49 protein-coding genes and 2 pseudogenes (1 of these 51 only partly in view) are annotated in these 57,671 nt (G+C 42.3%); 21 read left to right on the forward strand and 30 right to left on the reverse strand.

Annotation, left to right across the window (positions count from 1 at the left end):
- Positions 1 to 228: 228 nt before the first annotated feature.
- Positions 229 to 951, forward strand: coding sequence for an Imm52 family immunity protein (locus EAE92_RS13390; RefSeq protein ID WP_214068434.1), 723 nt, complete (start codon positions 229 to 231; stop codon positions 949 to 951).
- Between the two features lie 60 nt (positions 952 to 1,011).
- Positions 1,012 to 1,734: an Imm52 family immunity protein gene (locus tag EAE92_RS13395; protein WP_214068435.1), complete on the forward strand. Its 723-nt coding sequence runs from the start codon at positions 1,012 to 1,014 to the stop codon at positions 1,732 to 1,734.
- A 64-nt stretch (positions 1,735 to 1,798) separates the two neighbouring features.
- On the opposite strand, the gene EAE92_RS13400 is transcribed toward EAE92_RS13395, so the two are convergent.
- The 6 genes from EAE92_RS13400 to rlmD all read right to left on the reverse strand — a co-directional run bounded on the left by EAE92_RS13400 (position 1,799) and on the right by rlmD (position 8,816).
- A complete protein-coding gene (locus EAE92_RS13400) occupies positions 1,799 to 2,428 on the reverse strand; it encodes an AAA family ATPase (protein ID WP_214068436.1) in 630 nt (209 codons plus the stop codon).
- Positions 2,429 to 3,583: 1,155 nt separating this feature from the next.
- On the reverse strand, positions 3,584 to 3,880 hold the full coding sequence (locus EAE92_RS25405; protein WP_422616058.1) for a TauD/TfdA family dioxygenase: 297 nt from the start codon (positions 3,878 to 3,880) through the stop codon (positions 3,584 to 3,586).
- Between the two features lie 3 nt (positions 3,881 to 3,883).
- A complete protein-coding gene (locus EAE92_RS13410; RefSeq protein WP_214068438.1) occupies positions 3,884 to 4,132 on the reverse strand; it encodes a hypothetical protein in 249 nt (82 codons plus the stop codon).
- Between the two features lie 160 nt (positions 4,133 to 4,292).
- Positions 4,293 to 5,072, reverse strand: coding sequence for a nucleoside triphosphate pyrophosphohydrolase (gene mazG / locus EAE92_RS13415; RefSeq protein ID WP_214068439.1), 780 nt, complete (start codon positions 5,070 to 5,072; stop codon positions 4,293 to 4,295).
- 154 nt (positions 5,073 to 5,226) lie between these two features.
- A complete protein-coding gene (relA, locus tag EAE92_RS13420; protein WP_214068440.1) occupies positions 5,227 to 7,458 on the reverse strand; it encodes a GTP diphosphokinase in 2,232 nt (743 codons plus the stop codon).
- A gap of 41 nt (positions 7,459 to 7,499) precedes the next feature.
- On the reverse strand, positions 7,500 to 8,816 hold the full coding sequence (gene rlmD, locus EAE92_RS13425) for a 23S rRNA (uracil(1939)-C(5))-methyltransferase RlmD (protein WP_214068441.1): 1,317 nt from the start codon (positions 8,814 to 8,816) through the stop codon (positions 7,500 to 7,502).
- A gap of 53 nt (positions 8,817 to 8,869) precedes the next feature.
- On the opposite strand from rlmD, the gene EAE92_RS13430 reads away from it, so the two are divergent.
- Positions 8,870 to 11,221 carry an ATP-binding protein gene (locus tag EAE92_RS13430; RefSeq protein ID WP_214068442.1) on the forward strand — a complete coding sequence of 784 codons (2,352 nt, stop codon included), beginning with the start codon at positions 8,870 to 8,872 and terminating at the stop codon, positions 11,219 to 11,221.
- On the opposite strand, the gene dgt is transcribed toward EAE92_RS13430, so the two are convergent.
- Complete coding sequence (dgt, locus tag EAE92_RS13435; RefSeq protein WP_214068443.1) at positions 11,205 to 12,731, reverse strand: dGTPase; 1,527 nt, start codon at positions 12,729 to 12,731, stop codon at positions 11,205 to 11,207. The genes EAE92_RS13430 and dgt overlap by 17 nt on opposite strands.
- Before the next feature lie 126 nt (positions 12,732 to 12,857).
- On the opposite strand from dgt, the gene mtnN reads away from it, so the two are divergent.
- A complete protein-coding gene (gene mtnN, locus EAE92_RS13440; RefSeq protein ID WP_046395634.1) occupies positions 12,858 to 13,559 on the forward strand; it encodes a 5'-methylthioadenosine/S-adenosylhomocysteine nucleosidase in 702 nt (233 codons plus the stop codon).
- 80 nt (positions 13,560 to 13,639) lie between these two features.
- Complete coding sequence (gene btuF, locus EAE92_RS13445) at positions 13,640 to 14,470, forward strand: vitamin B12 ABC transporter substrate-binding protein BtuF (RefSeq protein WP_246545196.1); 831 nt, start codon at positions 13,640 to 13,642, stop codon at positions 14,468 to 14,470.
- An 88-nt stretch (positions 14,471 to 14,558) separates the two neighbouring features.
- Here the strand turns inward: btuF and erpA are convergent, their stop codons facing one another.
- Positions 14,559 to 14,903, reverse strand: coding sequence for an iron-sulfur cluster insertion protein ErpA (gene erpA, locus EAE92_RS13450; RefSeq protein ID WP_036781943.1), 345 nt, complete (start codon positions 14,901 to 14,903; stop codon positions 14,559 to 14,561).
- Positions 14,904 to 15,221: 318 nt separating this feature from the next.
- Here erpA and EAE92_RS13455 point away from each other — a divergent pair, with 318 nt between their 5' ends.
- Positions 15,222 to 16,007: a DUF1460 domain-containing protein gene (locus EAE92_RS13455; RefSeq protein ID WP_214068444.1), complete on the forward strand. Its 786-nt coding sequence runs from the start codon at positions 15,222 to 15,224 to the stop codon at positions 16,005 to 16,007.
- A 50-nt stretch (positions 16,008 to 16,057) separates the two neighbouring features.
- Positions 16,058 to 17,341, forward strand: coding sequence for a glutamate-1-semialdehyde 2,1-aminomutase (gene hemL, locus EAE92_RS13460; protein WP_036808175.1), 1,284 nt, complete (start codon positions 16,058 to 16,060; stop codon positions 17,339 to 17,341).
- A gap of 41 nt (positions 17,342 to 17,382) precedes the next feature.
- Here hemL and EAE92_RS13465 read toward each other — a convergent pair whose 3' ends face one another.
- Positions 17,383 to 17,643, reverse strand: coding sequence for an antitoxin (locus EAE92_RS13465; protein ID WP_214068445.1), 261 nt, complete (start codon positions 17,641 to 17,643; stop codon positions 17,383 to 17,385).
- Positions 17,644 to 17,811: 168 nt separating this feature from the next.
- On the opposite strand from EAE92_RS13465, the pseudogene EAE92_RS13470 reads away from it, so the two are divergent.
- Positions 17,812 to 18,057: pseudogene (locus EAE92_RS13470) on the forward strand (type II toxin-antitoxin system RelE/ParE family toxin); the annotation flags it as partial.
- Positions 18,047 to 18,331 carry a helix-turn-helix domain-containing protein gene (locus tag EAE92_RS13475; protein WP_065389623.1) on the forward strand — a complete coding sequence of 95 codons (285 nt, stop codon included), beginning with the start codon at positions 18,047 to 18,049 and terminating at the stop codon, positions 18,329 to 18,331. The pseudogene EAE92_RS13470 and the gene EAE92_RS13475, both read left to right, overlap by 11 nt.
- A gap of 307 nt (positions 18,332 to 18,638) precedes the next feature.
- Here EAE92_RS13475 and EAE92_RS13480 read toward each other — a convergent pair whose 3' ends face one another.
- From EAE92_RS13480 to hrpB, 13 genes and pseudogenes are all read right to left on the reverse strand, one after another.
- Positions 18,639 to 23,495, reverse strand: a complete 4,857-nt coding sequence (locus EAE92_RS13480; protein WP_214068446.1) for a non-ribosomal peptide synthetase — start codon at positions 23,493 to 23,495, stop codon at positions 18,639 to 18,641.
- Positions 23,492 to 28,210 carry a non-ribosomal peptide synthetase gene (locus EAE92_RS13485; protein ID WP_214068447.1) on the reverse strand — a complete coding sequence of 1,573 codons (4,719 nt, stop codon included), beginning with the start codon at positions 28,208 to 28,210 and terminating at the stop codon, positions 23,492 to 23,494. The genes EAE92_RS13480 and EAE92_RS13485 overlap by 4 nt, the downstream gene beginning before the upstream one ends.
- Positions 28,207 to 31,707, reverse strand: a complete 3,501-nt coding sequence (locus EAE92_RS13490) for a non-ribosomal peptide synthetase (protein ID WP_214068448.1) — start codon at positions 31,705 to 31,707, stop codon at positions 28,207 to 28,209. The genes EAE92_RS13485 and EAE92_RS13490 overlap by 4 nt, the downstream gene beginning before the upstream one ends.
- Before the next feature lie 461 nt (positions 31,708 to 32,168).
- On the reverse strand, positions 32,169 to 32,411 hold the full coding sequence (locus EAE92_RS13495; RefSeq protein WP_246545197.1) for a hypothetical protein: 243 nt from the start codon (positions 32,409 to 32,411) through the stop codon (positions 32,169 to 32,171).
- Positions 32,412 to 32,529: 118 nt separating this feature from the next.
- On the reverse strand, positions 32,530 to 32,838 hold the full coding sequence (locus EAE92_RS13500; protein WP_214068449.1) for a DUF6392 family protein: 309 nt from the start codon (positions 32,836 to 32,838) through the stop codon (positions 32,530 to 32,532).
- Positions 32,839 to 33,016: 178 nt separating this feature from the next.
- Complete coding sequence (locus tag EAE92_RS13505; protein ID WP_214068450.1) at positions 33,017 to 33,472, reverse strand: DUF6392 family protein; 456 nt, start codon at positions 33,470 to 33,472, stop codon at positions 33,017 to 33,019.
- Positions 33,472 to 33,957: a hypothetical protein gene (locus EAE92_RS13510; protein ID WP_214068451.1), complete on the reverse strand. Its 486-nt coding sequence runs from the start codon at positions 33,955 to 33,957 to the stop codon at positions 33,472 to 33,474. Before EAE92_RS13510 ends, EAE92_RS13505 begins: the two co-directional genes overlap by 1 nt.
- A 96-nt stretch (positions 33,958 to 34,053) precedes the next feature.
- Entirely contained in the window at positions 34,054 to 34,305 is a 252-nt protein-coding gene (locus EAE92_RS13515) for a bacteriocin immunity protein (RefSeq protein WP_036808198.1), read from the reverse strand.
- Positions 34,306 to 34,312: 7 nt separating this feature from the next.
- Positions 34,313 to 34,794 (reverse strand): annotated as a pseudogene (locus EAE92_RS25410) (HNH endonuclease signature motif containing protein).
- Positions 34,795 to 34,857: 63 nt separating this feature from the next.
- The gene (locus tag EAE92_RS13525) at positions 34,858 to 35,313 is read right to left on the reverse strand and encodes a DUF6392 family protein (RefSeq protein WP_214068452.1); all 456 of its coding nucleotides are present in this window, start codon (positions 35,311 to 35,313) and stop codon (positions 34,858 to 34,860) included.
- Complete coding sequence (locus tag EAE92_RS13530) at positions 35,313 to 36,977, reverse strand: S-type pyocin domain-containing protein (protein ID WP_214068453.1); 1,665 nt, start codon at positions 36,975 to 36,977, stop codon at positions 35,313 to 35,315. The genes EAE92_RS13525 and EAE92_RS13530 overlap by 1 nt, the downstream gene beginning before the upstream one ends.
- Positions 36,978 to 37,348: 371 nt before the next feature.
- A complete protein-coding gene (gene mrcB / locus EAE92_RS13535) occupies positions 37,349 to 39,808 on the reverse strand; it encodes a bifunctional glycosyl transferase/transpeptidase (RefSeq protein ID WP_214068454.1) in 2,460 nt (819 codons plus the stop codon).
- Positions 39,809 to 39,901: 93 nt separating this feature from the next.
- Positions 39,902 to 42,340 carry an ATP-dependent helicase HrpB gene (hrpB, locus tag EAE92_RS13540; RefSeq protein ID WP_214068455.1) on the reverse strand — a complete coding sequence of 813 codons (2,439 nt, stop codon included), beginning with the start codon at positions 42,338 to 42,340 and terminating at the stop codon, positions 39,902 to 39,904.
- A 92-nt stretch (positions 42,341 to 42,432) separates the two neighbouring features.
- Between hrpB and sfsA the strand changes: the two genes are divergently transcribed.
- From sfsA to panD, 8 genes are all read left to right on the forward strand, one after another.
- Complete coding sequence (sfsA, locus tag EAE92_RS13545) at positions 42,433 to 43,140, forward strand: DNA/RNA nuclease SfsA (protein ID WP_214068456.1); 708 nt, start codon at positions 42,433 to 42,435, stop codon at positions 43,138 to 43,140.
- A 195-nt stretch (positions 43,141 to 43,335) separates the two neighbouring features.
- Complete coding sequence (gene dksA, locus EAE92_RS13550) at positions 43,336 to 43,791, forward strand: RNA polymerase-binding protein DksA (RefSeq protein WP_011145244.1); 456 nt, start codon at positions 43,336 to 43,338, stop codon at positions 43,789 to 43,791.
- A gap of 62 nt (positions 43,792 to 43,853) precedes the next feature.
- Positions 43,854 to 44,756, forward strand: coding sequence for a tRNA glutamyl-Q(34) synthetase GluQRS (gluQRS, locus tag EAE92_RS13555; protein WP_214068457.1), 903 nt, complete (start codon positions 43,854 to 43,856; stop codon positions 44,754 to 44,756).
- 150 nt (positions 44,757 to 44,906) lie between these two features.
- Positions 44,907 to 46,409: a polynucleotide adenylyltransferase PcnB gene (gene pcnB / locus EAE92_RS13560; RefSeq protein WP_246545199.1), complete on the forward strand. Its 1,503-nt coding sequence runs from the start codon at positions 44,907 to 44,909 to the stop codon at positions 46,407 to 46,409.
- A gap of 5 nt (positions 46,410 to 46,414) precedes the next feature.
- Complete coding sequence (gene folK, locus EAE92_RS13565) at positions 46,415 to 46,930, forward strand: 2-amino-4-hydroxy-6-hydroxymethyldihydropteridine diphosphokinase (protein ID WP_214068459.1); 516 nt, start codon at positions 46,415 to 46,417, stop codon at positions 46,928 to 46,930.
- Positions 46,931 to 47,000: 70 nt separating this feature from the next.
- Positions 47,001 to 47,792 carry a 3-methyl-2-oxobutanoate hydroxymethyltransferase gene (gene panB / locus EAE92_RS13570; RefSeq protein ID WP_214068460.1) on the forward strand — a complete coding sequence of 264 codons (792 nt, stop codon included), beginning with the start codon at positions 47,001 to 47,003 and terminating at the stop codon, positions 47,790 to 47,792.
- A 54-nt stretch (positions 47,793 to 47,846) separates the two neighbouring features.
- Positions 47,847 to 48,701: a pantoate--beta-alanine ligase gene (gene panC / locus EAE92_RS13575; protein ID WP_214068461.1), complete on the forward strand. Its 855-nt coding sequence runs from the start codon at positions 47,847 to 47,849 to the stop codon at positions 48,699 to 48,701.
- Between the two features lie 79 nt (positions 48,702 to 48,780).
- Positions 48,781 to 49,161: an aspartate 1-decarboxylase gene (panD, locus tag EAE92_RS13580; protein WP_036783129.1), complete on the forward strand. Its 381-nt coding sequence runs from the start codon at positions 48,781 to 48,783 to the stop codon at positions 49,159 to 49,161.
- Positions 49,162 to 49,278: 117 nt separating this feature from the next.
- On the opposite strand, the gene EAE92_RS13585 is transcribed toward panD, so the two are convergent.
- Both EAE92_RS13585 and EAE92_RS13590 read right to left on the reverse strand, forming a co-directional pair.
- Positions 49,279 to 50,049, reverse strand: coding sequence for an ABC transporter permease (locus EAE92_RS13585; RefSeq protein WP_036808217.1), 771 nt, complete (start codon positions 50,047 to 50,049; stop codon positions 49,279 to 49,281).
- Entirely contained in the window at positions 50,046 to 50,972 is a 927-nt protein-coding gene (locus EAE92_RS13590) for an ABC transporter ATP-binding protein (protein ID WP_214068462.1), read from the reverse strand. The genes EAE92_RS13585 and EAE92_RS13590 overlap by 4 nt, the downstream gene beginning before the upstream one ends.
- Positions 50,973 to 51,159: 187 nt before the next feature.
- Between EAE92_RS13590 and can the strand changes: the two genes are divergently transcribed.
- Positions 51,160 to 51,813, forward strand: coding sequence for a carbonate dehydratase (can, locus tag EAE92_RS13595; protein WP_040149596.1), 654 nt, complete (start codon positions 51,160 to 51,162; stop codon positions 51,811 to 51,813).
- A gap of 224 nt (positions 51,814 to 52,037) precedes the next feature.
- Here can and EAE92_RS13600 read toward each other — a convergent pair whose 3' ends face one another.
- Together EAE92_RS13600 and EAE92_RS13605 are read right to left on the reverse strand one after the other, a co-directional pair.
- Positions 52,038 to 52,538: a GNAT family N-acetyltransferase gene (locus EAE92_RS13600; protein WP_214068463.1), complete on the reverse strand. Its 501-nt coding sequence runs from the start codon at positions 52,536 to 52,538 to the stop codon at positions 52,038 to 52,040.
- A gap of 4 nt (positions 52,539 to 52,542) precedes the next feature.
- Complete coding sequence (locus EAE92_RS13605; protein WP_082301047.1) at positions 52,543 to 52,821, reverse strand: type II toxin-antitoxin system TacA family antitoxin; 279 nt, start codon at positions 52,819 to 52,821, stop codon at positions 52,543 to 52,545.
- 241 nt (positions 52,822 to 53,062) lie between these two features.
- Between EAE92_RS13605 and EAE92_RS13610 the strand changes: the two genes are divergently transcribed.
- Positions 53,063 to 53,344: a type II toxin-antitoxin system RelE/ParE family toxin gene (locus tag EAE92_RS13610; protein WP_214068464.1), complete on the forward strand. Its 282-nt coding sequence runs from the start codon at positions 53,063 to 53,065 to the stop codon at positions 53,342 to 53,344.
- A gap of 10 nt (positions 53,345 to 53,354) precedes the next feature.
- The gene (locus tag EAE92_RS13615; protein WP_011145233.1) at positions 53,355 to 53,633 is read left to right on the forward strand and encodes a HigA family addiction module antitoxin; all 279 of its coding nucleotides are present in this window, start codon (positions 53,355 to 53,357) and stop codon (positions 53,631 to 53,633) included.
- 108 nt (positions 53,634 to 53,741) lie between these two features.
- Here the strand turns inward: EAE92_RS13615 and hpt are convergent, their stop codons facing one another.
- The 4 genes from hpt to cueO form a co-directional block, all read right to left on the reverse strand.
- Positions 53,742 to 54,278 carry a hypoxanthine phosphoribosyltransferase gene (gene hpt / locus EAE92_RS13620; RefSeq protein ID WP_040149593.1) on the reverse strand — a complete coding sequence of 179 codons (537 nt, stop codon included), beginning with the start codon at positions 54,276 to 54,278 and terminating at the stop codon, positions 53,742 to 53,744.
- A 235-nt stretch (positions 54,279 to 54,513) separates the two neighbouring features.
- Positions 54,514 to 54,984 carry a hypothetical protein gene (locus EAE92_RS13625; protein WP_214068465.1) on the reverse strand — a complete coding sequence of 157 codons (471 nt, stop codon included), beginning with the start codon at positions 54,982 to 54,984 and terminating at the stop codon, positions 54,514 to 54,516.
- Positions 54,985 to 54,987: 3 nt separating this feature from the next.
- Positions 54,988 to 55,566: a Panacea domain-containing protein gene (locus tag EAE92_RS13630; RefSeq protein WP_229001499.1), complete on the reverse strand. Its 579-nt coding sequence runs from the start codon at positions 55,564 to 55,566 to the stop codon at positions 54,988 to 54,990.
- 73 nt (positions 55,567 to 55,639) lie between these two features.
- The gene (gene cueO, locus EAE92_RS13635; protein ID WP_214068466.1) at positions 55,640 to 57,184 is read right to left on the reverse strand and encodes a multicopper oxidase CueO; all 1,545 of its coding nucleotides are present in this window, start codon (positions 57,182 to 57,184) and stop codon (positions 55,640 to 55,642) included.
- Between the two features lie 205 nt (positions 57,185 to 57,389).
- Between cueO and EAE92_RS13640 the strand changes: the two genes are divergently transcribed.
- Positions 57,390 to 57,671, forward strand: partial view of a YacC family pilotin-like protein gene (locus EAE92_RS13640; RefSeq protein ID WP_036782614.1) — the 5' portion only. The gene runs 66 nt beyond the window's last position; only the first 282 of its 348 coding nucleotides appear in the window; the start codon lies at positions 57,390 to 57,392; the stop codon falls past the right edge of the window.

Below are 57,671 nucleotides of genomic sequence, written 5' to 3' on the forward strand. Positions count from 1 at the left end.
CCCGCTGAAATCTTGCCTATTACCAATGATAAAGAACAATTGGGGACATTAATTATCACCAAACAAGGCATTTTTGACGGCGAAAATCAGGATGATATTGATAAAGCCAATGATATTGAAATTCAGTTGTTGAATTTGGGATTACTACCATTAATTACTGAGGTTTAATCGCTGCTCTTATCAGGGCGGTATTTCACACCCCTTTATTTGGATAATGCGAGGTAATAAATGGCTATTTTATCGACAAAAATAAAGTTGTATTTTGACCTGAAAGAATCTTTGACTCCTCAAGTGGCACTGGCTGATTTGTATAAGATAACACAACAGATTGACCAACTCTTCGGGCGTCAAAAAAACTGGTATTTAACAGGTCATACTCGTAAAGAAGCATTGGAACACCTTGTTTTTGAAGGGGACCACCCGACGGAAAAAGCGGTTCAGGTGTTTGAAGAAAGTTACAAAGAAGATTTTCCTTTTATAGGAAAACAAATCTGGGATGGTGAAGTTGATGACCTTGCCTGTTCCCTATTTTATGAGAACTATCGTATTGATAGACTAGGGCAAACTAAAATAACAATAAGACTCAATATTGACGAAAAGGCGTTTCAATTTTCACGGTTGATTGATTTTATTACCTTTTTAGTTCTCAGCCGTAATGCTCCCTACATTATGGTGGAAACTAACGGCTATACCTTGAAACGAAATCAGGTATTCCCCGACAGGTTAAGTGCAGGTTGGATGATTTATTTACCCTTCGTTATAGACCCCTCATTGTTACCAATGGCAGATGAAATCTTGCCTATTGCCAATGATAAAGAGCAATTGGGCACATTAATCATCACCAAAAAAGGCATTTTTAACGGTGAAAATCAGGACGATATTGATAAAGCCAATGATATTGAAATTCAGTTGTTGAATTTGGGATTACTGCCATTAATTACTGAGGTTTAATCGCTGCCCTTATCAGGGCGGTATTTCACACCCCTTTATTTGGATAGTACGAGGTAATGTATGGCTATTTTATCACCAGAAATAGAGTTGTATTTTGACCGGCAAGAACCCTTAACTCCCGAAATAGTATTGGTTGATTTGTATCGAATTACTCAGCAAATCGATCACTTTTTTGGCCGTCATAAAACCTGGTTTTTGACTGGACACACTCGTAAGGAAGCATTAGAGCATCCTGTTTTTGAAGGACAGCATCCAACGAAAAAAGCAGTTCAGGTATTCGAAAAAAATTACAAAGAAAATTTTCCTTTTATGGGAAAAAGTATTTGGGATGGTGAAGATGATGATCTTGCCTGTTCTCTATTTTATGAGAACTATCGTAGAGACAGGTTAGGACAAATTAAGGTAAGAATGGATCTCAATATTGACGAAAAGGCGTTTCAGTTTTCACGGTTAATTGATTTTATTACCTTTTTAGTTCTCAGCCGTAATGCTCCCTACATTATGGTAGAAACTAACGGTTATACCTTGAAGCAAAATCAGATATTTCCCGACAGGTTAAGTGCTGGGTGGATGATTTATTTACCCTTCGTTATAGATCCCTCATTGTTACCAATGGCAGCTGAAATCTTGCCTATTACCAATGATAAAGAACAATTGGGGACATTAATTATCACCAAACAAGGCATTTTTGACGGCGAAAATCAGGATGATATTGATAAAGCCAATGATATTGAAATTCAGTTGTTGAATTTGGGATTACTGCCATTAATTACTGAGGTTTAACGGCAATGCGTTGTTTTATGTTTTTACATTCAGGCAACGCTACATTACTACTAATCAGGATATTTTATTCCCTATGATGCATTATTTTATTACCATTTATTTCATAGGTAGTGAAATTTAATCCCTGCAAAAAGCTATCATCATGTGAGCTAAAAATAACAATTTTCTCTTCTGCAAGAGAAATCATCAATTCTATTAAAAATGTTATTGAATCTGAGTCAAGGCCATTTGTTGGCTCATCAAAAATATAAACATCTGCATCCGTAATAAAAGCTGAGGTCAATAAGAATTTCTTTTTTGTGCCAAGTGACATTTGCCCATATTCAATACCAGAATATTTAGATATGCCAAAACCATTTAAATAGTAATCTAATTGATGTCTTAGATTATTTTTCCTATAACGTTTGCATAGCTTTATCACATCCATCCCAGTAATAAAGTTATAAAAATCAACATTATCTGATACATAAAAACCATATTTCTGTAAATTAAATCGATATTTTTTCTCCTTTTTTATAAAGTTAACCATTCCTTTTTTAACCTTATTCATACCCGCAATACTTGAAAGAAAAGTCGTTTTACCCGACCCATTCATTCCCGCAATACGGTTCAAGCCAACATAAAAATTACAATTGCTTTCTGAAAAAATAATCTTATCATTAATAATAACTTCCAGTCCAATAACTTCAAGCATAAATAACCCCAAAAAAGCATGTAAAAGAGACAATAACACAGAGAATAATAAGTTTCGTATACTGAGTTCTCAATAAATAAATAAATGAGAGAATAACTGAAAGAAAAATATAGGATATAAACATAATAACTGGAAATGATTTAACCACAAAAAAACAAAAAGCAGAAATTAAAATAGAAAATAAAAACAAAGAAACCAAATAATTATAAAATAAAAATTTTTGCATAGACAAAAAATTAAATAAATATGAAAATCGATTCATTTCAATATATGAGAGATTATAAAACAATAACATGCACATATAGATAACAACACTGAAATATGTTAGTGATATATAATCAGCCTTGGCTGGAATTTGAGAAAACGCACTTTCACATAATATATATAAAATCAGAACAGATAATAACATAATAAATGACGATGTTTTATTTTTATGGAAATGGTATCGTAGGTTTATAATATAAGGTGATAAAAAAAATCCTGATGAGAATAATTTCTTATGTTGATTAATTGTGTGACATGATGCAGAGCTTAAATATAATCTAAACGCTATTAATAAAATAGCCGATGTAAAAATAAAATTATACAATACTCCATTTCTCAATGATGCAGAAAGAATAAAGAATGCAGCAACCAAAATAAAACATAATAAATTTAACTCAAACAAGCAAAATCCAATTACAGCAAAAGAAACAATCAAAAACAACATAGATGAAGAATAATATAAAGAATTAGCATTTCCAGAAAAAAAACCTAAAGAAAAGAAAATAATCATCGGAAAAGCACTATAAATGAAAAAAATGATACTACAAAGAAACAATGTTTTTTTATCTACCAAAGAAACAACAATTGAATTTTTCCTCGCTGTAGGAAAAAACCTTATATTAACCAAATAAAATAACACATAGATTATTAAGGATATGGAAGAGAAATAAAACGATTTGATATAGTTCTCTGGAGTAACAATATTCGAAGACAAGATAATTAAGAACTCAATTACACCACTGGCTTTTGCCGGAAGTAATAAGAAACAAAGAAATATAATGACATTTTTGTTCCCGGACGCAAATTTTTTTATTCTGTCTCTATACTCCAATGCATCAGCTATTATTAAATTCATACAATCCCCTAAAACCAAAATCTAAACAACGTCCTTTATGAGTCTTTCGGAAATTTCGTCCTAGAATGTAAATACAGATAATTACTAAACACAATACATTGACTTTCCCTTAAATGCAATCGGTATTGATTTTCCTTTTGATGTATAAATATATTGATATCCATAAGCATTGAGTAAACCTCTTCCGTACATTTAAAATTATTGAGTAATGGTGAAAACGATATTCCAACTCTATCTTCTATTCTTGAAAATATTCTTTTTTGAAAAAATTTATCATTGTAAAAACGAGAAAGACATTCATCATTAAATAATAATCCAGACTTTTTCCATATTTATTAAAAATAAAAGTTCGCCAAGATAAGGTTTAAAATAATATCATTCGTTAATTTATCACCAATAGATAATCTTATACTATTATCTGTGATCTTTGAATAACCTAATGGGAAAGTATTTATTTTCATCCCATTTTCAATGACTTTATTTTTAAATAAATTAATATTATTAAAACCTCCTGAAAAGAAAATAAAATTATCTTGACTTATAGTTACATGAATATCATTTAGCTTTGATATCTTATCTATCATAACATCTCTATATTTTTTATATTTAGTATATTCGATATATTAATTTTACCTTCATTTATAATATCTAGAACTATCTCAAACAGAACTCAGGGAAATTTATTCAACACAAATTTCCCTCTCAGAAAAATAAAAATCCCAGCTTTCAGGCTATTATTTCCGGTTACTGTTTCTTAACCTGTTGCCACATTTGTTCCATTTCTTCCAATGTCGCCGCTTCTAAGGTTTGGCCTTGGTTCAGGATCAGTTTTTCTACTTCTCTAAATCGGCTCTCAAATTTATTGCATGCTTTTTGCAATGCAATTTCTGGTTTGTATCCGAGATGGCGAGATAAGTTCACAACAGCAAATAACAGATCGCCAATCTCTTCTTCCAGATGCTGTTGATCAACAACCGCCTGATGAGCTTCATCCATCACTTCGTCGATCTCTTCATAAACTTTGTCCAGCACCGGCCCCAAAGTATCCCAGTCAAAACCAACCGCAGCACAACGTTTCTGTATTTTATAAGCTTTCATCAATGCCGGCAGGCTTGCCGGAATGTCATCAAGCACCGAATGTAGATCTTTTTGCGCTCTTTCCTGCGCCTTACTTTTTTCCCAACCACTGATAGCCACATCACCGCTGATATCCTGCTGCTGACCGAAAATATGTGGATGGCGGCGCTCCAGTTTATCGCTAATCGCATTGCAGATATCATCAAAATCAAACAACTGCTGCTCTTTGCCCATTTCAGCATAGAACACCACCTGGAATAACAGATCGCCCAATTCTTCTTTTAGATCAGAAAAATCACCGCGCTCAATGGCATCAATGACTTCATAAGTCTCTTCTAATGTATAAGGCGCGATGGTTTTGAATGTCTGTTGTTTATCCCAAGGGCATCCCTGTTGAGGATGGCGCAACTGCGCCATAATCCCCAGTAACCGTTCTATACCCGTCATCTTTCAAGTTGCCTCTTTGTTGGCTGCACTCGCTCACCCCGGTCACATAGTTCGCTATGCTCCCGGGGATTCGCTCCCTTGCCGTCGCGATGCAGCTTGAAATCCATAGGGTATATAGCAAATGATTTCATTTTTTATCCAAATTTTCCTGCGGTCAGTTGCCATGAAGACGTTTGGCTTCAATAACATCCGGTAACTGATTGATTTTCGCCAAGATCCGCCCCAGTACTTGCAGGTTATAAATCTCAATATTCATATCGATGGTTGCAATCTGCTGTTTTATATCACTGCGGCTACTCACCCCAAGCACGTTCACTTTCTCATTCGCCAAGATCGTGGTGATATCACGCAATAATCCGCTGCGATCGTTCGCAACAACACGCACAATCAGTGAGTAACCACTGGAATAGCTCTCTCCCCAAACCGCATCCACCACCCTTTCCGGCGCATTCGCCTGCAACTCCGCCAACTGTTCACAATCAACCCAATGGATAGAGATTCCCCGACCACGCGTGATAAAGCCGACAATCTCATCGCCGGGAATTGGCTGGCAACAACGGGCAATGTGATGCATCAAATTACCCACACCTTCTACCACAATCCGCCCGTCATCTTTAGCAGAACTACGCTGTGGGTGTGATTTACTCTCTAAATTGCGAAGCGCTTCCCGATCTGCATCCTCTGCGGTGGTTTTCTTGAGTTTGCTTTGTAAGAAATTGACCAATTGGTTAATGCGGATATCACCAACCCCAATTCCCGCCAGTACTTCATCAAGTGTATGGACGTTATAACGGGCAATGAGCAGCTTTTCCGCCTCTTTTAGGCTGATATCCAAGTGTTCCAATTCGTTATCCAGCATCTGACGACCTGCGATAATGTTTTTATCCCGATCCTGTTTGCGGAACCAGTTATGGATTTTCGCCCGACCGCGGCTGGTGGTGACATATCCCAAGTTTGGATTTAACCAATCACGACTTGGGTTCGGATGTTTCTGTGTGATGATTTCAATCTGATCGCCCATTTGTAATTGATAGCTGAATGGCACAATGCGACCACTGATTTTCGCTCCAATACAACGATGCCCCACATCGCTGTGAATATGGTAGGCAAAATCCAGCGGCGTAGAACCGGTAGGGAGATCAATAACATCGCCTTTTGGTGTAAATACATATACCCGATCATCAAACACCTGGCTGCGAACCTCGTCCAGCATCTCACCAGAATCAGCCATCTCTTCCTGCCATGCGATCAGTTTACGCAGCCATGCAATGCGTCCTTCATATCCGGCACGACTGCCCGCCATTGCTCCCTCTTTATATTTCCAGTGGGCGGCTATTCCCAATTCCGCATCTTCATGCATCTGACGGGTACGGATCTGAATTTCCAATGTCTTACCACCCGGGCCAAGCACTACGGTATGAATGGATTGATAACCATTCGGCTTCGGGTTAGCAACATAATCATCAAATTCATCCGGCAAATGACGATAGTGAGTATGTACTATCCCCAATGCCGCGTAACAATCCTGCAAGCGTTCAACCACAATCCGCACAGCCCGAACATCAAACAGCTCATCAAATGCCAGTGATTTTTTCTGCATTTTGCGCCAAATGCTGTAGATATGTTTAGGACGCCCGTATATCTCAGTAGTGACGCCCTCCTTGAGCGTATACTTGCGTAATGTATTGACAAAGTGATCAATATACTGCTCACGATCAATTCGGCGCTCATGCAGTAATTTCGCAATTTTTTTATATTCATCAGGATGAAGATAACGGAAGCAGTAATCCTCAAGCTCCCATTTAAGTTGACCAATGCCTAGTCGGTTAGCGAGCGGCGCATAAATGTTGGAACACTCTTTCGCAGCCAGTACGCGCTCATCTTCAGTCGCCTCTTTAACTTCCCGCAAATGGGCAATCCGCTCTGCCAATTTGATAATGACGCAACGAAAATCTTCCACCATTGCCAGTAGCATCCGGCGAACATTATCAACCTGTACAGAGCAGATTGAATCGTGATGAGTGGCTTTTAACTGGCGAATAGCGTCCATTTCCATAACGCCTTTCACCAGATTGGTAATCACACTGCCAAACGCCTCGGTGACGGTTTGATCGTCAAGTAATTTAGCCTCCACCAACGGGAATAGTAGCGCAGCACACATGCTGTCGCTATCCATACTCAGCATAGATAGGATCTCAACCATCTCTACGCCACGCCATAATAGAAGTTCCGCATCAGGATGATTTTGCGCTTTTTCGTGACAATAACGCCAGGTTTTGGCTAATTTCTCACCCAATTGAAGATTCGCTACATTTAAACTAGCGATCCACCTGTTTACTGCAAACTCTCCCGCAGGGGTTAAATGAGCACTTCTTACCGCAACCATAATCTCTCCCGATTACTTCATAGCTTCTATCCAACCACGACCTAACGACTAAATAGCGCCATTGACTCCAGATGGCCTGTATGCGGAAACATGTCCAGCATCCGCACACTGATAATTTGATAGCCAGCCTCAAGCAGAATCTTACTGTCCCGCGCCAATGTTGTTGGATTACAAGAGACGTAGACCACTTTTTCCGGGGCTAATGCAACAATGTGTGACATGACTCCTGCCGCACCAGCACGCGCCGGATCTAATAAAACCTTGTTAAACCCCAGTTTCGCCCAAGGTTGCTGATGTATGTCGGTTTCCAGGTTCTCATGGCAGAAAGATATGTTATCCAAATTATTTAATCTGGCATTATATTGCCCATTAGCCACCAGCGTGGCAACCCCTTCGACTCCGACCACAGATTGCACTACGCGACCAATAGGTAAGGTAAAATTTCCCATTCCACAGAACAGATCGAGCACCCTGTCATTCGGTTGTAAATCGAGCCACTCTATCGCCTGAGCAACCATTTGTTGGTTCACCTGATCATTAACCTGAATAAAATCTCTTGGACTGAAAACTAGTTTCAGGCCGCCTACTTGATACCAAGGTTCCGGCGGTTGATTCAGGGATTCAAGTGAGGCTTCATCCGCCGCCAGATAGACAGCAACGTTATGTTGCACGGAAAATGTGCATAGTTTCTCTTTATCTTCCTGTTTCAAGGGATCAAGATGGCGCAATATGATCAATGGACCATTATCTGCGAGCACTAGTTCCACATGCCCCAACCGTTTAACCGCTTTCAAGTTATTCAGACACTGAGATAATGGCAGCAATAACTGTTCCAATTCAGGTCGCAAAACAGGGCACTCTTTTATAGCCACTAATTCATTGGATTGATTTTGACGAAATCCCATCACCAGTTGGCGCTGCTTTACTTGATAATGTAAGCCAAGCCTTGCCCGACGCCGATAACCATATTCGGGACCGAGAATCACCGGCTTGGCGGAAACTGTTACACCAGTTTCCCGTCTAATCAGATGTTCGAGGACGCTGGCTTTACTCTCACGTTGTAAATCAAGCGCAACATGTTGTTGCTGACAACCGCCACATACTCCAAAATGCGGGCAACGGGGATTTACCCGATATGGACTGTCAGATAGACGCTTAACCAACTTTGCTTTTGCAAACTGGCGCTTCTCTTCCGTTAGTTGTACCTGTGCTTGTTCACCGGGCAATAATCCGGCGACAAAAATAGTTTTACCCTGATGGCGAGCTACGCCCTGCCCTTGGGCATCCAGATTATCAGCAGTAACTGTGATGATATGTCGATTTACTGTTCGGCGATTGGGGGAATAAAATTGCACCATGATTCTTACGGACTATGAATTATTAAGTTCTTATTTTCCCACAATGGACGATTATGACCAAATATAGCTTACGCACCCGCATGATGAGCCTGATCCTGGTTCCCATTTTACTGGTTGGCATGTTTTTCAGTATCTCATTCCTCTGTTATCACTATCGTGAACTGAAAAATCAAATTGTTCGATCTGGGATCAGTATTATTGAACCCCTTTCCATCGCCAGTGAAATTGGCATAAACCTGCACAACCGTGAACGTGTCAACTCATTGATAACCCGGCTTCATCGCAGAAATTCTGAGATAGTTCGGGCGATTGCCATTTTTAATGATGATAATCAGCTATTTGATATATCAAACTATAAATACAATGCAGCTCAACTACAGATCTCGCCAGATATGCCGCTGCCAACCACCCTGACAAAAACGGAGGTTAAAAATAGTATTATTTTACGCATACCCATTATTTCAGAACACTATTTGTCCCAGAATCAGCAACATGCCGACGCCCCATCTTTACATCCGATTGGTTATATCGCTATTGATCTCGATTTACGGTCCGCTCACTTACAGCAATATAAAGAAATCGTTATTTTTATATTACTATTACTCATCTGCCTCGGTTGGGCATCGCTGTTCGCCTACCATTTGGTTCGTAAGATCACCAAGCCTATCAGCGATATCGTCAGTACTGTCGATAGAATTCGCCAAGGACAATTAAATAGCCGTGTCAATGGGAAATATTTTGGTGAATTGGATACACTGAAAAATGGCATTAACGCAATGGCCAAATCGCTTTCCAGCTATAAAGAAGAGATGCAAAACGATATTTATCAGGCAACGTCAGATCTTCGGGCAACAATGGAGCAATTCGAAATTCAGAATGTTGAGCTGGCAATAGCGAAAAAACGCGCTCAAGAAGCAGCCAGAATAAAAACGGAATTTCTGGCAAACATGTCTCATGAATTACGCACACCACTTAATGGCGTCATTGGCTTCACCCGCCAAGCATTGAAAACACCTTTAACAATACAGCAAACTGAATATCTGTATATTATCGAGCGTTCCGCTAATCATCTACTGAACATTATCAATGATATACTGGATTTTTCACGGCTTGAAGCGGATAAATTGGTATTGGAAAACATTCCATTCCTGCTACAAGATACGATTGATGAAGTTATGGTGTTACTGACACTCAGCGCCAAAAGTAAGAATATTCAGCTAACTCACCATGTTGATCCCCAAATACCGAATCTGGTCGTAGGCGACCCTACACGCCTCCAGCAAATATTCACCAATATCATCGGTAACGCGATTAAATTCACTGACCAAGGTTCTGTGGAGATAAATATCAATCTGCTACAACAGAAGCACCATAAAATTAATTTAGAGATTACGGTCAGCGATACAGGTATTGGTATCAGCCCTGAACAGCAACCTCATCTATTTCAGGCTTTTCATCAAGCAAATGCCAGCATTTCCCGCCGTTATGGCGGCACCGGCCTCGGTCTGGTTATTACACGGAAACTGATCCAAGAAATGGGCGGAAATATCAGTTTTACCAGTGAGCCGAAAAAAGGTTCTGTTTTCCGTTTTGATTTATGGCTAGGAAAAAACGATTTCATTCTAACCGGCTCGGTTGTGCCACAAAAGACGCTTATCCATCCCCCACGTTTACCGATGACCGTCATGGCCGTTGACGATAATCCAGCTAACCTCAAACTAATAGGCTCATTACTGGAAGAAATCGTGGAAAAAACCGTGCTATGTAGCAGTGGAGAAGAAGCTTTGCAGTCAGTAACCGCTCACCATTTTGATGTTATTCTGATGGATATTCATATGCCAGGTATGGATGGCATCTGTGCTTCCGACCGCATCCACCAGCTACCGCAACACCGCAGTACGCCGATCATTGCGGTTACAGCCTATACTTGCCGACCAAAGAGCGATACAGATCAATCGCCATTTGAGGATTTCCTGACCAAACCTCTTGATGAAGATCGCCTGAGATCGATGTTAAATCGCTACGTCAAAATGCCAAAATCACAACATATTAACTGGTCATTAGCGTTACAACAGGCAATTGGAAAAGAACAGCTAGCTATGGACATGCTGCAAATGTTGGTAGATTTACTACCAACGATTAAAACAATCACAGAAAAAGTTTTATCAGGGGAAACGGTGGAAGATTATCAGCAGCAGATCCATAAACTACACGGTAGCTGCTGTTATAGCGGCGTGCCGCAACTTAAAGCCCTCTGCCAATTAATTGAACAACAATTACAACAAGGCGTTCAATTAACAGATATAGAACCCGAATTGTTGGAACTAGCAGATGAAATTGATCATGTCCTTACCGCCGCTAAAAAAATATTGAGTAGCGGCGAGAACATCAATTGCACACAATAAATTTGCGATACTCTTCATAAGCATAATTATCTGTCATGCCACTGATGTAATCCTGAATAAGACGAGCGCGATAATAGAACTCCATCAGCTCTTTTTCAGCTTGATCAGTGGCAACAATTTTCTCCACAGCTTCACCATAAGCGAGACGATGCTTAGTGGAAAGTTTGTGTAGCAGCCGGGTTTCCATGAAATAATCTTTGTGGAAATTGTTTTGGTTCAGTTCCATAAAATGCTGACGGGGCATTTTCAATAACGGATAATAAAAATCCAATAACCCATTGATGATTCGGTATCCCTGCAACTCTAATTTTTCAATCTCTGGATGATTAAACACTCTCTTACAAGCAATGTTTTTCAATGTTCTAAGCAACCGATGCTCCTCGCTCTTATCTTCAAGTAGCGCTTGATTAAATGAACCCTCAAAAACAGCCGGCAGATGATCAATAAAACGACGAGCAGTGTAAGGCACAAGTTTGCCGGTAATATAAACCCGCAGATACATAAAAAATTGGTCCTGCTGACTTCGACGTAATTCATTACCGTGAATTCCCTTGTACGCCTTTCTGACCGTTACGTCGAATAGATCCCCGGTCCGATGACCGCCATTTTCTTGCCACTCCTGTTCCAAATATCCCATCAGGGTATCGACGTTGAAAATCGCTTTTTCAACAGCATCATCCAAATCAGCAATGCAATAAGAGATATCATCTGCGGCTTCCATAATATAAGTCAGTGGGAAGCGACAAAATTCACCCATTTTAAGCTCACGGCGTAATTCGCGCACAAAATGCGCTTCCGACCAATAAAAACCCGGTTTTTTCATCAAGTAATTAAATTGATTTGGTGTTTCTTCAAGACGAAAAGCAGGACAAGTATATTTTAGAATACAGCCAACTTGGGCATAAGTCAGATTGAGTTTTAATAAGCTATGCACCATTCGGATAGCTTGAGCATTCCCTTCAAACTGACACAGATCTTTACGCAACTGGCGACGAAAGCGATCTTTTTTCACATCGCCACACAAACGCAATGCGGATATTTCACATTGATCTTCCCGCTTAATATTTTCCAGGGAAAAATTAAGGTCGAGTTTTCTGGCAAACCAATCTTTAATTGCCGCTTCACCAAAATGACCAAATGGCGGATTACCAATATCGTGCATTAAACAAGCCATTTCAATCAAACTTTCAAATGATAATAGCCGTTTGTCCAGCCCGTAATCGGCCAGCAAATTACGCGTTCTCAATTCATTAATAATCGTTTTTGAAATATGGCGTCCAACCTGTTGCACTTCTAATGAATGCGTCAAGCGACTGCGGACAGCGGCATTATTTTCCAGCGGAAAAACCTGTGTTTTCTGCTGTAAACGGCGAATAGCCGCTGAATTCATAATCCGCCCACGATCGCTTTCAAACTGGCGAATAACCTGTTCTTCATCATTAGGATCAATATGATACTGACGGTATTTACGCTGATAGTTAAGCTTCTGACTAAAGTCTATCCCGGACATTTATCCCCCGACTTGTGAGATAGCACTGTTTTACATCACAGATTATCTGATTGTTCCGAATTCAATGTTAAACTCAAACACGAGATGATTTTATATGATTAATTAATCAACAGCGAGTATGACATCATGAAAGTAGGCGTGATAGGTGCTATGGAGCAAGAAGTGACTTTACTGCGCGATCAAATTGAAGATTGCCAAACACTGTCACGAGGTGGTTGCGAAATCTATACCGGTAAGCTCAACGGCGTGGAGATCGCACTGTTAAAATCCGGTATTGGTAAAGTTTCTGCCGCAATTGGTACAACTTTGCTGCTTGAACATTGTCAACCTGATGTGATTATTAACACTGGATCAGCCGGCGGCCTTGATCCGAAGCTACAAGTCGGTGATATCGTGGTATCCAGCGAAGTTCGCTATCATGACGCTGATGTCACCGCGTTTGGTTATGAACCCGGTCAAATGGCGCAATGTCCTCCGGCTTTTGTGGCGGATGACCAACTCATTGCTCTGGCGGAAGAGTGTATTCGTTCACTGAATCTGAACGCAGTACATGGACTGATTTGCAGCGGTGATGCCTTTATTAATGGCGCGGAACCACTGGCGCGTATCCGGGCGACGTTCCCACAAGTGACCGCGGTAGAAATGGAAGCCGCAGCGATAGGGCATGTCTGCCACCAATACAACACTCCGTTTGTCGTTGTGCGTGCTATCTCCGATGTGGCAGATAAAGAATCTCATATCAGCTTTGATGAATTTCTTGCCGTGGCAGCCCGTCAATCTACATTGATGGTCAACGCAATGCTGACAACGCTGAGTAAAGATAAATAATATATTACTGACACGCCCTGATTAATATTTTCGGGCGTGTTTGCCGGCAACATATTTCATGTTTTAAAGAGCGCACATCGATGAAATGGATAAAAAGCACGGGTTCAATTGGATTATTGCTTTTACTGTTTCTCGGTAGTTTCAGCCATTTTCTGTATGCCACTCCCTTACGAGTAATCAGTTTATCTCCGTCAACCACTGAATTAGCCTACGCCGCCGGGTTAGGTGACAATCTAATTGCCGCCAGCGCCTACTCTGATTATCCCCCTCAAGCCCGTAAACTTGAGCAAGTGGCTAACTGGCAAGGCGTCAATCTGGAACGCATAATTACTCTTAAACCTGATCTGATTCTGGCATGGCGCGGAGGTAATCCCCAACGTCCACTGGAACAACTTGCTGCTTTTGGCATTAAAATCTTTTATTCCGATCCCTCCACCACCGAACAGATAGCGCAGGATTTAGAACGGCTCGCTGAATATAGTCCTCACCCAGAAAAAGCAAAAAAATCCGCGACTGAACTTCGTCAACGATTTGCCAATTTGCAACAAAAATATGCCGCTACTACAACCCCCAAACCGGTCTTTTTACAATTCGGCGCTTATCCTCTGTTTACCGCTTCAGGACATACCCTGCAAAGCGAAGTGCTTTCAATTTGTGGCGGCAGAAATATTTTTGCCGACAGCCCCGTCCCTTGGCCCCAAGTCAGTCGGGAACAAGTACTCATCAGGAAACCTGAGATAATTGTTATCAGCGGCGGGCAGGAACAGGTCAGATTAATTGAAAATTTCTGGCATCCACAATTGCGGGCCAAAGTGATTACATTACATGAAGATTGGTTTCACCGCGCGGGACCGCGCATCATTCTGGCAGCCGAACAGCTATGCCGGCAATTGAACGATGATGGTTCCTGATAAATCAGAATCAGTTAAAGGATGACAGGAATATCCCGCAAACAGGTCATGTTATATTCACAGACCTACCGCGGGAAATCGCCCGGAATTAGATACTGAAAGAAGAACCGCAACCGCAGGTTGTCTTCGCATTAGGGTTGGTGACGATAAAACGTGAACCTTCCAAACCTTCGGTATAATCCACACAACCACCTACCAAATATTGCAGGCTCATCGGATCAACAACCAACTCCACCCCCTGCTTCTCAATGGTCATATCACCTTCATTTATTTGATCATCAAAGGTAAAACCATACTGGAAGCCACTGCATCCTCCACCGGTGATATAAACCCGTAAACGCAAGTTTGGGTTTTCTTCATCCGAAACCAAGATTTTCACTTTGTTAGCGGCAGCATCCGTAAACTGCAAAGGTAATGCGATATCATCGCTCATCATTTTTACTCCAGACTGGAACCCGGCAAAGATATTTAGAAGACAACAAAAATCTGCCGATCATTAATAACTCGGATTATCCAATACCTGATTGGTTCGTTCAAGTTTTGTCATTTTGACAACACACCAACCGCCAAAAAATTATCACACCTGTAGCTTACTATTGCCAGCCTGTTACGATAGCCCCAAAGGACATTAAGCCGTCACTATAGTTAAATCCTTAGTCAATCAATTAGCAATAAGAAGGAAAAATATTGATTTATCATCATGATTAGTTACTTTATTGAATATTTTTCAAAGTAATCACATGGAGTTCCTATGCGAAAAATGTTACCACTGATGCTTGTTGCCGCGCTGGCAAGCTGTGCTACTCATAGCAAACAAGCCGATATTGACAGCTATACCGCGAAAAAAATTAATGAAGTTATAGACAACCAGGTAAAACCGGGAAATAAAGATAATCCAGGTGAAATAATAAAAAACGTCTCTTATCAATTACTGGGCACACCTTATGCCGCAAACAAACTTATTGGTTCCCCGACTGAACCCGAAAAATTAGTGATAGATTTTAGCGGGTTAGACTGTTTTACTTTCCTTGATTATGTAGAATCGCTAAGGAAATCCAGCGACCAAAATGATTTTGTAAAAAATCTCATCCAGACAAGATATATCGACGGAAAGATTAGCTTTTTGCAAAGAAAACACTTCTTTACAGATTGGTCAACCAGAGAAAAATTAAATGCCAAAGATGTAACAGATGAAATAAGTTCTTCTTACATAACAATCACAAAAAACCTGAATAAAAAGGCTGATGGTAGCGAATATATCCCCAGACTGGGTGTCACCAAAAGAGAGATCAAATATATTCCAGGTGATAAGGTCAATGATGCCGTTATTAAGAACTTAAAAACGGGCGATTATATTGGGATATATACCCATCTTGCCGGGCTGGATGTCACACATACCGGGATTTTTATTATGACGGATCATGGCCCAATGCTGAGGAATGCATCCTCACTTGCTGCGAATAAAAAAGTTGTCGATTCACCATTTCTTGATTACGTAAAGAATAAACCCGGAATTATCGTTCTAAGAGCATTATAATCCGTGGGGCAAACGGCAAATCCACTTAAAACTAGATTCAGGAGCCTTTCATGAGCCAATCCGACATCCTCTATTCTCAGGCAAAGCAACTTATTCCCGGCGGCGTCAACTCTCCGGTACGTGCATTTAATGGCGTTGGCGGTACTCCGCTGTTTATCAAACATGCTGATGGCGCTTATCTCTATGATGTTGATGGTAAAGCCTATATCGATTATGTCGGTTCCTGGGGGCCAATGGTGCTGGGACATAACCACAGCGCTATCCGCAATGCCGTTATCAAAGCCGCAGAACAAGGGTTGAGTTTTGGCGCCCCCACTGCCGCCGAAGTGGAAATGGCGCAATTGGTGACTGAACTGGTGCCATCGATGGATATGGTGCGCATGGTTAACTCAGGCACCGAGGCGACCATGAGTGCTATCCGTCTGGCTCGTGGTTATACCAACCGCGATAAGATCATCAAATTCGAAGGTTGCTATCACGGCCACGCTGATTGTTTGCTGGTGAAAGCCGGTTCTGGCGCGTTGACCATCGGCCAACCAAACTCGCCAGGGGTTCCGGTTGATTTCGTTAAACATACACTGACCTGTACCTATAACGACTTAAATTCAGTCAGAAAAGCGTTTGAACAATATCCCGAAGAGATCGCCTGTATTATTGTCGAACCTGTCGCCGGTAATATGAACTGCGTACCGCCACAACCAGAATTCCTACCCGGTCTACGCGCGTTGTGTGATGAGTTCGGTGCTTTGTTGATTATCGATGAAGTGATGACCGGTTTTCGCGTCGCCCTATCCGGCGCACAATCTTATTACGGTGTCGAACCCGATATAACTTGCCTTGGCAAAATCATTGGCGGCGGTATGCCCGTTGGCGCTTTCGGCGGGCGTTATGAAGTGATGGAGAAATTAGCGCCAATTGGCCCTGTTTATCAGGCAGGAACCCTATCCGGCAACCCGATTGCAATGGCGGCCGGCCTTGCTTGTCTAAAAGAAGTGTCTCAACCCGGCGTTCATCAACGCCTGACTGAACTAACAGATAATCTGGCTGCTGGCCTGACGAAAGCAGCAAAAGAGGCTGGCATTCCTTTGGTAATCAACCATGTTGGCGGGATGTTCGGTATTTTCTTTACTGATGCAGAAACCGTCACTTGCTATCAGGATGTGATGAATTGCGATATTGAGCGCTTTAAACATTTCTTCCACCTGATGCTTGATGAAGGGGTTTATTTAGCGCCTTCCGCATTCGAAGCGGGTTTTATGTCTATTGCTCATACCGATGAAGATATTCAGCGTACTGTTGACGCGGCCGCCCGCTGCTTTGCTAAGTTGAAGTAATTTCTTTGTTTTCAAATAATAGCGCCGTATTTTTACGGCGCTCACTCTTTCCATCCTTCGAATGGGTCACAAGATTGTTCTTGCTGACACCGCTCTTCTTTACTCAGAAAATCATTGGGTATAGTTGTTCCCTTCAATGCCGCAAAAAATCCGCCCCAGTCGTGTGGTTTACAGGATAGTATTACATCTCCTGTCTTAGGATCTTTTCGAATAAAAACTTTATCAGAATCAAACCGATAAGCTGCCGGCAGGCGTACCGCTTGACTCTTCCCATCCATAAACAATTTAGCTTTATGGCTCATACAACCTCTTGATATTGACTGGAATATCCCAAATCCTATCACAGATCTTGATACATAAATCAAAAGAGATTTGACAATCATAAACTGATAAATCAATTTGATGTAACACTCACCGCTACGATTGCTACTGAAATATCGTAACTTGAATCATAGGCTCAGCGCCGTTTTAGTGGATGTATAATTAAGCTAGAAGCTGAAGGGAACAAGTTGAGGTATCCGACTACAGAGCCGCTAAGAGACGGGCTATTTCAACTGAGAGTAGGCAACAAAGACATCACCAGAACAATTTTTGCTTATGCCAAGGGAAGAAGAATTTATATACTTCGCACATTTATAAAGAAAACCCCGAAGACTCCACCGGCAGAAATCAAACTAGCATTACAAAGATTAGAGGAAATGACAGATGAAAGTTAAGGGTATTCCATTTTCAGAAGTGAAGGCGCAAGCCCTCTCATCCCCCAAAGCTCAAGCCGCTTATGAAGCAGCTAAACAGGAAGAAAAACTCTACGAACTAATCCAAAGCATGAAACAGAAAGCAGGTATTAATAGTTCACAGTTAGCCGAACGACTAGGAATTACCCCACCGGCAGTAGCTAAGGTTGAAAAAAACCCAATGAAAGCAAGTATTGCAACACTTGAACGCTATGCAGCAGCTTGTGGAGTAAACCTCAAAATTACTATCGCATAATACGTTAATCCCAATACCTGATATCTTAATCAAACTTTATGGTAAAGATATCGGGTAATCTGACCAAAGTTATAAACATTATCTGGGGATTGCTCAGGCACAACAGATAAAATTACCTATGTCAGCTTTATTAATATTACTTTCTATGTGAGAAACTATCAGCAACTTAACTCCTATATATTCCGCTACTTAAACGCGTGTGATGATAATCTTGTATTCAATCCCATCATATACGGCGGCATATTCGGACTCAGATGTCACGATTAGCCTCATCCCTGAGGCCAATCTCTTTATGTTTCAGAAAAATTCAGTCATAAAACTGGCTGATACTCTCTTTTTCTTGACCGGATACGATGACGTTTAGCAGTCGTTCATAATATGTAGCCATCCTATCAATGACTGCTTCTGTATACAGTTCCGGATTGTAATGGAGTTCACAACTGATATTTTGCGGCATGTATAAGAAATTCATCCCAAGTGATTCAAAGGGAATTATTTCGGTATCTATCACTTCCACATCAAGATTTGGCAATGATAATTTTTCATCTTTAGACACGTCGATAAAATCATAGAAATTTTGTGCATCCAAATAGTTAAACAGAACGTTAAATATACCCTCCCTCGCCTTTTCTCCCACCACGTCAATCACGACAGACATGTGGATATTAGAATTCTCTATGGCGCGATGAATAGACTGGCTAACCTGCTTAATAATTCCTTGTAGGCTCATTTCCTTATTGATATTGGATTTTACTATCAAGTCACCCAAGAATAATCCTATTGTTTGATGGCTTTCTATGCGAGTTCGGTCAGCTTTTGGCGAGGTGACAATATGTTGTGATTCACCAGAGTGCATAAAAAGAGAAGTGTGGAACAAAGCCATAAATAACATATAAGGTGTGATTTTATGAGTTTCACAATATTGCAAAACAGCTTTATCCAGCGAATCAGGTATTTTGATATGACGGGCATGAAACCGATATTTTGAAGCCAGATGTTTTCTGAAAGAAACTGGAAAATCGCGTTCTGGCTCAACATCAGCAAATTGTTGTTGCCAGAATTTAATTTGTTTTTTAGCTGCCTCAGTCGCATGGATTTCTTGCAACTCATAAACATAACCAGAATATTGCATGGCAACGGGTGGCAATGTGTTTTCTTGCCCCTGTGAATAAGCGGTATATAACTGTTTAAACTCATTCATAATGATATTGATAGACCATCCATCGGAGATAATATGGTGTACATCAATCAATAATACCGTGATTGTTTCCGAAACAGGCAGTAGGAATGTCTTGATTAACGGGCCATTATAAACATCAAAAGGTGTTCTTAATTTCTCTTCCCAGAGCTTGTTAATTCCAATAATAATTTGTTCTCTCTCGATTCCTCTTGGTAACGCTTCAATAACTTGAAGATTGATTTTCATATTGTTATCAGGCTGCATGAAAATCTGCTCATTTTCTTGATAAAACTTAAAACGTAAACTTTCATGTCGTTCCAAGATGGTATTTAAACTTTTTTCCAACGCACTGTGATTCAGTTCTCCCTCCATCAGCAAAGTAACGGGTACGTGGAAACTGTCCTCCAACAACGCTTCTTGAACAAAATACCAATACATTTTCTGACAATATGAAATAGGCATTTTTCCATCAAATATATTGTGATCAGATATATTGTGAGTTGTCTTTGGTGCGGATATTTCATGCTTATGACTGTGACGAATCACACTTGCAATCTGAGCAATAGTTGGATTCGCAAACAACTCATGCATACTGAAATGATTGGTTAACGTATTTCTTATAGCAGCGGTTATTTTAACTGCTAAGAGTGAATGACCACCGAGTGAGAAGAAATTATCATAAATACCAATTTGATTAATTTTTAGATGTTCTTGCCATAACTGACAGAGTTGTTCCTCGATTTCATCTCTCGGCGCGATATAAGCCTGACGACGTAAGTCATTTTCATCTGGAATAGGCAACGCTTTTTTATCCACTTTATTGTTTAAATTCAGTGGAATACGTTCCAATGGGATATAGAGACTGGGCACCATATAGTCAGGCAGTTGTTTTTTCAAGGCGGATTCCAGTAGCTCTGCAAGTTCTCCTCTAATAGCAGGAAGTCGCAGATAATCAGCTAAATGCGTTTGGCTGTAATCTGCATTAAAAGCGGCCGCTTTCTCCGCCAGCCAATTCGTACTCGGGCAAACATAAGCAATGAGTTTCCTCTCCTCGCTGTCATGACCATCAGCGATCACGACAGCATTACTTAAAATCTCCTGCCCCGCCAGCACAGACTCGATTTCCCCCAATTCAATGCGATGGCTGCGAATTTTAACCTGCGAATCCCGGCGGCCAATGAATTCCAACTCACCTTCCGGCGTCCAGCGGACTAAATCACCCGTACAGTAAAGTCGGTCTGCCGGGTTGGTACTGAAAGGATCTCGGATAAACTGTTTTTCTGTGATATCCGGTGCATTACGGTAACCGCGTGCCAGTTGAATGCCGCCGATATGCAGTTCCCCGACAGCCCCAATAGGCGCCAGATTACCGTCAGCATTCAGGATACGCATCACAGTATTCGGCAACGGTTTTCCAATCGTCACTCGCTTATCGGCTGTTAATAAGGCGGAAGTCACAATCGAAGTACATTCTGTTGGGCCATAAACGTTAAACAGCTTTCTGCCCTGCGACCACTGCGCGGCAATATGCGGCGCCACCGCTTCCCCTGCCAGCAACAAGGTTGAAACTGTGCGCCATTTGTTGAAGTCCAAGTGAGGCAACAGCGCAGGTGGGAGTACGGCATGGGTAATGTGGTGTTTTTCAACTATCTCATCCAACCATTCAGGCGAGCGGCGATGTGTTTCTGAAATCAAATACAGTGTGGCGCCATAGGCCAGAGTCATTGCCATTTCCAACACTGCGGCGTCGAAACTCCAGGAAGCAAACTGCAACCCGCGAATATCAGCATCCGCACCGAATAACGAGGCTTGTGCTTGCGCCAGATTCACCCACCCCTTGTGCTCCAGCATCGCTCCCTTTGGCCGGCCGGTAGAGCCAGAGGTATAAATGACATAGGCCAGATGATTTTCTGTCAGGGGCATTGAACGATGAACGATATTGTCGGTGGGCAGGTTTTGCACATATGACTGTACTGTTTCGGCATCCAGACAGATAACACGTTGCTGACTGACAGGTAATTTATCAACCAGCGGTGTTTCGGTCAGGATAAATTCAGCCCCGCTGTGCTCCAGCATGTATTGCAGGCGGGCTTGCGGATAACTGGCATCCAAAGGCACATAAGCGCCACCGGCTTTGAGGATGCCCAGCAGTGCAATCACCGTTTGCAACGACCGGGGAAGGCAAATTGCAACCAGAATATCTGGCTGGATACCCTGCTCAATCAGGTAATACGCCAATTGATTGGCCTGAGCATTAACCGCCTGATAACTTAAGCTTTCCTCACCAAAAACCAGCGCGGTTTTTTCAGGATTCAGTGCCACTTGTTCTTCAAACAACTCATGGAAGCAGCGCCCTTGTGGGTAATGGTTCTGTGGCCCATTTAATTCATGCAGTAAGGTATGCTTTTCAGCTTCTGACAATAATGGGAGTTCATGAATGGAGGGCGCTTTATTTACTGAATCATCTGTCATTACCTCAACAATGCCAGAAAGCAAGGTTGCGTAATTGGCGATAAATCTTTCAATGGTACTGCTATAAAACAGACTGGTATTTGAAATCCATACTATAGATAATTCACCTGTCTGCTCTTCTTCAAAAACATGAATTTCCAAATCAAACCGGGTTGTTCTAAATAAATTATCTCCGAGTTCAATAATATCATCCTGTCCCAGTATTGCTTCACGTCGGTTATTCTGTACTGCAAACATGATTTGGAAGATGGGATTATGGTTTAGGTTTCGTTCCGGGCTGAGCTTTTCCACCAACATCTCAAATGGCAAATCTTGATGTTCGTAAGCATCCAGAATGGTACGGCTGTTTTGCTTTAATAATTCACTGAACGTCGGCTGACCAGATAAATCTGTTCTGATAACCAATGAATTAACAAAAAAACCGATCAGAGGTTCAATATCAGGATGTTGTCTGCCAGCAATAACGGTTCCAACCAGAATATCTTTTTCATTACTATAGCGGCTCAGCAATACGGCAAAAGCCGTTTCCAAGAACATAAATAGTGTAACTTTATGCTTGGCACATAATGCTCTGATTGCCTGGGTAAGATGTGCTGAAATGCGCTGTAGATGAAGCCGCCCCTCGATATTTTGTTTTTCCGGACGTGGATTATCCAGCGGTACACGGTGGACGGATGAAATTCCGGCTAACTGATTCTGCCAGTATGTCAGTTGTTTTTTCAGCACATCATCTTGCAGCCAACCCTGTTGCCACTGGGCATAATCGGCATATTGAATTCTCAGCGGCGGTAGCGGATTTGCCTCACCCTGACAATAAGCTTTGTATAACGTGAAAAACTCATGGAGAAATATTGCCATCGACCAGCCATCGAAGGCGATATGATGTATCGTATAAATAATAAGATAATCATCTGCTGCCAATTTTATTAACCGGATGCGCAACATCAGGTCCGCGCTAAGGTTAAAAATCAGATTCTCTTCTTCCTTACTAAGTTGTTTTACCTGATCGTTTTTTTCAGTTTCAGACAACGCAGATAAATCATGATGTGTAATCGGTAAATCATAATCAGCGGCAATAAATTGCCGCGGTTCGTTATTGATGATTTTAAAATAGGTACGCAGGACTTCATGGCGTTCAAGTAATGCCTTAACGGCTGATTCAAACGCCTTTATGTTAATGAATTCCCGCAGCCTGAAATCCCCCATACAGTTATATTGGGGACTTCCTCCATCCAGTTGATCAATAAACCATAGTCGTTGTTGAGCAAATGAAAGCGGATAATGTTCCGCTTTGCCATCACGCTGAATATCTTGCAAAAAGTGATGAGTTTGCTCTTCTGAATCGAGCTGGTTCAGAAAATCAATCAACTCCTGTTTATGTTGTTTCCATTCACTGAGCAAGGCTGGTGGAATACTGCCGCAGCTAGTCTCGTATTGTAAACGGTTATCAGTAACGAACAGAGTAATTCCCTGCTCTAAAGACTCATTAATAATTCGCGCGGCATTTCTCATATCTCACCCTTCAATAGTTCTTGCGCTGTCTCTTTCCCAGCCTGGAAATGTTTTCTTTTTTCTTTGATAAGATGAATAGTGACAATCTGTGATAGCTGCTCAAGTGTCGGGTGTTCAAAAACACTTCTCAACGGAACTTCTATTTCTAATTCGTTACGTATTGAACTAATAAGGCGGGTTGCCTGTAGTGAATGTCCACCCAATGTGAAGAAATTGTCATAGATGCCAACTTGACTGACATTCAATAACCGCTTCCACAACTGACCGATCTTAATTTCCATTTCATTTCTTGGCGCCACATAATTCTGTCGGCGTAAATCGTCTTCATTTGGGATCGGTAATGCTTTTTTATCCACTTTATTATTCAACGTGAGTGGCATTCGTTCCAAAGGAATATAGAGACCTGGAACCATATATTCTGGCAATTGTTGTTTCAGTGCGGATTCGAGTAATTCTGAAAGTTCCCCACTAATGGCCGAAATCTGCGGATAATTAGCTAAATGGGTTTGATTATAGTCAGTGCGTGCTTGTACCGGTGGTAACTCTCCACGACTAAAAATCACATCCAGCAAATCAGATTGCTGTTGTGACCACGTGACGCCGCATTGATAACCACATTGTTCAGCGTATTGCAGTAAGGATTCGAATTCCTGAACCTGTTGTAATGCCTGTGGGGAGAAACTGCCGGCATTTTCTGGTGGCGTGATCATCTGATTGGCTGACCAGTGACGCAGCCCTTCTGCCAAAGTGAGGTCATCTTTAATTCTGGCGTTGGGGATACCTGAAACACCTAATATATCCTCTGCGCCCATCTGCAATAAATTACGCAGACTTTCAAAAGAATCGAAATTATGCCAATTTAACAGTAATTCATGACAAGATTTGGTGTTTTCATCGCTTTTGTGCAATATGACATCGTAACGATAACGCAACATTTCATTGTCGCCGATGCCACGTTTAACCAAAATATCAACCCGGCCAATTTCAGGGTAACGCTCCGGTAATTGAGCGAAATAAGTTGGACTAAGTAAAAACTCGGGTTCTTGTTGTAAACGCCGCTGAATACGATTCGCCAGCGCTCCTACCTGAATACGCTGCCCGTTAAGATGACTTTGCTCTATCGCTGTAGCATGGGCGGTTAATAGATCTAAGTTGCAGATATCTCCCAGCAAAATTTTCCCACCCGCTTCAACCGCCGGAATTAACTGTTCAAGTACTTTTTCCAGATATTGAACATTGGGAAAATATTGGACAACAGAGTTAATCACGACAGTATCAAATTCATCAGCACTCAATGTTCCTAAGTTGAGTGCATCTCCTCTTCTGAGCTGCACATGTGACCAGCCACGTTGTTGCAGAATGTGTTGATGCCGATTTAAAACCTCTGCCGAAATATCGGTCGCCACCACTGATTCACACTGTTCAGCATAGCGATACAGTAATAATCCGGTACCACAACCGATTTCCAGTAAGCGATGAGAATGCAGGGCTTTAATCCTGTGCATGATTCCTGCTAACCATTCTTCCATTTGCTCAAGGGCAATCGGCTGTTCAGTATAGCTGTTCATCCAGCCGCCAAAATCACTGTCTGATGCGACTGCATTACTGCTATTTTTTTTCTGAGTACTCTCTTTTTGAGTACTATCCGTTATAGGTTGACGGTACTGCTCATCAAAAATTTCTGTCCAGTTCTCAACGCTGCTTGCGTTAAACTCAACCGCTTTTTCACCTAACCACTCTGTACTTGGGCAAACATACGCAATGAGTTTTTTATCTTCATCTTGACCATAAGCGATCACAACAGCACTGCTTAAAGCATCATGCCCGGACAAAACTGTCTCGATTTCACCCAACTCTATACGGTGACTACGGATCTTAACCTGAGAGTCAACACGGCCGATAAATTCTAACTGACCATCCGGCGTCCAGCGCACTAAATCGCCGGTTCGATAAAGCCTGTTTTCCCTGCCATCCGTTACATGTGAACTGAATGGATCTCGGATAAACTGCCTTGCTGTGATTTCCGGTGAGTTTCGGTAACCACGTGCTAACTGAACGCCGCCAATATACAGTTCCCCGATAACGCCCATCGGAGCCAAATTACCTTCCGGATCAAGAATACGCATCACAACGTTAGGCAACGGTTTTCCAATCGTAATCTTCTCGTCAGTGAGTAACGCTGTGGTGACAATGGATGTACATTCTGTCGGGCCATAGACGTTAAACAGTTTTCTATTCTGTGACCAACGAACAGCAATCTGCGGTGGTACTGCTTCACCCGCCAAAAACAAAGTTGAGACAGAACGCCACTTATTAAAATTCAGATGAGGAAGCAATGCGGGTGGTAGTACAGCATGGGTTATCTGATGTTTTTCAACCACTTCATCCAGCAATTCAGGGGAACGCCGTTGGGTTTCAGAAATCAAATAGAGTATTGCGCCATAGGCCAATGTCATAGACATCTCTAAGATCATGGCGTCAAAACTCCAGGAGGCAAACTGCAACACCCGACAATGTGAGTCAATGCCAAATAAATCTGCTTGCGAGAATGCCAGATTAACCCACCCTTTATGTTCCAGCATCACCCCTTTCGGTTTACCGGTAGAGCCGGAAGTATAAATCACATAAGCCAGATGATTTTCCGTGAGCGGAAATGGACGCTCAGTAATATTATCCGTAGGCAGATGTTGTAGCTGAGACTGTACTGTCTCTGTATCCAGACAAATCACTTTCTGCTGGCTAATTGGCAGTTTTTCAACCAAGTGAGTTTCGGTCAGGATGAATTCGACTTCACTGTGATCCAACATATATTGGAGGCGGGCTTTCGGATAACTGGGGTCTAACGGTACATAAGCGCCACCCGCTTTAAGAATACCCAATAATGCCACAACCGCTTGCAATGACCTTGGTATGCACAGTGCGACCAACGTGTCCGGTATAATCCCTTGTTCAAGCAGATAGTGCGCCAATTGGTTAGCTTGCTCATTTAATGACTGATAGCTCAGGGTGTCATCGCCCAAAATCAGTGCATTTTTTTCAGGGTATTGTGATACCCGCTCTTCGAAGAGTTGATGGAAACATTTCCCGGTCGGATAAGGAATTTGTGGCCCGCTCCATTCATGCAGTAAGGTATTCCGTTCAGCGTCTGCCAATAATGGAAGGTCATGAACGGACGGCTCGCTGATACCAGTATGATGCTTCATCACATCAACAATATTAGTCAGCAAAATTCCGTAATTGGCGATTAATCTGTTAATGGTCGCATTTCTGAACAGGCTGGTGTCAGAGATCCATCCAATGGATAACTCACCTTCGTCTTCTTCATAAATATGGACTTCCAAATCGAATCGGGTGGTCAGAAGGGAACGTTCTTTAGATGTAACAATGCTATCCTGCTCCAGCGTTGTATCTCGTTGATTATTCTGTACTGCAAACATGATCTGGAAAATAGGATTATAATTTAAATTCCGTTCTGGACTGATTTTCTCCACCAGCATCTCAAAAGGCAGGTCTTGATGTGCATAAGCATCCAGGATCGTACGACTATTTTGTTTTAATAGTTCACTGAATGTAGGCTGACCGGATAAATCCGTTCTTATCACCAATGAATTGACGAAAAATCCAATCAAAGCCTCAGTGTCACGGTGTCTTCGGCCTGCAAGCGGCATGCCAACCAGAATATCCTTTTCACTACTGTAACGACTCAATAACACAGCAAAAGCCGTTTCCAGAAACATAAATAACGTCACTTCATGTTTGGCGCACAGCGCTCGTATTTCTTGGGTCAAAGCTTTTGAAATACGTTGTGGATGAACATTCCCTTCAAAATTTTGTTTTTCTGGTCGTGGATTATCCAGTGGAAAACGGTGAAGGGGCGAAATACCTGATAATTGGTTTTGCCAGTAATCCAGTTGTTTTTGCAGAATATCCCCTTGCAACCAATCCCGTTGCCATTGGGAATAATCAGTATATTGAACTGGTAATGGCGGCAGAGGATTACCCTCGCCTTGGCAATAAGCACGATATAATGTCAGCAGCTCGCTGATAAAGATTGCCAGCGACCAGCCATCACAGGCGATATGATGAATCGTATAGAGAATAAAATAATCATCATCTGTTAATTTTAGCAACCGAATACGCAGCATCAGGTCAGTGCTGAGATTAACAGCTTGTTTCCACTCTTGCTCACCGAGTTGTTTAAGCTGTTGTTCCTGCTCAAATTCTGAAAGTGTGGACAGATCATGTATGGTAATCGGCAAATCATAAGCAGTAGCGATAACCTGCCGTGGCTCATTATCAATAATTTTGAAATAAGTGCGCAGCGATTCATGGCGTTCAAGCAATGTTGCTATTGCAGCCTCAAAAGCTTTGAGATTGAGCGGCTCTCTCAATCTGAAATCACCTGTACAGTTATACTGAGGGCTGCCTTCGGTAAGTTGATCGATTAACCACAAACGCTGCTGAGCAAATGAAAGTGGGTAATGTTCCGCACGCTCATAACGCGGAATACCTTGCAGTCGGTGAGCGTCCGTATCCTCTTCTGAATCGATTTGCTTGAGGAAATCAATCAATTCTTGTTTATATTGCTTCCATTCACTGAGAAGTTCCGGAGGAATGCTGTCTCGGCTGGTTTTATATTTCAGTTTGTTATCAATAACAAACAGAGTAATCCCTTGATTTAAAGCCTCATTGATAATTTGTGCCGCATTTTTCATATATTGCCTTCCAATAGTTCCTGTGTTGTCTCTTGCCCAGCCTGGAGATGCTTTCTTTTTTCTTTAACCTGATAAATCGTGGCGATTCGTGCTAATCGCTCAAGAGTTGGATGCTCAAAGACACTGCTCAACGGTATTTCAATGTTTAGATCATTGCGTATTAAGCTGATAAGGCGGGTTGCTTGAAGAGAGTGACCACCTAGCACGAAAAAGTTGTCATAAATGCCGACTTGACTAACGCCCAACACTTCTTGCCATAACTGACTGATTTTTCCTTCCACTTCATTTCTTGGCGCGACATAACCTTGTTGTCGGAAATCATTTTCATTTGGAATAGGCAACGCTTTTTTGTCCACTTTGTTATTTAACGTGAGTGGCATTCGCTCTAGCGGAATATAAAGGCTTGGAACCATATATTCTGGTAATTGTTTTTTCAGTGCTGATTCAAGTTGCTCTGAAAGTTCAGCTTTAATATCGGAGGATTGAGAAGGATTGTCGGTATTAAATTTCAGCCCTTTTTTATCCAGCCAGTCTTTGGTTGGACAAACATAAGCAATCAATCTCTTATCGTTCCCATAAGTAATAACCGCAGCACTGCTTACGGCGTCATGTCCGACCAATGCTGTTTCGATTTCTCCTAATTCAATCCTAAATCCTCTAATCTTGACTTGAGAGTCAATCCGGTCAATAAATTCCACACTACCATCAGGCCACCAACGGGCTAAATCTCCTGTTCGGTATAAACGTTGAGATTTATCCTTCAAATCAGTAATAAATTTCGTTGCGTTTGTTTCAGGAGCATTCAAATACCCACGTGCCAGTTGGATGCCGCCAATACATAATTCCCCGGCAACACCAATAGGCGCCAAATTACCTGATGGATCAAGAATACGGATAACAGTATTGGGCAATGGTTTCCCAATCGTAATTTTGTCATCAGTTAATAAGCCCGCAGTCACAATGGCAGTACACTCTGTCGGGCCATAGACGTTAAACAGTTTTCTACCCTGTGACCAACGGACAGCAATTTGTGGTGGTACTGCTTCCCCCGCTAAAAGTAAAGTTGAAACGGAACGCCATTTGTTAAAGTCCAGATAAGGCAGCAAAGCAGGAGGTAATACAGCATGGGTAATTTGGTGTTTATCAACTAACTCATCCAAATATTCAGGGCTATGCTGTTGGGTTTCTGAAATTAAATAAAGCGCTGCTCCATACGCCAGTGTCATAGATATTTCTAAGATCATGGCATCAAAGCTCCAGGAAGCGAACTGCAATCCCCGGCTATATGAATCAACACCAAATAAACCCGCCTGTGAAAGTGCCAGATTTACCCACCCTTTATGTTCCAACATAACCCCTTTTGGTTTACCCGTAGAGCCAGAGGTATAAATGACGTAAGCCAGATTATTTTCCGTTATTGGGAATGGGCGTTCAGCGATATTGTCCGTAGGCATGTGCTGCAATTGTGATTGCATTGTCTCCGTATCCAAACAGACGACTTTCTGCTGGCTGATTGGGAGTTTTTCTACCAGATTTGTTTCGGTCAGAATGAACTCAGCTTCGCTGTGTTCCAACATATATTGAAGACGGGGTTTCGGATAACTGGGATCTAACGGCAAATAAGCTCCCCCTGCTTTAATAATCCCCAGTAGCGCGACTACAGCGCGTATTGAACGAGGAATACAGAGCGCGACCAATGTTTCTGGTCTGATCTTTTGTTCTATCAAGTAGTGAGCAAGTTGGTTAGCTTGTTTATTTAGCTCCCGATAACTTAATGAATTGCCGTCAAAAATAACTGCTATTTTTTCGGGATGTCGGGCAGCTTGTTCCTCAAACAGTTCATGAAAACAGCCGTCATGCTGGCTATGATCCTGTAGGCCATTCCATTCATGTAATAAAGTATGTATTTCAGCTTCTGCTAATAATGGAATATCATGAACAGAGGGTTCCCTGTGTATTAGATCGGAACCAATACATGGCTTCATTACACTAACAATATTAGCAAGCAAGGTTTCATAATTGGCGAGTAATCTTTCAATAGTTATATTTCTGAATAAGCTGCTGTCATAAACCCATAACAGGGATAATCCTCCTTCCTCTTCTTCATAAACATGAATTTCCAAATCAAATCGGACTTTTAGCAGCAGACGTTCTTCAAGTTCAATATTATTATCCCGCGCCAGTATCGTATCACGCTGAGTATTTTCCAGAGTAAACGCGATTTGGAATATAGGGTTATAATTTAAGTTTCGCCCCGGACTCATTTTTTCTACCAGCATTTGAAATGGCAGATCTTGATGAGCATAAGCATCCAGGATAGTGCGACTGTTCTGCTTTAATAACTCACTGAAAGTGGGCTGGCCGGATAAATCGGTTCTGATCACCAGAGAGTTAACAAAAAAACCAATCAAAGGCTCAATATCATGGTGTCTTCTCCCGGCAAGTGGTGTTCCGACCAAAATGTCTTTTTCATTACTGTAACGACTCAACAATACGGCAAAGGCTGTCTCCAGAAACATGAATAGCGTGACTTCATGTTGGTGACATAATGCTCTTATTTCTTGTGTCAGATCCTTTGAAATACGTTGCTCACTAAGATGCCCCTCGAAACTCTGTTTCTCTGGTCGTGGGTTATCCAGTGGAAGACGGTGAAGCGGAGAAATACCTGATAACTGGGTTTGCCAATAATCCAGTTGTTTTTTCAGAATATCACCTTGCAGCCAATTTCGTTGCCATTGAGCATAATCGGTATATTGGATTTTAAGTGGCGGTAATGGGGATATTTCTCCTTTATGATACGCGCGATATAAGGTGATAAGTTCATTAATAAAGATTTCTATTGACCAACTATCACAGGCAATATGGTGAATGGTATAAATAATTACATAATCATTTTCAGCCAGCTTTATCAGGCGAATACGCAACATCAAATCAGTACTGAGATTAAAAACCAAGTTATCTTCTTCTTTGCTGAATCTTTTGACTTGAGATTCTTGCTCAGTTCCAGAGAATGCGGTCAGATCATGTAGTGTAATAGGTAAATCATAGGAATGTGCTACGACTTGCCGTGGCTCATTATCAATAATCTTAATATGGGTACGTAACGCCTCATGACGCTCAAGTAACGTTTTTACCGCAGCCTTAAAAGCGTTGAAATCAAGTTGTTCCCGTAATCTCAAATATCCGGGACAATTATATTGAGGGCTACCTTCGGTAAGTTGGTCGATAAACCACAGGCGTTGTTGAGCAAATGAGAGTGGATAATGTTCTGCATTGCCATCACGTTGGATATTCTGTAATTGATATGTTTGAATTTCTTCCTCTACATCGATCTGGCTCAGAAAATCGATCAACTCTTGTTTATAATTTTTCCATTCATTGAATAATTCCGCTGGAATATTATCACGGCTGGTTTCGTATTGTAATCGATTATCAGCAACAAACAGAGTAATTCCTTGATTTAAAGCCTCATTCACAATTTGCACTGCATTTTTCATATATCTCCTTGAAAATATAATAGCAAATTATTTATTAAGTGATTATTTATGATGTCCGTAATTTCAAAATAACAAATTTCTAATCATGTTAGCATATGGGCATCGAAAATCATTAGCTATGTTGTTTGATTTTATTATCAAAAACAGTGAGAAAATATGAAGGTTTTTTTAATAGATGAGCAATATAAAAATCACACCAAAATTAATAACCATTTAAAATGATAATAGTAACATTCTATTTACTCATTAACTATTTGCCTGTTATTAATATAAATCTGCATCTAAAAAATATTAATAATAAAAATCCCAATCACAAAAACAACTGATATTTTATTTTTCCTGACCAGATACAATGGCATTAATTAATCACTCATAATATCGGAGTAAACTATCAATAGCTTCTTTGGAATAGAGTTCTGGATTATATGTAAATTCACTATAAATTACGTTGATAACTTCCATTACCATTCTGGTGTATCCTCTTCAATCTTGTTTTTTCTAAGACCAGATGCTCGTTGTCGTTTTTTTCCCTGAAGTTTAGCGAGTTGGATAGGAGATATGCTTTGTTTAGGAAGAAAAAGATTTAATTGTTCAGTTAAGTTTAATGCTGTCATAATGGCAACAAAAATCTCTAATTTGACTTTACCTTTTTCAGCATTCAGTACAGTTTTTCTTGTGACCCCAAAATGACACATTAAAACCATTATTATCTATAATGGTCAATTATAAGCACATTATATATCAATCGTAACTTTGTATGCTAATGTCCTATTAAAAAGACATTATAGACTCTAACAGCATTAATATCCAATATATGGAACATTATGAGATGAGTTGATATCGGTAGGAACTAAATGCACGCGTCATTGAATTAATCAGAGGGGATGGCAATTGATTTGGGTAAACATAACGGGGCCGTTCTTCATCGATCAATGTCAGAGTAACAGGTGTTAATTTCTTACTGGTCCGGTTAAAAGCCAGAAATATCCCCTCTTTCTGCATATCTAACGATACATAATCGTCATCAGAATCTCCTCCAAGCTTACTCTTATAAGGAATTAAACCTTCATTAAAAATTTCCTGATAAGATTTACCCAGGCTATTTATTAACGCCTCTACATTTATTGCCATTATTTTCATAACCTCTGTTTTTGATTAAGCTAAGGCTATATTCCCCGCTCAAAAACCAACCCTCTAACACGCAAATCAGTTAAATATAATCACGGAAATCCTTTTCCTACGTTACGGGCAGCGATTTAATATCGCTATCCATTTTACCCAAGACAAATAATTAGAAATCACACTTCACTCAAATTTTTTTAAACGTTATATTACTCACCTTCTGATCTGTAAAATACGCAAAAATTATTCGTGTATTTGGGTATTGATCGCTCATCCGGTCAATATAAGTATCCCATCCTCCAACCATTCCAATAACTGGCAATTTAACAGCGCCCTTTGTCTCTGATGGCTCTCCTAACACAGATTTAACCTTTGTCTTATCCATTTCAGACAAAAATGGGGGCGGCATTTCACCTCTATAAATCTTCATCCTTGGCCCAGATGCAATTAGAGTAATACCGACTGAGATTAACAACCTTGATTTATCTTCAAAAACTAACGTTAATCCATCCTCTGGTATACAGAGAAATTCATCGTCTCCTTCAAAAAAATATTCAAACTTTCCCGTTGGGATAAGTTGTTTTTCAATTAATAGATCTGCTGTTTTCCCTAGACTATGAATTATTTCAACAATATCTCTCATTATCTGTACCATCCTTTCTCTTGATTAAATTTATGTAAGCCTTTCCGGGCATTATTCAATTGACTATCAGTATAACCTTCTTCTTTCAGACCTGGAGTCATAGCATCAAAGTTACTATCAACTGCTGCTTTCAAATCGGATGCATCCCAAATCCTTTTCGTTGGTGTATTTCGCCCGCCATAAGTTTCACTATATTTTTGATGAATCCAGCGAGAAACAGCAATACAAACGCTATTCTCTAAGATATTTTTGAGCACACCAGAATCTAATTCTCCGTACCTTTCAATCAAATAAATTTTCAATGCCGCCTGAGAAGGAATATGATCAATATCTAACCCATCATTACGGCTACGTCCAGCCAGATCCTGATATTCTCCCACTTCCAACGGTTTCACCGGCGGTTTACTCAAATACACATACACCGGCGGCATATTAGGAACTGGGAGGATCAGAATATAATCACGGAAATCCTTCTCTTCCGGCATAGGTAACGATTCAATATCGGTATGATAGTTGTGAGGTATTCTCTTTGATTGTGATGAAAAGGATTATAAAAATCCTTTTCATCACTTACTCAATCTCTATTTTTTAAAGCTAGGTTTGCCGTTTTTGGTTCTCCATTCCTTTATCACTTCAAGCACACCTTCAGGACTATCTTCAATGCCATCTTCTGGATAGAAGATTAAATCACCGCCAGAGGGGTGTTCTGAAATTCTTTCAAATTCATCTATAGCTTCTGATTCTTCCTCCTCTGTTCGAAAATTTCCATTAAATATTTTCTTTATCAAGGATAAAAATTCATTTTCAGTAATATTCATTACATTATTTTCCATAGTTTATTCACCTCCAACTATGTAGTTCACCATGTCTCTTTAGCGTAACAACACTAATGTTATCAACATTATAAACATCTCCACCTTTAGAAATAGGCTTTTTATGATGTAACTCGTATTTTTTCTTTTTTCCTTTCCATTCGTCTTTCCTTGGAGCTGGAGCTTTTCCTTTTTCATATTTCCCATATTCGCAGTTTTAAATTGCTTAGAAAACTCAGGGTCATTAGCAACTTCTTTCCAAAACGCATTTCTGAAATTATCAAAGTTATTAAACTTTCTCCCACGCAACTTATCTGCTATCTGACTGGGAATTGGTGCTCCCATACCTTGCCCTGCGCGACTTAACCAGTTTCCTTCGATTTTTTGTCCCCGACCAGTTACCACTCCCGGTTGATTCCGAGGAGTATTAAACATCACATAGATCGGCTCCATGCCTGAATCGGCTGGGAATACCAGAATATAATCGCGGAAATCCTTCTCTTCCTGCATGGACAGCGATTTAATATCGCTATCCACTTTACCCAAGACAAATAATTAGAAATCACACTTCACTCAAATTTTTTTAAACGTTATATTACTCACCTTCTGATCTGTAGAATACGCAAAAATTATTCGTGTATTTGGGTATTGATCGCTCATCCGGTCAATATAAGTATCCCATCCTCCAACCATTCCAATAACTGGCAATTTAACAGCACCCTTTGTCTCTGATGGCTCTCCTAACACAGATTTAACCTTTGTCTTATCCATTTCAGACAAAAATGGGGGCGGCATTTCACCTCTATAAATCTTCATCCTTGGCCCAGATGCAATTAGAGTAATACCGACTGAGATTAACAACCTTGATTTATCTTCAAAAACTAACGTTAATCCATCCTCTGGTATACAGAGAAATTCATCGTCTCCTTCAAAAAAATATTCAAACTTTCCCGTTGGGATAAGTTGTTTTTCAATTAATAGATCTGCTGTTTTCCCTAGACTATGAATTATTTCAACAATATCTCTCATTACCTGTACCATCCTTTCTCTTGATTAAATTTATGTAAGTCTTTCCGGGCATTATTCAATTGACTATCAGTATAACCTTCTTCTTTCAGACCTGGAGTCATAGCATCAAAGTTACTATCAACTGCTGCTTTCAAATCGGATGCATCCCGAATCCTTTTCGTTGGTGTATTTCGCCCGCCATAAGTTTCACTATATTTTTGATGAACCCAGCGAGAAACAGCAATACAAACGCTATTCTCTAAGATATTTTTGAGCACACCAGAATCTAATTCTCCGTACCTTTCAATCAAATAAATTTTCAATGCCGCCTGAGAAGGAATATGATCAATATCCAACCCATCATTACGGCTACGTCCAGCCAGATCCTGATATTCTCCCACTTCCAACGGTTTCACCGGCGGTTTACTCAAATACACATACACCGGCGGCATATTAGGAACGGGGAGGATCAGAATATAATCGCGGAAATCCTTCTCTTCCGGCATCGGTAACGATTCAATATCGCTGCCCACTTTATCCGGGATCGGCAACACGGTTATTTGCGACGGAATAAACGGTTGTTCTTCATTCCCGGTATGCGGTGGAACTTTGAATTCCTGCTCGCTCGGCGTCCATAAAATTGTCGGCCGGTTTTCTCCCGGTTCCCAAAACTCGTAATTACCGGTGGTCCGATTCTGCATCATCATGCGAACCGGTACTTTATCCAGACCACCTTCCGGGCTGACGTGGTATCCCTGAACTGTCATCCTGCCGCTTTTTTCATCTCTGATCCAGCGAAAACGTACACGGGTAGAAGCTTTACCGTACTGTTCCGCTATCTGGCTCAAACGATACGGGGTTAAGTAATCCTCCTCGCCTTCATTCAACTTCGGTGAATAAAACAGCCCCATTAATCCAACCGTTACCGGATTCGGCGCCGCCAGCCAACGTCCTGCACTGATGGCGCCGCCGCCAATGTAACGCATCACCAGCGTTTCCCCTTCCGCTACCGCGCTGCGGGCAGTGGCGGCCACAGCGGTAGCGGCGGCTTTATCTTCACCACTACGGAACCACCGTTTATACCACGGTAATTTTTTATCCTGCGGTTTATCCGGCTCAGGCGGCTGTTTCTCACCTTGTGGAGATGGTTCCGGTTTTTGTGGCGTCACCGGGGTGGGAGATGACGGAACCTGATATATCGCCATTCTGCCGAAGTTATTCGCCGGTTCGGCTTCGGTTCCGGCATCAGTACAACCTTTACCCCGTAAGCAGGATTTCGCAAATACCGGTATTGGAGGCTCTTTAGTCACAGGAGGTGCGGGCTGAACGTTTCTCGTTTCCTTCACCGGCGACGAGAAATTCTGAGCCGCCATATTCACAGGCGCTGTAGCCCGATGATTAGGCTGCTCCTGCTTCTCATAGCTGTCCATCTCCGAGTTGATAAACCTAGCCCGACAGGGGCAAGTACTCACACTGTCCAATGTGCCAGCCAGCTTGCGGCCCATGTCAAACACGTCAGATACACCACCGACAATCATGTAAGTACCGGGATGTTTGCCACAGGTAACTGTATCCCCTTCACGAGCGGTCGCCCGTCCATTAAATGTCATGGTGTGGTCACCAGTGATAATCTGTCCGCCACAGGTTGTCTTATCACCAACGAGCAAGAAATATCCTATTGCCATCTATTCACTTCTCCATTGGTTTACAGCATGGAGAGTGAAGCTAATTGAAATTATCGTCATATTATTATCGCCATCAAGCTAATACAGATGATCAACAATTAATCAGATTTTACTTAAAGAAGATATAGGAATATTCTGAAAATTGCCGATTTTATTGCCTATGATGGGCGTAATAACTCATAATTTATAATAATTTATTTACAATTAAATAACAAAAATAAGACTAAAAGGATAATAACGCGGTATGTTTGGAAAGCAGGTAAAAAGGGAGTGAACAGCTCTGTGGGATGAATAGCGCTCTACTTTACCCAGAAAACAAAAACGCTGACCATAGAGATCAGCGTTTTGTCATTTATCTCATCAAATATTTATTATTGGCCAAACATCTCCCGCAACCAGCCCGGTGCTTGTTCTTGCTGTTGAACAGGTGCTGATACCTCTGTTTGCTGGCACAAACTTTGTGGATCATAAGTCCAAACCGGTAATGTTCGCCAACCACTGCCACTACAGCTAAAGCTGCCATCCTGATTAACCGCCATATCGACAATGCCTTCCGGTGGAATATTATTCAACATCAGCGGCGTCTGATTTTCCAGATAACGGCGATACACATTCAACGCCCCTGTAGCGCCTGTCAGATTAGTCGGGTCGTTGTTATCGCGGCCAACCCACGCTATCACCACCTCTTTACCATCGATTCCGGCAAACCAGCTATCACGCAGATCATTGGTGGTACCCGTTTTACCCGCCAGATTATAACGACCAAACTTAGCGTTCAGAGAACGAGAAGTTCCATTCGCTACCACCTGCTGCATACCATATAGCGTCAGATAAGCCGCCTGAGCCGGTACAGCCCGTTCAGCCTGTGGGTAACTCTGATATATCACGGCGCCATCTTCCGCAATGACAGAACGTAACGCAGAAAGCGTCGCACGGTTGCCGCCACTCGCCATCGTCTGATATTCCTGCGCCGCTTCCAACGGCGTCAAGCTGAGAGAACCCAGTAACATGGCCGGAACCTGCTGAATCACTTCTTCCGGTACGCCAAGCCGGATCAAGGTGTTGCTGACATGATCAAGACCAACCGCCAATCCAAGATTCACCGTAGGAATATTCAATGAATTTGCCAGCCCATCTATCAACATGACTCGCCCACGGAAACGACGGTCATAATTTCTCGGTTCCCAAACCTTGCTGTTCGGCTGTTTTACCGCAAGAGGTTCATCCGCCAGCCAGGTATTCAACCGATATTGATCCGGCTCGCTCAATGCCGCCAAATAAGTCGAAGGTTTCGCCAGCGAACCAATTGAACGACGCGCCATCATCGCTCGGTTAAATCCAGCATACTGAGGTTGAGAACCCCCAACCATCGCTCTGATTTCACCACTGATACGATCGACAACCACCATTGCCCCTTCAAGGTCAGCAATTTTGCGGGTTTTTCTCAGGTTGGCAATTCCCTCTTCTACCGCGTTTTCAGCCGCATCCTGAGATACCGGGTCCAAAGTAGTGAAGATTTTTACGCCGGACAGATCATTTACTCTATCCCCCAGTCGATCCTGCAATTCTTTACGAACTAGCTGCATAAACGCCGGTTGTGGGGTAATAACACCACCTTTCGGTTTTACCCCCAGTGGACGAGCACTCAATAACTTATAAAGATCTTCATCAATAATTTGCTGGTTTTGTAACAGCTTGAGCACCACATTACGACGCTGGAGAACGAGTTTAGGATTACGCCACGGATTATAGAGTGAAGCGCCTTTCACCATACCGACCAGCAACGCCTGTTGATCTAAACTTAATTCATCCACGGGACGACCAAAATAGTAGAGGCTCGCCAGCGGGAATCCTCGGATCTCCCCATCACCACTTCGGCCTAAATAAACTTCGTTCAGATACAGTTCGAGAATCCGATCTTTGCTGTAGCGATAATCCATCAGCACCGCCATATAGGCTTCATTGGCTTTGCGCACCAAAGTACGTTCATTGGTCAGGAACAGGTTTCTCACCAATTGCTGCGTCAGGGTACTTCCCCCCTGAACCGTACGCCCGGCAGTCAAGTTAGCCAGTGCCGCACGCCCAATGGAAAGAATACGGATGCCATCATGTTGATAGAAATGGCGATCTTCCGTCGCCAGCAAAGTGTTAACCAGTAAATCGGGGAAACCAGAACGTGGCACAAATAACCGCTGCTCCCCATTGGGGGACTGCAACATGGTAATCAGCTTCGGATCAAGACGGAAGAACCCAAACTGACGCTGGTTTTCCAGATTTTCGATCCCTGCCAAACGGTTATCGCTGAAAGTCAGCAGAGCGTGGATCTGCCCCTCTTTGCTGTCAGGGAAATCAAACGGACGGCGCAACATTTCAATGGTTTCACCTCTGACAGAAAACTCCCCAGCGCGGGTAATTTTTGTCACCTGGCGATACTGCATCCCTTCCAGCAGATGTACCATCTCTTTCTTACTGTAGTTCATGCCCGGTTCAAGATTGACCATGCGTCCATAGACTGCCGCCGGTAATTCCCAGACTTTTCCATCAATACGATCGCGGATTTTGGCATCCAGATAGACACCATAAGCCGCCAGTAATACGGCAAAAATAATAAATATCTTGAATAACAACCAGAACCAACGCCACTTTTTCTTGGGTGGACGAGAATACTTTCCTTTCGTTGTCATGGGTTGATCCTCTTCATTATCGTAGTCATCATCTTCATAGCCATTATCATCATCATCCAACAGATACCGTCTTTTTAATGGCCGTTTACGGCGGGATACCAACTTTTTGCCTTTACGTCCGATTGGTTGACGATCTTCACCAGACATTCCAAAATTCTCCAAAACCGCTCAGATGTTATTAATGGATTTTCATATTTTTTAATGAATTTATTCACCAGCAAAAACAAGGAGTAAATTCTATTACGTATACTTTTTTGTCCGCCGAGTAGGTAGCGTATTTGCCGGATCATCCGGCCATAAATGTTTTGGGTAACGCCCTTTCATCTCTTTTTGTACTTCACGATAGGAGCCTTGCCAAAAAGCAGCCAGATCCTGCGTGATCTGCAATGGCCTTTGGGCTGGCGATAAGAGTTCAAGCACCAGTGTTACCCGCCCTTTTGCCAGAGAGGGGCTTTGCTGCTCGCCATATATTTCCTGCATCCGAACAGATAATACCGGTGGTTTATCACTGAAATAACGAATTGCTATCCGACTGCCGGTAGGGACAGTGTAATAAATAGGCAGTTCATTATCCAGACACTGTTGTTGTTGCCAATCCAGCAAATTTTCCAGCGCCGGCAATAAATCAATCTGTTTCAGCCCTTTCAAATCACGTACGCCAGTAAGGAACGGCATCAACCAATCATCAAGAGAAGCCATTAATGCATCATTATCTACTGCCGGCCACTCCATTTCAGGCAACCATTTGGCCGCACATTGGATACGGATGCACAACTGAACCGCCGCAGGTGGCCAGTTCAGCTCATGTAATCCCTCACTGCGTAACCAGTTTAGCAGAGCCTGTTGTAATTGCTCATCGGAAGGTTTTGCCAATCGTTGGGCTTTTACTGTCAGGCTGCCACATTGTAGCCGTTTCCAGGCTTGCAACGTTCCTTTGTTATCATCCCATTCAACGACACTTTGCTCACTGAATAAATTCGGTTGTTGCTGTACCAGTCGTTCAATATCCAAAGGACAAGCCAGCAAAATACGCGCATCAGGATTTTTGCTGTTTTGTAATAACGAAGGAGCCGCCAGCCACGATTCGCCAGATAACTTTTCTTCATCATTGATTATCGTTCCCAGACCATTCGCCAGTTGAAAACGCCCCCTCTTATCCCGATTTTTGGCTATTCTGTCAGGGAAACCTTGGGCTAATAGCATTGCAGCAAATCCACCATCCGGCTCACCAAAATGATCGCCCATATTCCTGGTTAACTGCTTTGCCCGCCGTAACCAATGAGCCTGTCGCTGTTCAACCCAATAAGTGATATCCGGCTGACCATCTCGGGGCGGTTCCTCCAGAATCGCGGTCAGCATAGCAGCGGTTGCCAGCATATCGGCCCCTTGTTCCAACCCTGAACATAACATCGCCGCTAAACGCGGATCACTGCCAGATTCCGCCATTTTTCTGCCTCTGGACGTTAACTGACCATTGTTATTGACCGCGCCTAACTGTAATAACAGCGACTTGGCTACTGCCAGAGCTGCCGGCGGCGGCATGTCTAGCCAATGCAATTGGGAAATATCATGACAGCCCCACTGCAATAAGGAGAGCCATAAGCTACTGAGATCAGTATTCAGCATTTCAGGCTCGCTATGTTCTGCCGCTCTTTCTGCCTGTTCTTGGCTAAACAGATGCCAACAAATTCCGGCTTCCAGTCGTCCCGCTCGGCCAGCCCGTTGTGTCATAGAAGCTTGACTGATGCGTTGAGTGATCAGGCGAGTCAGCCCATTTTTGGGTTCAAAACGCGTCGTGCGTTCAAGACCGCTATCAACCACCAATCGAATACCTTCAATCGTTAAGCTGGTTTCCGCAATGTTGGTCGCCAAAACAACTTTACGGCGTCCACATGGTGAAGGTTCGATAGCTTTTTGTTGTTCAGCCAATGACAACGCACCGTATAACGGGCATAAATCGGTATCCTCAGCAACTCTCCCGCTAAGAAGTCCAAATACCCGTTGAATTTCTCCGCTACCCGGCAAAAACAACAGCACGGAACCTTGTTCCTGTTGGAGTAACCGCAATACAACGGTAGCTACATTCTGTTCAAAAGGTTGATGAGCTGGCAAATGACAATAATGTCTGGTCACAGGAAAGCTTCGCCCTTGAGAAATAATCACCGGCGCATCAGGTAATAAAGAACGGAGCCGCTGATTATCCAGCGTCGCTGACATAATCAAAATTCGCAGATCATCCCGCAGCCCTGCCTGTACATCCAGCAACAACGCCAGCGCCAAATCGGCCTGCAAGCTACGCTCATGGAATTCATCCAGAATCACCAGAGAAACCCCGGTCAGCATGGGATCTTGCTGCAACATACGGGTTAAAATGCCTTCCGTTACCACTTCAAGGCGGGTGGTTGTACTCACTTTCGTTTCTGAACGCATCCGGTAACCCACCGTCTGCCCCATATTTTCATTCAGTTGAGCTGCAAGGCGATTGGCAACGCTGCGAGCGGCAATCCGTCGTGGTTCCAACATTATGATACGCCCAGAAAAATCGGCCTTTTTCAGAATTTCCAGTGGCAAAACTGTCGATTTCCCGGCGCCAGCCGGAGCATGAAGCAGGACCTGTTGTGAACTTTTCAACGCGCTCAGGACAGGCTCGACGATCTCATATACAGGCAATAAAGACACAAACACTCCATACAAAGAAAGTTAACTTTCAACCGTCGGCATTGTAGCATTGCCCGCTTCAATCTTATGCCATCAGTCATCAAGGAGTTTTTATGGAATTCCATCCACCCTTACAATCCGCCACGCTAATTCGTCGTTATAAACGCTTCCTGGCTGATGTCATCACACCAGCAGGCGAAACACTGACCATCCATTGCGCCAATACAGGCGCAATGACCGGCTGCGCGACACCGGGAGATACGGTCTGGTACTCCACATCTGATAATCCCAAGCGTAAATACCCCAACAGTTGGGAATTAACAGAAACGCAGGATGGCCACTGGATTTGTGTTAATACGCTCAGAGCAAATGATTTAGTCGCTGAGACCATTGCACAAAATGCTATTCCAGAATTTTCTGAATATAAGAAAATCAGTCGCGAAGTGAAATATGGCGAAGAGAACAGCCGGATAGATCTGCTATTACAGGCAGAACAGCAAGTTAATTGCTACATTGAAGTGAAATCAGTGACTCTTCTCCAGGAAAATTGCGGCTATTTTCCTGATGCTGTCACGACCCGCGGGCAAAAACACCTACGGGAATTGCAACACATAGCAGAACAAGGGCAAAGAGCGGTTTTGTTCTTTGCGGTTTTGCATTCCGGCATCAGGCAGGTCGCGGCGGCGGCACATATTGATCATAATTATTCATCTCTTTTGGAACAAGCGCAAAATTCTGGGGTCGAAGTTATCTGTTACCAGGCCAACATGACCGGAAAAGGGATGATTTTAGGCGATAAGTTAACTTTTGTACTAAAATAATTAATTTATCGATTTACCTAATTATTTGCAGCCAAGTTGTACAAGGTGTAAAGGCATGCAATACATTTGCTTTCACACCATTGTGAAACTAATGGCAGGAACAATTGCCAACCCATGCTCCATCTGCTATTTATAGCGGCCTGTTTTTTTCCCCGCTAGGGGTTTGTTTGATAGTGCGTGTGTAGGAGAAGTATTATGCAAGAAGGGCAAAAACGTAAAACCTCGTCCTTAAGCATTCTCGCCATCGCTGGGGTAGAACCTTACCAAGAAAAGCCAGGTGAAGAATACATGAACGATGCCCAGTTGGCGCATTTCAAGCTAATTCTTGAAGCATGGCGCAATCAGCTCAGGGATGAAGTAGATCGTACTGTATCTCATATGCAAGATGAGGCAGCGAACTTCCCTGATCCAGTTGACCGTGCGGCGCAGGAAGAAGAATTCAGTCTTGAATTACGTAACCGCGATCGTGAGCGTAAATTGATTAAGAAGATCGAGAAAACCCTGAAAAAAGTCGAAGATGACGATTTCGGTTTTTGTGAATCCTGTGGCATTGAGATCGGCATCCGTCGTTTGGAAGCCCGTCCAACCGCAGATTTGTGTATTGATTGTAAAACTCTGGCCGAAATCCGTGAAAAACAGATGGCTGGCTAATTAATGGTGTTCCGAATACGGCGTCTTCATGGCGCCGTATAAACAACTCCACTGATCCCCATATGATAAAATCTGAACGTCCCCACGCTTATAGTCCCCACTCTTATATCGGGCGTTTCGCCCCATCACCTTCTGGCGACCTGCATTTTGGTTCATTAATCACTGCCATTGGCAGCTATTTGCAAGCCCGCGCTTGTCAGGGAAAGTGGCTGATACGTATCGATGATATTGATCCGCCCAGAGAAGTTCCCGGTGCTGCCGACCGTATTCTTCATGCGCTTGAGCATTACGGTTTACACTGGGATGGTGAAATTCTCTACCAATCTCAGCGCCATGAGGCTTACCGTCATATCCTTAATCAATTGCAACAACAAGGCTTAAGTTATTACTGCACCTGTACCCGTCAACGCATTCACCAGACTAATGGTTTTTATGATAAGAACTGTCGTGAATTAAATTTGCCCGTTGATCATGCAGCAATTCGATTCAAACAGCGTCATCCGATTTACGGTTTTGAAGATAAATTGCAAGGATATCTGAACGCCGATCCGGTCATGGCTGAAGAAGATTTTATTATTCACCGTCGTGACGGTTTATTTGCCTATAATTTGGTCGTTGTTATTGATGATGATTACCAAGGGGTGACCGAGGTGGTAAGAGGGGCTGATTTGATCGCACCAACCGTCCGTCAGATGGCGCTTTATCAGCAGTTAAATCTGAAAATACCCGACTATATTCATTTACCACTCGCTCTGAATAAGGATGGCAATAAACTTTCCAAACAGAATCATGCTCAGCCGATCCCATTGGATGATCCCCGGCCATTACTGATTGAGGCATTATCTTTCCTTAATCAACCTCTCATAGAAAACTGGCAAGATCTTTCTCGTGATCAATTGTTGAAAAAAGCAACAGAACGTTGGGAGCTGGACCGAATTCCACGACAAGGTAAAATACATAGATAACGTGAATAAAGTTACGGTTAGTCATAACAACCATTCTCAAAAAATACACAGTAGGCTATGATTAGCCGCTGTTTTTATTTGTTTTATATGATTAGTTACTTATCGAGGTGTACCATTTTTAACCGAGTAGCAAATTTCTGCCGTAACTTATTGATCCGCGAAGGGAAAATTAACCGCGAAACACAGGCAGCCAGTGAAGGATCAGTCACCGGATCTAATCGTTCTACTCAGGAAGAGTACGTAACTCTTCACTCTAATCGCCAAAACCCTTATCAATCTTCATCCAATGTGGAAATACAAAGGAAGGTTGAACAGGAGAATCCTCATACTGACTCATTAATAACGATAATTCCACGGGAACAACACAGTATTTCCCGCAGAGATATCAGTGAAAACGCACTGAAAGTTCTTTACCGCCTGAATAAATCCGGCTTCGAAGCCTATCTGGTTGGCGGCGGCGTCCGTGATTTATTGCTCGGCACGAAACCGAAAGATTTTGATATTGCCACCAACGCAACGCCAGAACAGGTGCGCAAGCTATTTCGCAACTGCCGTCTGGTCGGACGCCGCTTCCGTTTAGCTCATATTATGTTTGGTCAGGAAGTGATTGAAGTCGCAACATTCCGTGGTCCACATGAACAAACGGGTTCCGGTGATAAAAATCAGTCACAACAAGCACAAAGCGGTATGCTACTGCGGGATAACATCTTCGGATCAATTGAAGAAGATGCTATGCGCCGCGATTTCACCATAAACAGCCTCTATTACGGTATCAATGATTTCTCTCTGCGTGATTATGCCGGTGGTCTTCATGATCTGGAAACCGGTGTTATCCGCTTGATTGGCGATCCTGAAACTCGCTATCGAGAAGATCCAGTAAGAATGCTGCGTGCGATCCGCTTCGCCAGCAAACTAAATATGACCATCAGCGAAGATACCGCCGAACCGATTTCTCGTTTGGCTTTTCTGCTGAGTAATATTCCACCAGCCCGTCTGTTTGAAGAATCGCTAAAACTTTTACAAACCGGTCAAGGCTACAGCACTTATCAACTTCTGCGCGAGTACCGCCTATTTCAACCACTTTTTCCATTGGTTCAACGCTATTTCACCGAAAATAACGACTCGCCAATGGAACGTATGGTCAATCAGGTTTTGAAGAATACCGATTTCCGGCTACAGAACGATAAACGGGTTAATCCGGCGTTTTTGTTCGCCGCGATGCTCTGGTATCCACTGGTTGAACATGCGGAAAAACTGTCCCAAGAAGGTGGCCTGGCTTACTACGACGCTTTTGCATTAGCTATGAATGATATTCTGGATGAGCAATGCCACTCGATTGCTATTCCTAAGCGCCTGACAACCATCATGCGTGATATCTGGCAATTGCAGCTACGCCTGCCACGCCGTCATGGTAAGCGGGCAAATAAGCTGATGGAGCACCCGAAATTCCGTGCTGCCTACGATTTACTAGAACTCAGGGCCAATGTCGAAAACCGCAATGAGCTAAAAGAACTTGCCCATTGGTGGGGAGAGTTTCAGCAAGTCAATGCATCACAGCAACGGAGTATGATTTCCGACCTGGGTAGTGAGATTGTCCGCCGTCGTACACGACCGCGCCGTCACTATAAACAAAGACTGAGCAGGAACGGCTGATAATTATGGCTCGTGTTTATATCGCTGTTGGCAGCAATCTGGCGGAACCTATGCAGCAAGTAAAAAACGCACTTGCCGCATTAAGGGATTTACCGGAAACAGAATTTATTGCCTGTTCCTCACTGTATCGTACTAAACCAATGGGGCCGCAGAATCAATCTGATTTTCTGAATGCGGCAGTCGCGCTGGAGACCTCGCTAACACCGGAAGAATTACTCAATCACACTCAGGCGATTGAACTGGCTCAAGGACGGGTAAGAAAAGATGAGCGCTGGGGGCCAAGAACACTTGATCTGGATATCATGCTATTTGGCGATCAGGTGATTAATACTGAACGCTTGACAGTGCCTCACTACGGATTAAAACAGCGCGAATTTATGCTCTACCCGTTAGCTGAAATTGCCCCCGATCTTATATTTCCTGACGGGGAAGCTTTATCTGAAAGACTAAAACATATTCCAGAAAACGGCCTGGCGCTCTGGCTGCAACCGCAGTCCTCTGATTCTAATCATTACATATAAGGATCTCAGTTCAGTCCGTGGCCGATTTCTGTACATAACAAGAAAAATTGCAGGAGAAGGAAGATAAATAATGAAACCAATAACCATGACTGATCTGAATCAGCTCAAGAAAGAAAAACGTAAATTCGCGACTATTACCGCTTATGACGCCAGCTTTGCCCATCTGTTCGCCGAGCAAGGTATCGATGTCATGCTGGTGGGTGACTCACTAGGTATGACAGTGCAAGGGGCTGATACCACCATTCCAGTGACAGTTGAAGATACTGTCTATCACACTCGTTGCGTCCGTGCCGGAGCGCCTTATACTTTTATTATTGCCGATATGCCTTTCATGAGTTATGCCACACCAGAGCAGAGTTGTGAAAACGCGGCCAAGCTTATGCGTGCTGGCGCTAACATGGTGAAACTTGAAGGCGGTAGCTGGTTATACGATACCATTAGTATGCTTACCGAGCGTTCTGTCCCCGTTTGCGCTCATTTAGGGCTAACTCCCCAGTCAGTCCATATTCTGGGCGGGTATAGAGTTCAGGGGCGTGATGAAGAATCAGCGAATCAATTGATAAAAGATGCCATTACCTTAGAAAAGGCGGGCATACAACTGCTGGTGCTAGAGTGCGTCCCCGTTGATTTGGCTAAACGTATCACCGATGCATTACAGATCCCAGTAATCGGTATTGGCGCCGGTAATGTGACTGATGGGCAAGTTTTAGTGATGCATGACGTGCTAGGCATCACAGTAAGCCCGCCTAAGTTTGTGAAAAACTTCCTTGAAGAAGCGGGAAATATACCTGATGCCATCCGCCTATATAAAGAGCAAGTAGAAAGCGGCTCCTACCCAGGTAAAGAACACTCATTTTATTAATAAACTACCCTTTGTTAGCCCGAAGGCTGCAAACATACTAAGGAGTATTAAGCAATGCTGATTGTCGAAACCGTACCGATTCTACGCCGTGAAATCCGCCGCTGGCGCCAGGAAGGAAAACGCATTGCACTGGTGCCAACAATGGGTAACTTGCACGATGGCCATATGACGTTAGTCGATACAGCCAAAGGGCAAGCAGATATTGTGATTGTCTCTATTTTCGTCAATCCGATGCAGTTTAATCGTCAGGATGATCTGGCAAGATATCCCCGTACTTTACAGGAAGATTGCGAAAAACTTCATCAACACGGTGCCGATCTGGTCTTTGCTCCTACCGATAAGGAAATATACCCTAACGGTATGGAACATCAGACTTATGTTGAAGTTCCTGGGCTTTCTACCATGCTGGAAGGGGCCAGTCGTCCCGGTCATTTCCGTGGTGTGTCAACCGTGGTGAGCAAACTATTCAATTTGGTACAACCCGATTTGACCTATTTTGGCGAGAAAGACTTTCAGCAATTACAACTTATTCGCCAAATGATTGACGACCTGGCTTATGACATTACGCTAATCTCAGTACCTACTGTGCGCGATAAAAATGGCCTGGCTCTCAGTTCACGTAATAACAATTTAACAGCCGATGAACATCGAATCGCCCCAGAACTCAGCAAGATCATGCGATCTATCGCTGAAAAAATGGCACAAGGTGAACGTCACACAGAACAAATGCTTACCCAAGCTGCCGAACAGCTACGCGAAGCAGGTTTTGTACCTGATGAGTTGTTTATCCGTGACGCCGAAACGCTGGCGCCATTAAATACCGAAAGCAAGAAAGCGGTTATTCTGATGGCTGCCTGGTTAGGGCAGACCCGTTTAATCGATAATCAACAGATAGACTTAATGCAATAATCGCCGTTGTATCAGGCGTTATTGATGCAGGAAAATAAAATAACAGATTCTAAGTTGTCATCGAATCAGGAGAGAAACCATGTTGCGCACGATGCTACAGGGGAAATTGCACCGGGTGAAAGTCACTCAGGCAGATCTACATTATGAAGGTTCCTGTGCAATTGATCAGAATTTTATGGATGCTGCCGGTATTCTGGAATATGAAGCTATTGATATCTATAACGTGGATAACGGCGAGCGTTTTTCCACTTATGCTATCGCCGCTGAACGTGGTTCTAGAATAATTTCAGTTAATGGCGCGGCCGCACGCCGTGCGGCGGCAGGTGATAGGCTGATTATTTGCTCATATGTACAAATCCCTAATGAAGATGCCTGTCATCATAAGCCTAATATCGCTTACTTCGACGGTGATAATATTATGAGCCGTATAGCTAAAGCCGTGCCAGTTCAGGTAGCTTAAATATTAATTTAAGCGCTCAATAATGGGTAGGTTGTGAAGACATTGCAGTTGTGAAGACATTGCAAATGCATTTCCCCTACCCATTCATCACTACTCACATAACAAAAGAATCTACAATTAAGTCCTTAATCCCCGCCCTGTTTCAATTAAATACCAAGCAGCAAGATAAAAAACCATAATAAATGCGGTCAAAACACTTAATGTAATTATCAAAGAAACATCAGTAATTCCCAGGAAACCATAACGAAAACCACTAACCATATAAACGATCGGGTTAAGCTTGGAAACCGCCTGCCAAAATGGGGGTAATAATGTCAATGAATAGAACACCCCACCAAGATAGGTCAATGGCGTTAATACGAAGGTCGGAATAATGCTGATATCATCAAATGTCTTAGCAAAAATCGAATTCAGCAAACCACCTAGTGAAAACAGAACGGAAGTCATTAGCAATGTAACAACAATCATCCACCACGCATGAATATGAAGCGGAACAAAAAATAGAGAAACCAATGTCACCAAAATACCGACGCAAACACCACGGGCAACACCACCACCAACAAAGCCCACAATAACTATGTGTGTCGGAACCGGCGCTACCAATAATTCCTCAATACTGCGCTGGAATTTCGCGCCAAAGAAAGAGGAAGAAACATTGGCATAAGAGTTAGTAATCACCGCCATCATAATCAGGCCAGGGACAATAAACTGCATATAATCGACGCCGCCCATTTCTCCAATACGCGAACCAATCAAGCTACCGAAGATAATAAAATAGAGCGACATGGTAATAACCGGCGGTAATAAAGTCTGTACCCAAATGCGACCAAAACGGGTAATTTCTTTAATCCAGATAGTTTTTAGCGCCACCCAGTACAACTGAATCATTTACTATCTCCTTGCTTGTTGTTCACCAAGTTGACAAATAACTCTTCCAGACGGTTCGCTTTATTGCGCATACTCAGAATATGAATACCCTGAGCACTTAATTGGGTGAATACGCTATTTATTCCCTGACCACGTTGAACATCCACTTCCAAAGTAGAGGCATCCAGCAGTCGATAATTATATCCTGCCAGTTCAAGAGTTGGGTTTTGCGTCGCCAGATCGAAGAAGAATGTTTCAGATTCCACCCGACTGAGTAAATTTTTCATACTGGTGTTTTCCACCAATTCACCATGCTGAATAATACCAATATTACGGCACAGCATTTCTGCTTCTTCTAAATAGTGAGTCGTTAGAATAATTGTCGTTCCCTGTGCATTCAGCCGTTGCAAAAAATTCCACATAGAGCGACGAAGTTCAATATCAACACCGGCGGTTGGTTCATCAAGGATCAATAACTTAGGCTGATGCATCAAAGCACGTACAATCATCAGACGTCGTTTCATCCCACCAGACAGACGAATCGCTCGTTGATCACGTTTTTCCCACAGATCTAACTGCGACAGATAAGTTTTCGCTCTGGCTTGCGCCACTTTTCGCGGTACACCATAGTAACCGGCCTGATTGAGAACAATCTGCAACACCGTCTCAAACGGATTAAAGTTAAACTCTTGCGGAACAAGACCTAACTGGCGTTTAGCATTCACAATATCGGTATCAATATCATAGCCAAACACCTTAACCTTACCGCTGCTTTTGTTTACCAGAGAGCTAATAATGCCGATTGTGGTGGACTTCCCTGCACCATTCGGACCCAATAATGCGTAGAAGTCTCCAACTTCCACATTCAGGTCTATCCCACGCAGCGCCTTAACACCATCAGTGTAAGTCTTAGTCAGCTGCGTTAACTCCAATGCATAAGTCATAAATTACAAAACACCTTTATTATCTGGTCGCCTTTACGTGCAATGTGGAAACATAATGCTCCTTTTCTGCCTGACTTGCTTTGCAAAAACAGCAGAAAGATTAAAAACAAACAGCAACAAAATATTAAAATTTCAATTGATGTTGTATATGATTCTATCTTAAAGAAACACTACCAGGCTATGAATCATGATGAAAAAAATAGAAGAGCTGCTTGCCAATAACAAGCAGTGGTCAGAATCGGTTAACGAAGAAAACCCAAATTTTTTCAAAGAATTAGCAAAATCACAAAAACCTCGATTCCTATGGATTGGCTGTTCAGACAGCCGAGTGCCAGCAGAAAAACTAATTGATGCCGCTCCCGGTGACTTATTTGTTCACAGAAACGTTGCAAACCTGGTTATTCATACTGACTTAAATTGTCTTTCAGTTATTCAATATGCGGTAGACGTACTGGAAGTTGAACATATCATTATCTGCGGACACTATGGTTGTGGTGGTATCGAAGCCGCAATTGATGGCACCGAACTGGGATTGATTAACAACTGGCTGCTACATATCCGTGATCTTTGGTATAAACACAGTTCTATGCTAGGTGAATTACCCCCCAATGAGCGTCTGAACCGTCTGTGCGAAATTAACGTTGTTGAGCAAGTATATAACCTTGGTCACTCAACCATTATGCAATCAGCATGGAAACGAGGCCAAAAAGTGATGATCCACGGTTGGGTTTACGGTATTCATAATGGTCAATTGCAGGATCTTGAAGTGACGGCTGACAGCCGTGAAAAATTGGAATTGGCCTACCGTCAGACCGTTTCTAAATTGACGCATAAGAAGTGATTTTTCTAAGTTACTGATAAAATACGCTGTAGAAAAGGTTATATTTAATCCTTTCTACAGCGTAATTAAATGAAGATTTATACAGATTTTCAGTTTATAAATTATATTAAAATGTTTTCCTCACACTTAAAAAAGTATATTTCACCCTTTAAACTCATGACAATATTTTTCTCCAGAGATATTAATAATAGTGGAAGGTTTACAACTGTTTTTGCTAGATGGTATTAATCTGTTATTTTAAAAACAGTTTTTAAATCCTTTAGCGTGATCATTAGCGTCATTGGATTTAAAAGCGAATCACTAAAACCCACAGACTTATAAAACGCCTTAGCGTTCTCCGAGATAGCATGAACAATCAACCCTCTAACACCCACCAAATCTGCCGCTTGAGCGACACGTACGGAAGCATCTCTGACTAAATAGCGACCAAACCCTCTTCCTTGATAACGCTTATCAACAGCTAAGCGGCCCAAAATAATCACCGGAATGGGATTTGGCATATTACGCTTAAATTTGCTTATCGCCTCTTCTGACATGATTGAGCCGGTAGCTAACGAATAATAAGCAATAACATCCCTGTCTTCGCTTACAACATAGGTTCTCGAAGCATTCTCTTTTTGATTTTTTAATGCTCTGTCTGTTAACCAGTTGTCCAGGGTGTCAATTCCTGAAGTAAAACTATTTAAATTGTGCTCATCTGTTAACAAAGTTGGATCATTAATCACTTTATCACCACGGTTTTTTCATATTTGCCGTTTTGATAAGACGCTCATTTGGAGCAGCCGGAGCATCAAGTTTAGCAATAAAAGCATTAAAAATTTCTGGAGATATAACCATAAAGGAATATTCCAATAAAGTATTTTCAGCATCACGTTTGATTGTATCAAGGACATATTCAGTAACGGTTTTTCCCTTCACTTTTGCCGCTCTGTCTATTAAATCCCGATCCTCCTGCCTAATCCTCAAGTTGAGTGTCTTATTTTTACGATTCTCACTTATTACGTTCATTTCAAATCCCCTTATGCTATAGGTGGTCTAAATAATACACAGATGTAACGCCATTGTCATCACATTCTAGGGGGGGGAGAATTCCCATTAGGCATAGAGGCTTACATCGGCTTTCGCTAATACAAATGTAATATACCCGTTATCATTCATTGAATACTTAAATATTACAGAAATTATATGTATTTGTTGACATGCCATGACGACTTTCGTATAGCGTGCATATACAGTATACGAGACTAGTATGATTAAAAGCTTCAAACACAAAGGATTGGAAAAATTTTTCAAAACTGGTTCTACCGCTGGCATTCAGCCTAAGCATGCCCTAAAGCTGCAAATCCAGCTAACTGCATTGAATATGGCTAAAAAACCAGAAGATATGAATGCCCCTAGCTGGAAACTTCATCCACTAAAAGGAGCAAATCTTAGCGGTCACTGGGCAATATCTGTTAACGATAATTGGCGTTTAACATTTAGATTTGAGGGCGAAGATATAATTCTCGTTAATTATCAAGATCATCACTGAGGGCAACGAAATGAAAATGCATAAACCTGCACACCCAGGCATAGTTTTGCGTGAATATCTTGGTGACATATCTGTCACAGAGGCAGCAAAGGCTCTCGGTATAACCAGAGCTGCACTATCTCGCATATTAAACGGCAATGCAGGAATATCTGCTGATATGGCCCTGCGACTGGAAGCTGCATTAGGTACTAGTGCCGAAATGTGGACAGGAATGCAGTCCCAATATGAACTGTGGATTGCCTCACAGCACAAAAGACCAGAAATAAAACCAATACTGGCTCACTCCTGATAGCGTAATAAGAGGGCTTTACTTAGCCAGCTACAACACTACACACCATGTCTGAATCACAAAGCAAAAACGGCAACCCGAAAGTTGCCGTTTTCAAATACGAGAAAACTACTCTTCTAGCAAAATCACATGGCCGATATAAGGCAGATGACGGTAAAGTTGCGCATAATCGATACCATAACCCACCACAAATTTATCCTCAATTGAGTAACCAATCCACTCCACCGGAACATCAACTTCACGGCGGGAAGGTTTATCCAGCAAGGTACAGATTGCCAGTGATTTTGGCTCACGCAGCGCCAAAATTTCACGTACTTTATTCAGGGTATTACCTGAATCAATAATATCTTCCACAATCAGTACATGCTTACCACGAATATCCTCGTCCAGATCTTTCAGGATTTTCACATCACGAGTGGAATTCATACCGCTGCCGTAACTGGAAGCCGTCATAAAATCGACTTGATGAGGGATCTGAATTTCACGGCATAAATCAGCCATAAAAATAAAGGAGCCTCTCAGCAACCCAACCAACACCAGCCCACTCTCGCTGTCACGATAGTGCTCAGTGATCTGTTTTCCCAGTTCAGCAATACGCTGCTTAACCTCCTGTTCGGAGATCATAACTTCTACAGTGTGTTTCATTATAAAGTTAACCAATTGTTTTTAATGAATAAATATATAAAAATCAATAAAAGATTATAACCAGTTGATATGCCAATTAATACGCCATTCTTCCAGCAATATTATTGAACAGTTCCTTTCCCTTAGGATATCTCAAGGCAAGTATGGCATAAGATAAGGATATTTATAGTATCCAGAAGAGAAACCAATCTATAGATCATACACCAAAACTATTATTCAAAATAATAGCTCACCGCTAATCGACAAATTGTTGTAACGACGCCAATATGTTGCGCTTCTGACCACGTTTCATTGTTGGGGAACGCTTAACCGCCTTATAAACTTCACGCATACAATAATCAGTGACTTTACCCTTAACAATATTATGATAATCAGTGCTGATCCTTTCCTTAATATCGTTAATATCAAATGCCGCATGAGCATCTATACAATTAATAAACGAATCCCATTGCAAAAACTTATGATCTTTCTGAGGCAAATCAACTTGGCATTGAAGAAGTTCCTGTCGTAATTGGATAAATTCGCTGATTTTAGAATTAATGATCAGAACAAGCAGCGGCTCACAGCAGCAAACCAACAAATATTTTAACTTTGGAGGCGTTGTAAAAGGGCAGTGAAGATAAAGAACATCTCCTATAGCCAAATTCTGTTTGGCTGAAAATTCCGCCCTAAAAGATACGGGAAATCTGTCACCAAGATTAGTCATCAGCTACTCTGTAGAAGTCAGATAAGCAACTAACTTGTCACCATCTTTACAACTGGCAGCTATCGCTTCCAATGGAATCTCACCATTCTGGTTAGCCGCCATCCAAACACTATCGTGGCTGATATCACGTATTTCTTTAAAAGAAAGATTCCCATATTTTTCAATTGCTTCATTTATGCAATCAATATCTGAATCACTAAATACATCTTCATCGAAATCACGCAAAGCACGTATTTGGTGATTCCCATAACGTCCTTCTACTGACAACGATGATCGAATAACATCAACATCACACCCATTTGGAATAAAGCGCCCGTCCCCTCTGGCTACTTTTATAATATCATAGGCATTCTCTGCCACAGGGCCATCTTTCATTGCAAGATAATTATCACCCGTAATTAACCGGCCATAACGCTCTAAATGCAGTCGGTCAGCAAAATACAGAATTTTACCCACATGATAAATGTCAGAAATTGGTGCTATAGAGGCAACGTACAGAATGGCCTCTATAGCCTTTTCTGAATCAAACCTTGCATTAAGCATCTCAATACCTTCATTCAAATTAGGATAAATAACATACAAAATCTACACCTATTTTAATACCTACCGTAATCCCTGTACAACGCTTTGTTGCGTTCCATTGCGGCCAGCAAAATTATTTACTGACAGTAAAACCTAGCATCATACCGGTATCTTCATGTTCCAGTAGATGACAGTGCGCCATAAATGGATGTTTCACTCCCGCAGTATGCTTGAACTGAACCAGCACTTCGCTCTCCTTACCCTCCACATGAACAATGTCTTTCCAACCACTGCGGTGAGCAGCAGGTTTGCGGCCATTCTCACTCAAAATACGAAAACGGGTGCCGTGGATATGGAACGGATGCAGCATCATATCGCCAACCCCCGAAATCACCCAACGCTCATACTGCCCCTGTTTCACATCAAAAGCGGGTTCTGTTATGGAGAAAGACTGCCCATTAATGGTGTTCGCACGATGGAAATTTAATTCACTACCATGATGCATATCTCCGTGGTTCATATTCCCATGATCCATCCCCATACCCGCCATAGCCCGCTCACCGTAGCGCTGAGATAGCATCATCATCCCTTGCATATCCAGACGACTGTCCATCGCAAGATGTAAACGACGCCGATTCAAACCGGTAAGAGAGGGCAATGCAGGAAGCGTGGTAAGCCGCTCCGACAGTATTGTACGGCTAGAAAAAAGCTGAGGTTGAATACGTAAAACAGGTAACGGTTGATCAAATGGCGGTAATGTCATTCCTATCTGAACCACAGGTAAAGTCACCAGATCGAAAGTTTTTCCATCAAACGTATTCACCAATACCTCAAAACGCTCTCCCGGCAGAATCGATAATTCATTAACCGCAACCGGCTCCGCTAACAAGCCGCCATCACTGGCAACAACATACAATTCACGACCATCACTGACCGCGATATTCAAACTGCGGGCATTACAACCATTCAGCAAACGCAAACGTAACCAACCACGTGGCGCAATATGCTGAGGTAAAACAACGCCATTGGTCAGCATCATATCGCCAAACCAGCCAATAGCAGCACTCATCACATCCAGTTGATAATCAATCTGCCCCTCTTTATTCAGGCGCTTATCCTGCAAAACCACCGGAATATCATCCACCCCCCACTGATTTGGCAACCCCGTATTAATACTGTTCTCATCTTCAATCAGTACTAATCCACCAAGCCCCATTGCAACTTGATAACCCGTCTTGCCATGCGTATGTGGATGGAACCAACAAGTCGCTTCTGGTTGTTCAGGCGTAAAACTAACCGTCCGATTCCCACCTGGCGCAATCATCGCATGCGGCCCCCCATCGGCTTCCCCAGTAATCTCCAGACCATGCCAATGAACCGTCGTCTCTTCTGGTAGATGATTACGAATATCAATAGTGACAGGTTGACCTGACGTCAATTTCAGTGTCGGCCCTAGTAAATCACCGTTGTAACCCCAAGTTTTCGTCACGGTTCCTGCTTTAAAACTGGATTTTCCCGCTTTGATTTCAATAGCGATTTTACCTGCCGCATCTGGCTCTAATTGTGGAGGAATGGGCAGTGCTGGATAAGATTCAGCAAAGGAGAAACGGCTCCAGACAGGCAATATACTGGATGCACCAATAACCGCGCTTAATCTGATAAAATCACGTCGTTGCATATCAATTTCCTGATTAAATCGGCAAAAAATAAACAATAAAAAAACATTTCATAAAAAGAAACGTAAAGGTTACCCTTACAGGAAGGTCAAGCAGAGGGAATGTGATTTAGGTCGATCTTTACAGTAATTTAAAAAAATAAATTTTACCTAACAAAGATATTAATATGTTAACGTAATATGACATGGATTGATTATAATAATACAAATGCGAAAATTAGCTCTCTTGACTTACATACTCGTTCTGTTCGGTTTTTCCCACCCCGCAAAAGCGCTGACAGAAAATGAAGCTGAAGATCTGGCGGATCTGACGGCGGTGTTTATCTACCTGAAATATGACTGTGGTTACAGCCAAATTCCTGACCGGGAAATTAAACGAGCCATTATTTATTTTGCTCAGCGTAATAAGTGGGATTTAACGAATTACAACAGCCAATTGATGGACAAACTCAATGAAGAAAGCTATCAGGATCTAAAAGGAATTTACCTG

It is taken from the genome of Photorhabdus hainanensis (assembly GCF_018448965.1).
In the GTDB taxonomy this organism is placed as follows: Bacteria; Pseudomonadota; Gammaproteobacteria; order Enterobacterales; family Enterobacteriaceae; genus Photorhabdus; species Photorhabdus akhurstii.

Coding starts and splice junctions, on each gene's coding strand:
- EAE92_RS13390 (WP_214068434.1), top strand. CDS start 229: ATGGCTATTTTATCGACAAAAATAAAGTTGTATTTTGACCTGAAAGAA.
- EAE92_RS13395 (WP_214068435.1), top strand. CDS start 1,012: ATGGCTATTTTATCACCAGAAATAGAGTTGTATTTTGACCGGCAAGAA.
- EAE92_RS13400 (WP_214068436.1), bottom strand. CDS start 2,428: ATGCTTGAAGTTATTGGACTGGAAGTTATTATTAATGATAAGATTATT.
- EAE92_RS13410 (WP_214068438.1), bottom strand. CDS start 4,132: ATGATAGATAAGATATCAAAGCTAAATGATATTCATGTAACTATAAGT.
- mazG (WP_214068439.1), bottom strand. CDS start 5,072: ATGACGGGTATAGAACGGTTACTGGGGATTATGGCGCAGTTGCGCCAT.
- relA (WP_214068440.1), bottom strand. CDS start 7,458: ATGGTTGCGGTAAGAAGTGCTCATTTAACCCCTGCGGGAGAGTTTGCA.
- rlmD (WP_214068441.1), bottom strand. CDS start 8,816: ATGGTGCAATTTTATTCCCCCAATCGCCGAACAGTAAATCGACATATC.
- EAE92_RS13430 (WP_214068442.1), top strand. CDS start 8,870: ATGACCAAATATAGCTTACGCACCCGCATGATGAGCCTGATCCTGGTT.
- dgt (WP_214068443.1), bottom strand. CDS start 12,731: ATGTCCGGGATAGACTTTAGTCAGAAGCTTAACTATCAGCGTAAATAC.
- mtnN (WP_046395634.1), top strand. CDS start 12,858: ATGAAAGTAGGCGTGATAGGTGCTATGGAGCAAGAAGTGACTTTACTG.
- btuF (WP_246545196.1), top strand. CDS start 13,640: ATGAAATGGATAAAAAGCACGGGTTCAATTGGATTATTGCTTTTACTG.
- erpA (WP_036781943.1), bottom strand. CDS start 14,903: ATGAGCGATGATATCGCATTACCTTTGCAGTTTACGGATGCTGCCGCT.
- EAE92_RS13455 (WP_214068444.1), top strand. CDS start 15,222: ATGCGAAAAATGTTACCACTGATGCTTGTTGCCGCGCTGGCAAGCTGT.
- hemL (WP_036808175.1), top strand. CDS start 16,058: ATGAGCCAATCCGACATCCTCTATTCTCAGGCAAAGCAACTTATTCCC.
- EAE92_RS13465 (WP_214068445.1), bottom strand. CDS start 17,643: ATGAGCCATAAAGCTAAATTGTTTATGGATGGGAAGAGTCAAGCGGTA.
- EAE92_RS13475 (WP_065389623.1), top strand. CDS start 18,047: ATGAAAGTTAAGGGTATTCCATTTTCAGAAGTGAAGGCGCAAGCCCTC.
- EAE92_RS13480 (WP_214068446.1), bottom strand. CDS start 23,495: ATGAGAAATGCCGCGCGAATTATTAATGAGTCTTTAGAGCAGGGAATT.
- EAE92_RS13485 (WP_214068447.1), bottom strand. CDS start 28,210: ATGAAAAATGCGGCACAAATTATCAATGAGGCTTTAAATCAAGGGATT.
- EAE92_RS13490 (WP_214068448.1), bottom strand. CDS start 31,707: ATGAAAAATGCAGTGCAAATTGTGAATGAGGCTTTAAATCAAGGAATT.
- EAE92_RS13495 (WP_246545197.1), bottom strand. CDS start 32,411: ATGGTTTTAATGTGTCATTTTGGGGTCACAAGAAAAACTGTACTGAAT.
- EAE92_RS13500 (WP_214068449.1), bottom strand. CDS start 32,838: ATGGCAATAAATGTAGAGGCGTTAATAAATAGCCTGGGTAAATCTTAT.
- EAE92_RS13505 (WP_214068450.1), bottom strand. CDS start 33,472: ATGAGAGATATTGTTGAAATAATTCATAGTCTAGGGAAAACAGCAGAT.
- EAE92_RS13510 (WP_214068451.1), bottom strand. CDS start 33,957: ATGCCGGAAGAGAAGGATTTCCGTGATTATATTCTGATCCTCCCAGTT.
- EAE92_RS13515 (WP_036808198.1), bottom strand. CDS start 34,305: ATGGAAAATAATGTAATGAATATTACTGAAAATGAATTTTTATCCTTG.
- EAE92_RS13525 (WP_214068452.1), bottom strand. CDS start 35,313: ATGAGAGATATTGTTGAAATAATTCATAGTCTAGGGAAAACAGCAGAT.
- EAE92_RS13530 (WP_214068453.1), bottom strand. CDS start 36,977: ATGGCAATAGGATATTTCTTGCTCGTTGGTGATAAGACAACCTGTGGC.
- mrcB (WP_214068454.1), bottom strand. CDS start 39,808: ATGTCTGGTGAAGATCGTCAACCAATCGGACGTAAAGGCAAAAAGTTG.
- sfsA (WP_214068456.1), top strand. CDS start 42,433: ATGGAATTCCATCCACCCTTACAATCCGCCACGCTAATTCGTCGTTAT.
- dksA (WP_011145244.1), top strand. CDS start 43,336: ATGCAAGAAGGGCAAAAACGTAAAACCTCGTCCTTAAGCATTCTCGCC.
- gluQRS (WP_214068457.1), top strand. CDS start 43,854: ATGATAAAATCTGAACGTCCCCACGCTTATAGTCCCCACTCTTATATC.
- folK (WP_214068459.1), top strand. CDS start 46,415: ATGGCTCGTGTTTATATCGCTGTTGGCAGCAATCTGGCGGAACCTATG.
- panB (WP_214068460.1), top strand. CDS start 47,001: ATGAAACCAATAACCATGACTGATCTGAATCAGCTCAAGAAAGAAAAA.
- panC (WP_214068461.1), top strand. CDS start 47,847: ATGCTGATTGTCGAAACCGTACCGATTCTACGCCGTGAAATCCGCCGC.
- panD (WP_036783129.1), top strand. CDS start 48,781: ATGTTGCGCACGATGCTACAGGGGAAATTGCACCGGGTGAAAGTCACT.
- EAE92_RS13585 (WP_036808217.1), bottom strand. CDS start 50,049: ATGATTCAGTTGTACTGGGTGGCGCTAAAAACTATCTGGATTAAAGAA.
- EAE92_RS13590 (WP_214068462.1), bottom strand. CDS start 50,972: ATGACTTATGCATTGGAGTTAACGCAGCTGACTAAGACTTACACTGAT.
- can (WP_040149596.1), top strand. CDS start 51,160: ATGATGAAAAAAATAGAAGAGCTGCTTGCCAATAACAAGCAGTGGTCA.
- EAE92_RS13605 (WP_082301047.1), bottom strand. CDS start 52,821: ATGAACGTAATAAGTGAGAATCGTAAAAATAAGACACTCAACTTGAGG.
- EAE92_RS13610 (WP_214068464.1), top strand. CDS start 53,063: ATGATTAAAAGCTTCAAACACAAAGGATTGGAAAAATTTTTCAAAACT.
- EAE92_RS13615 (WP_011145233.1), top strand. CDS start 53,355: ATGAAAATGCATAAACCTGCACACCCAGGCATAGTTTTGCGTGAATAT.
- hpt (WP_040149593.1), bottom strand. CDS start 54,278: ATGAAACACACTGTAGAAGTTATGATCTCCGAACAGGAGGTTAAGCAG.
- EAE92_RS13625 (WP_214068465.1), bottom strand. CDS start 54,984: ATGACTAATCTTGGTGACAGATTTCCCGTATCTTTTAGGGCGGAATTT.
- cueO (WP_214068466.1), bottom strand. CDS start 57,184: ATGCAACGACGTGATTTTATCAGATTAAGCGCGGTTATTGGTGCATCC.